The sequence below is a fragment of the Marinomonas rhodophyticola genome (genome assembly GCF_026113935.1).
In the GTDB taxonomy this organism is placed as follows: domain Bacteria; phylum Pseudomonadota; class Gammaproteobacteria; order Pseudomonadales; family Marinomonadaceae; genus Marinomonas; species Marinomonas rhodophyticola.
The window spans coordinates 1-57,671 of sequence record NZ_JAPEUL010000006.1; the positions used below are offsets into that span (position 1 = coordinate 1).

The 57,671-nt window shown below is 44.6% G+C and carries 41 protein-coding genes, 4 tRNA genes, 2 rRNA genes and 8 pseudogenes; 12 read left to right on the plus strand and 43 right to left on the minus strand.

All coding sequences use genetic code 11. The features are described 5' to 3' along the window. Window positions 1-144: 144 nt before the first annotated feature. From ONZ52_RS05835 to ONZ52_RS05855, 5 genes and pseudogenes are all read right to left on the minus strand, one after another. Window positions 145-3,034: ribosomal RNA gene (locus tag ONZ52_RS05835) — 23S ribosomal RNA — on the minus strand. Between the two features lie 340 nt (window positions 3,035-3,374). Beyond that, window positions 3,375-4,917, minus strand: a 16S ribosomal RNA gene (locus ONZ52_RS05840). Together the 16S and 23S rRNA genes form the textbook arrangement of a ribosomal RNA operon. 421 nt (window positions 4,918-5,338) lie before the next feature. Next, window positions 5,339-6,512 (minus strand): annotated as a pseudogene (locus ONZ52_RS05845) (sodium ion-translocating decarboxylase subunit beta). Between the two features lie 19 nt (window positions 6,513-6,531). Beyond that, window positions 6,532-8,332, minus strand: a pseudogene (oadA, locus tag ONZ52_RS05850) (sodium-extruding oxaloacetate decarboxylase subunit alpha). A 33-nt stretch (window positions 8,333-8,365) separates the two neighbouring features. Next, complete coding sequence (locus tag ONZ52_RS05855) at window positions 8,366-8,692, minus strand: OadG family protein (RefSeq protein WP_265217782.1); 327 nt, start codon at window positions 8,690-8,692, stop codon at window positions 8,366-8,368. A gap of 157 nt (window positions 8,693-8,849) precedes the next feature. Between ONZ52_RS05855 and ONZ52_RS05860 the strand changes: the two genes are divergently transcribed. Continuing rightward, on the plus strand, window positions 8,850-9,779 hold the full coding sequence (locus ONZ52_RS05860; protein ID WP_265218182.1) for a tRNA dihydrouridine synthase: 930 nt from the start codon (window positions 8,850-8,852) through the stop codon (window positions 9,777-9,779). Between the two features lie 67 nt (window positions 9,780-9,846). Here ONZ52_RS05860 and ONZ52_RS05865 read toward each other — a convergent pair. From ONZ52_RS05865 to ONZ52_RS25290, 10 genes are all read right to left on the minus strand, one after another. Further along, window positions 9,847-9,923: transfer RNA gene (locus ONZ52_RS05865), tRNA-Arg, on the minus strand. Between the two features lie 61 nt (window positions 9,924-9,984). Next, window positions 9,985-10,061: transfer RNA gene (locus ONZ52_RS05870), tRNA-Arg, on the minus strand. Between the two features lie 62 nt (window positions 10,062-10,123). Beyond that, window positions 10,124-10,200: transfer RNA gene (locus ONZ52_RS05875), tRNA-Arg, on the minus strand. A 58-nt stretch (window positions 10,201-10,258) separates the two neighbouring features. Beyond that, window positions 10,259-10,348, minus strand: a tRNA-Ser gene (locus ONZ52_RS05880). A 58-nt stretch (window positions 10,349-10,406) separates the two neighbouring features. Then, window positions 10,407-10,595 carry a carbon storage regulator CsrA gene (csrA, locus tag ONZ52_RS05885; protein WP_012071293.1) on the minus strand — a complete coding sequence of 63 codons (189 nt, stop codon included), beginning with the start codon at window positions 10,593-10,595 and terminating at the stop codon, window positions 10,407-10,409. A gap of 144 nt (window positions 10,596-10,739) precedes the next feature. Next, entirely contained in the window at window positions 10,740-11,981 is a 1,242-nt protein-coding gene (locus ONZ52_RS05890; protein ID WP_111608894.1) for an aspartate kinase, read from the minus strand. A gap of 43 nt (window positions 11,982-12,024) precedes the next feature. Beyond that, window positions 12,025-14,643, minus strand: coding sequence for an alanine--tRNA ligase (gene alaS / locus ONZ52_RS05895; RefSeq protein WP_346433226.1), 2,619 nt, complete (start codon window positions 14,641-14,643; stop codon window positions 12,025-12,027). Window positions 14,644-14,919: 276 nt separating this feature from the next. Beyond that, window positions 14,920-15,966, minus strand: a complete 1,047-nt coding sequence (gene alr / locus ONZ52_RS05900; protein WP_265217783.1) for an alanine racemase — start codon at window positions 15,964-15,966, stop codon at window positions 14,920-14,922. Window positions 15,967-15,996: 30 nt separating this feature from the next. After that, a complete protein-coding gene (locus ONZ52_RS25285) occupies window positions 15,997-16,704 on the minus strand; it encodes an FAD-dependent oxidoreductase (protein WP_321160286.1) in 708 nt (235 codons plus the stop codon). Further along, window positions 16,674-17,249 (minus strand): FAD-dependent oxidoreductase, encoded by a 576-nt coding sequence (locus tag ONZ52_RS25290; protein WP_321160267.1) that lies wholly within the window; start codon window positions 17,247-17,249, stop codon window positions 16,674-16,676. The genes ONZ52_RS25285 and ONZ52_RS25290 overlap by 31 nt, the downstream gene beginning before the upstream one ends. A 345-nt stretch (window positions 17,250-17,594) precedes the next feature. Here ONZ52_RS25290 and ONZ52_RS05910 point away from each other — a divergent pair, with 345 nt between their 5' ends. Further along, window positions 17,595-17,903 carry a regulatory protein RecX gene (locus ONZ52_RS05910; protein ID WP_265217784.1) on the plus strand — a complete coding sequence of 103 codons (309 nt, stop codon included), beginning with the start codon at window positions 17,595-17,597 and terminating at the stop codon, window positions 17,901-17,903. A gap of 31 nt (window positions 17,904-17,934) precedes the next feature. On the opposite strand, the gene ONZ52_RS05915 is transcribed toward ONZ52_RS05910, so the two are convergent. The 5 genes from ONZ52_RS05915 to ONZ52_RS05935 all read right to left on the minus strand — a co-directional run bounded on the left by ONZ52_RS05915 (window position 17,935) and on the right by ONZ52_RS05935 (window position 21,356). Next, window positions 17,935-18,918 carry a hypothetical protein gene (locus ONZ52_RS05915; RefSeq protein ID WP_265217785.1) on the minus strand — a complete coding sequence of 328 codons (984 nt, stop codon included), beginning with the start codon at window positions 18,916-18,918 and terminating at the stop codon, window positions 17,935-17,937. Further along, a complete protein-coding gene (locus tag ONZ52_RS05920) occupies window positions 18,902-19,117 on the minus strand; it encodes a hypothetical protein (protein ID WP_265217786.1) in 216 nt (71 codons plus the stop codon). The genes ONZ52_RS05915 and ONZ52_RS05920 overlap by 17 nt, the downstream gene beginning before the upstream one ends. Beyond that, on the minus strand, window positions 19,110-19,517 hold the full coding sequence (locus ONZ52_RS05925) for a hypothetical protein (protein WP_265217787.1): 408 nt from the start codon (window positions 19,515-19,517) through the stop codon (window positions 19,110-19,112). The genes ONZ52_RS05920 and ONZ52_RS05925 overlap by 8 nt, the downstream gene beginning before the upstream one ends. 154 nt (window positions 19,518-19,671) lie before the next feature. Beyond that, entirely contained in the window at window positions 19,672-20,751 is a 1,080-nt protein-coding gene (gene recA, locus ONZ52_RS05930; protein WP_265217788.1) for a recombinase RecA, read from the minus strand. Between the two features lie 104 nt (window positions 20,752-20,855). Beyond that, window positions 20,856-21,356: a CinA family protein gene (locus ONZ52_RS05935; protein ID WP_265217789.1), complete on the minus strand. Its 501-nt coding sequence runs from the start codon at window positions 21,354-21,356 to the stop codon at window positions 20,856-20,858. Between the two features lie 79 nt (window positions 21,357-21,435). Between ONZ52_RS05935 and mutS the strand changes: the two are divergent. Continuing rightward, window positions 21,436-24,080, plus strand: a pseudogene (gene mutS, locus ONZ52_RS05940) (DNA mismatch repair protein MutS). 183 nt (window positions 24,081-24,263) lie between these two features. Then, on the plus strand, window positions 24,264-24,587 hold the full coding sequence (gene fdxA / locus ONZ52_RS05945; protein ID WP_111609069.1) for a ferredoxin FdxA: 324 nt from the start codon (window positions 24,264-24,266) through the stop codon (window positions 24,585-24,587). Window positions 24,588-25,148: 561 nt separating this feature from the next. Here the strand turns inward: fdxA and ONZ52_RS05950 are convergent. Further along, entirely contained in the window at window positions 25,149-26,108 is a 960-nt protein-coding gene (locus tag ONZ52_RS05950; RefSeq protein ID WP_265217790.1) for an EAL and HDOD domain-containing protein, read from the minus strand. After that, on the minus strand, window positions 26,098-26,370 hold the full coding sequence (locus ONZ52_RS05955; protein ID WP_265217791.1) for a hypothetical protein: 273 nt from the start codon (window positions 26,368-26,370) through the stop codon (window positions 26,098-26,100). Before ONZ52_RS05955 ends, ONZ52_RS05950 begins: the two co-directional genes overlap by 11 nt. Window positions 26,371-26,522: 152 nt before the next feature. Here ONZ52_RS05955 and ilvD point away from each other — a divergent pair, with 152 nt between their 5' ends. The 3 genes from ilvD (at window position 26,523) to ONZ52_RS05970 (ending at window position 30,694) form a co-directional block, all read left to right on the plus strand. Then, window positions 26,523-28,367 carry a dihydroxy-acid dehydratase gene (ilvD, locus tag ONZ52_RS05960; protein WP_265217792.1) on the plus strand — a complete coding sequence of 615 codons (1,845 nt, stop codon included), beginning with the start codon at window positions 26,523-26,525 and terminating at the stop codon, window positions 28,365-28,367. A gap of 239 nt (window positions 28,368-28,606) precedes the next feature. Continuing rightward, on the plus strand, window positions 28,607-29,449 hold the full coding sequence (locus ONZ52_RS05965) for a 23S rRNA (adenine(2030)-N(6))-methyltransferase RlmJ (RefSeq protein ID WP_265217793.1): 843 nt from the start codon (window positions 28,607-28,609) through the stop codon (window positions 29,447-29,449). 21 nt (window positions 29,450-29,470) lie between these two features. Next, window positions 29,471-30,694 carry a sensor domain-containing diguanylate cyclase gene (locus tag ONZ52_RS05970; protein ID WP_265217794.1) on the plus strand — a complete coding sequence of 408 codons (1,224 nt, stop codon included), beginning with the start codon at window positions 29,471-29,473 and terminating at the stop codon, window positions 30,692-30,694. Between the two features lie 76 nt (window positions 30,695-30,770). On the opposite strand, the gene ONZ52_RS05975 is transcribed toward ONZ52_RS05970, so the two are convergent. Both ONZ52_RS05975 and folA read right to left on the minus strand, forming a co-directional pair. Further along, a complete protein-coding gene (locus ONZ52_RS05975) occupies window positions 30,771-31,196 on the minus strand; it encodes a secondary thiamine-phosphate synthase enzyme YjbQ (protein WP_265217795.1) in 426 nt (141 codons plus the stop codon). A 3-nt stretch (window positions 31,197-31,199) separates the two neighbouring features. Beyond that, the gene (folA, locus tag ONZ52_RS05980) at window positions 31,200-31,802 is read right to left on the minus strand and encodes a type 3 dihydrofolate reductase (protein WP_409418679.1); all 603 of its coding nucleotides are present in this window, start codon (window positions 31,800-31,802) and stop codon (window positions 31,200-31,202) included. A 71-nt stretch (window positions 31,803-31,873) separates the two neighbouring features. Here folA and ONZ52_RS05985 point away from each other — a divergent pair, with 71 nt between their 5' ends. Together ONZ52_RS05985 and ONZ52_RS05990 are read left to right on the plus strand one after the other, a co-directional pair. Further along, window positions 31,874-32,569 (plus strand): thymidylate synthase, encoded by a 696-nt coding sequence (locus tag ONZ52_RS05985; RefSeq protein WP_265217796.1) that lies wholly within the window; start codon window positions 31,874-31,876, stop codon window positions 32,567-32,569. Beyond that, window positions 32,562-32,726 carry a thymidylate synthase gene (locus tag ONZ52_RS05990; RefSeq protein ID WP_265217797.1) on the plus strand — a complete coding sequence of 55 codons (165 nt, stop codon included), beginning with the start codon at window positions 32,562-32,564 and terminating at the stop codon, window positions 32,724-32,726. The genes ONZ52_RS05985 and ONZ52_RS05990 overlap by 8 nt, the downstream gene beginning before the upstream one ends. 40 nt (window positions 32,727-32,766) lie before the next feature. Here the strand turns inward: ONZ52_RS05990 and ONZ52_RS05995 are convergent, their stop codons facing one another. The 4 genes and pseudogenes from ONZ52_RS05995 to ONZ52_RS06010 form a co-directional block, all read right to left on the minus strand. After that, window positions 32,767-33,279: a GNAT family N-acetyltransferase gene (locus ONZ52_RS05995; protein WP_265217798.1), complete on the minus strand. Its 513-nt coding sequence runs from the start codon at window positions 33,277-33,279 to the stop codon at window positions 32,767-32,769. Between the two features lie 152 nt (window positions 33,280-33,431). Further along, a complete protein-coding gene (gene lgt / locus ONZ52_RS06000) occupies window positions 33,432-34,229 on the minus strand; it encodes a prolipoprotein diacylglyceryl transferase (RefSeq protein WP_265217799.1) in 798 nt (265 codons plus the stop codon). A 27-nt stretch (window positions 34,230-34,256) separates the two neighbouring features. Beyond that, window positions 34,257-36,549 (minus strand): annotated as a pseudogene (gene ptsP / locus ONZ52_RS06005) (phosphoenolpyruvate--protein phosphotransferase). Between the two features lie 32 nt (window positions 36,550-36,581). Further along, entirely contained in the window at window positions 36,582-37,085 is a 504-nt protein-coding gene (locus tag ONZ52_RS06010; RefSeq protein ID WP_111608164.1) for an RNA pyrophosphohydrolase, read from the minus strand. 145 nt (window positions 37,086-37,230) lie between these two features. Between ONZ52_RS06010 and ONZ52_RS06015 the strand changes: the two are divergent. Next, window positions 37,231-37,886, plus strand: a pseudogene (locus ONZ52_RS06015) (histidinol-phosphatase). A gap of 82 nt (window positions 37,887-37,968) precedes the next feature. Here the strand turns inward: ONZ52_RS06015 and ONZ52_RS06020 are convergent. Further along, window positions 37,969-39,163 (minus strand): annotated as a pseudogene (locus ONZ52_RS06020) (class I SAM-dependent rRNA methyltransferase). A 102-nt stretch (window positions 39,164-39,265) separates the two neighbouring features. On the opposite strand from ONZ52_RS06020, the gene ONZ52_RS06025 reads away from it, so the two are divergent. Further along, window positions 39,266-40,132 carry an HDOD domain-containing protein gene (locus tag ONZ52_RS06025; RefSeq protein ID WP_265217800.1) on the plus strand — a complete coding sequence of 289 codons (867 nt, stop codon included), beginning with the start codon at window positions 39,266-39,268 and terminating at the stop codon, window positions 40,130-40,132. 44 nt (window positions 40,133-40,176) lie between these two features. Here the strand turns inward: ONZ52_RS06025 and ONZ52_RS06030 are convergent, their stop codons facing one another. The 10 genes and pseudogenes from ONZ52_RS06030 to recJ form a co-directional block, all read right to left on the minus strand. Beyond that, window positions 40,177-41,250, minus strand: coding sequence for an ABC transporter ATP-binding protein (locus tag ONZ52_RS06030; protein ID WP_265217801.1), 1,074 nt, complete (start codon window positions 41,248-41,250; stop codon window positions 40,177-40,179). 8 nt (window positions 41,251-41,258) lie between these two features. After that, a pseudogene (locus ONZ52_RS25295) lies at window positions 41,259-42,924 on the minus strand (ABC transporter permease). 47 nt (window positions 42,925-42,971) lie between these two features. Then, entirely contained in the window at window positions 42,972-43,967 is a 996-nt protein-coding gene (locus tag ONZ52_RS06040) for a Fe(3+) ABC transporter substrate-binding protein (RefSeq protein WP_409419864.1), read from the minus strand. A gap of 286 nt (window positions 43,968-44,253) precedes the next feature. Beyond that, window positions 44,254-45,081, minus strand: coding sequence for an HDOD domain-containing protein (locus ONZ52_RS06045; RefSeq protein WP_265217803.1), 828 nt, complete (start codon window positions 45,079-45,081; stop codon window positions 44,254-44,256). 173 nt (window positions 45,082-45,254) lie between these two features. Continuing rightward, entirely contained in the window at window positions 45,255-46,460 is a 1,206-nt protein-coding gene (locus ONZ52_RS06050; protein WP_265217804.1) for a UbiH/UbiF/VisC/COQ6 family ubiquinone biosynthesis hydroxylase, read from the minus strand. Between the two features lie 45 nt (window positions 46,461-46,505). Continuing rightward, complete coding sequence (locus ONZ52_RS06055) at window positions 46,506-47,369, minus strand: M24B family metallopeptidase (RefSeq protein WP_418139093.1); 864 nt, start codon at window positions 47,367-47,369, stop codon at window positions 46,506-46,508. Window positions 47,370-47,507: 138 nt separating this feature from the next. After that, a pseudogene (locus ONZ52_RS25300) lies at window positions 47,508-47,812 on the minus strand (aminopeptidase P N-terminal domain-containing protein); the annotation flags it as partial. Window positions 47,813-47,877: 65 nt separating this feature from the next. Then, window positions 47,878-48,468, minus strand: coding sequence for a UPF0149 family protein (locus tag ONZ52_RS06065; protein ID WP_265217807.1), 591 nt, complete (start codon window positions 48,466-48,468; stop codon window positions 47,878-47,880). Between the two features lie 77 nt (window positions 48,469-48,545). Next, complete coding sequence (folD, locus tag ONZ52_RS06070; RefSeq protein ID WP_265217808.1) at window positions 48,546-49,388, minus strand: bifunctional methylenetetrahydrofolate dehydrogenase/methenyltetrahydrofolate cyclohydrolase FolD; 843 nt, start codon at window positions 49,386-49,388, stop codon at window positions 48,546-48,548. Between the two features lie 122 nt (window positions 49,389-49,510). Continuing rightward, a complete protein-coding gene (gene recJ, locus ONZ52_RS06075) occupies window positions 49,511-51,238 on the minus strand; it encodes a single-stranded-DNA-specific exonuclease RecJ (protein ID WP_265217809.1) in 1,728 nt (575 codons plus the stop codon). A gap of 362 nt (window positions 51,239-51,600) precedes the next feature. On the opposite strand from recJ, the gene ONZ52_RS06080 reads away from it, so the two are divergent. Beyond that, entirely contained in the window at window positions 51,601-52,512 is a 912-nt protein-coding gene (locus tag ONZ52_RS06080; protein ID WP_265217810.1) for a sugar MFS transporter, read from the plus strand. Between the two features lie 400 nt (window positions 52,513-52,912). Here ONZ52_RS06080 and ONZ52_RS06085 read toward each other — a convergent pair whose 3' ends face one another. From ONZ52_RS06085 to ONZ52_RS06100, 4 genes are all read right to left on the minus strand, one after another. After that, the gene (locus ONZ52_RS06085) at window positions 52,913-54,019 is read right to left on the minus strand and encodes a GGDEF domain-containing protein (protein ID WP_265217811.1); all 1,107 of its coding nucleotides are present in this window, start codon (window positions 54,017-54,019) and stop codon (window positions 52,913-52,915) included. A 120-nt stretch (window positions 54,020-54,139) separates the two neighbouring features. After that, window positions 54,140-54,859 (minus strand): 16S rRNA (uracil(1498)-N(3))-methyltransferase, encoded by a 720-nt coding sequence (locus ONZ52_RS06090; RefSeq protein WP_265217812.1) that lies wholly within the window; start codon window positions 54,857-54,859, stop codon window positions 54,140-54,142. A gap of 88 nt (window positions 54,860-54,947) precedes the next feature. Next, window positions 54,948-56,333 (minus strand): threonine synthase, encoded by a 1,386-nt coding sequence (gene thrC, locus ONZ52_RS06095; protein WP_265217813.1) that lies wholly within the window; start codon window positions 56,331-56,333, stop codon window positions 54,948-54,950. 12 nt (window positions 56,334-56,345) lie between these two features. Beyond that, window positions 56,346-57,647, minus strand: coding sequence for a homoserine dehydrogenase (locus tag ONZ52_RS06100; protein WP_265217814.1), 1,302 nt, complete (start codon window positions 57,645-57,647; stop codon window positions 56,346-56,348). Window positions 57,648-57,671 lie beyond the last annotated feature (24 nt).

Here is a 57,671-nt window from a genome sequence, read left to right on the forward strand (position 1 = left end):
GCGAATACGTGCTTGGATCTTTAACAATTCATTTTGAAATAGTGATAACCAAGTATCAAACCGATGCTCATCATTGCTGATGCTTTATCGTAATCTGTGTCTGTGATTGTAGCGTTTCCGCTTTAAAAACCACTTTGGTGTTATATGGTCAAGCCTCACGAGCAATTAGTATTGGTTAGCTCAATGCCTCACAGCACTTACACACCCAACCTATCAACGTCCTAGTCTCGAACGGCTCTTTAGGGAACTTATGTTCCAGTGAGATCTTATCTTAAGGGAGGCTTCCCGCTTAGATGCTTTCAGCGGTTATCCCGTCCGAACATAGCTACCCGGCAATGCCACTGGCGTGACAACCGGAACACCAGAGGTTCGTCCACTCCGGTCCTCTCGTACTAGGAGCAGCTCCTCTCAAATCTCAAACGTCCACGGCAGATAGGGACCGAACTGTCTCACGACGTTCTAAACCCAGCTCGCGTACCACTTTAAATGGCGAACAGCCATACCCTTGGGACCGGCTTCAGCCCCAGGATGTGATGAGCCGACATCGAGGTGCCAAACACCGCCGTCGATGTGAACTCTTGGGCGGTATCAGCCTGTTATCCCCGGAGTACCTTTTATCCGTTGAGCGATGGCCCTTCCATACAGAACCACCGGATCACTAAGACCTACTTTCGTACCTGCTCGACGTGTCTGTCTCGCAGTTAAGCGTGCTTTTGCCTTTACACTCTATGCATGATTTCCGACCATGCTGAGCACACCTTCGTGCTCCTCCGTTACTCTTTGGGAGGAGACCGCCCCAGTCAAACTACCCACCACACAGTGTCCTCGATCCGGATTACGGACCTGAGTTAGAACCTCAAACATACCAGGGTGGTATTTCAAGAGTGGCTCCACGGTAACTGGCGTCACCGCTTCAAAGCCTCCCACCTATCCTACACAAGTAGGTTCAAAGTTCACTGTGAAGCTATAGTAAAGGTTCACGGGGTCTTTCCGTCTAGCCGCGGATACACAGCATCTTCACTGCGATTTCAATTTCACTGAGTCTCGGGTGGAGACAGTGTGGCCATCGTTACGCCATTCGTGCAGGTCGGAACTTACCCGACAAGGAATTTCGCTACCTTAGGACCGTTATAGTTACGGCCGCCGTTTACTTGGGCTTCGATCAAGAGCTTCGCTTGCGCTAACCCCATCAATTAACCTTCAAGCACCGGGCAGGCGTCACACCCTATACGTCCACTTTCGTGTTTGCAGAGTGCTGTGTTTTTAATAAACAGTCGCAGCCACCTGGTATCTTCGACCGACTAGTGCTTACGGAGCAAGTCCTTCACACCGGCCGGCGTACCTTCTCCCGAAGTTACGGTACCATTTTGCCTAGTTCCTTCACCCGAGTTCTCTCAAGCGCCTTGGTATTCTCTACCTGACCACCTGTGTCGGTTTGGGGTACGGTTCCTGCATATCTGAAGCTTAGAAGTTTTTCCTGGAAGCATGGCATCAACCACTTCGCCCAAAAGAGGGGCTCGTCATCAGTTCTCGGTCTTAAAAGGGCCGGATTTGCCTAAGCCCTAAACCTACCGCCTTAAACACAGACAACCATCGCTGTGCTGGCCTAGCCTTCTCCGTCTCTCCATCGCAATATGCACGAGTACAGGAATATTAACCTGTTTCCCATCGACTACGCATTTCTGCCTCGCCTTAGGGGCCGACTCACCCTGCCCTGATTAACATGGGACAGGAAACCTTGGTCTTCCGGCGGGGGAGTTTTTCACTCCCCTTATCGTTACTCATGTCAACATTCGCACTTCTGATACCTCCAGCCTGCCTTACAGCTTGACCTTCAACGGCTTACAGAACGCTCCTCTACCATGCCTAGTAAACTAAGCATCCGTAGCTTCGGTGTACAGTTTTAGCCCCGTTATATCTTCCGCGCAGGCCGACTCGACTAGTGAGCTATTACGCTTTCTTTAAAGGATGGCTGCTTCTAAGCCAACCTCCTAGCTGTCTAAGCCTTCCCACATCGTTTCCCACTTAACTGTAACTTTGGGACCTTAGCTGACGGTCTGGGTTGTTTCCCTTTCCACGACGGACGTTAGCACCCGCCGTGTGTCTCCCGTAATTGCACTCATTGGTATTCGGAGTTTGCATGGGGTTGGTAAGTCGGGATGACCCCCTAGCCCAAACAGTGCTCTACCCCCAATGGTGAGATACGAGGCGCTACCTAAATAGCTTTCGAGGAGAACCAGCTATCTCCGAGCTTGATTAGCCTTTCACTCCTATCCACAAGTCATCCCCAGCCTTTTCAACGGATGTGGGTTCGGTCCTCCAGTTGATGTTACTCAACCTTCAACCTGCTCATGGATAGATCGCCCGGTTTCGGGTCTATTCCCAGCAACTAAACGCCCTATTAAGACTCGGTTTCCCTACGGCTCCACTACATGTTTAACCTTGCTACTGAAAATAAGTCGTTGACCCATTATACAAAAGGTACGCAGTCACGGAACAAGTCCGCTCCCACTGCTTGTACGTACACGGTTTCAGGATCTATTTCACTCCCCTCACAGGGGTTCTTTTCGCCTTTCCCTCACGGTACTGGTTCACTATCGGTCAGTCAGGAGTATTTAGCCTTGGAGGATGGTCCCCCCATATTCAGACAGGATAACACGTGTCCCGTCCTACTCGTTTTCATGATTAAGGTGTTTTCGTATACGGGGCTATCACCCTCTATCGCGGCACTTTCCAGAGCCTTCTACTAACACCAAAACCACTTAAGGGCTAATCCCCTTTCGCTCGCCGCTACTTAGGGAATCTCGGTTGATTTCTTTTCCTAAGGGTACTTAGATGTTTCAGTTCCCCTCGTTCGCCTCCTCACAGCTATGTATTCACTGTGGGATACTCTACAAGTAGAGTGGGTTCCCCCATTCGGACATGTTCGGATCAAAGCCTGTTTATCGACTCCCCGAACCTTTTCGCAGATTACCACGTCCTTCATCGCCTCTGACTGCCAAGGCATCCACCGTGCACGCTTGGTCACTTGACCATATAACCCAAAATAGTTTCGGATCACATACCAAAGGGCTTTTGTACCCCTCTGGATTTACGATTTAGAAAGTCATCTAGGTTAAAGATGCTTTCCACCGGTTTGACGCTTGATTATCGTCTATTTCAAAATTCGAATTGTTAAAGAGCAAGTTTAGTGCAAAGCACTAAGTCAGAGACTAAAAACCACCCAACTCGCGTGACGCATAAGATGTTTAGCGTCTTGCTTAAAGCTTTGTCGCTAAGCTTTCTAAACTAGATACTGTATCTCGCCAATGAATAATCATTAACTCATACCATCAGATAATTTGTGTGAACGCTCACCAGAGGTTTCTATCGTTTAAGGAGGTGATCCAGCCCCAGGTTCCCCTAGGGCTACCTTGTTACGACTTCACCCCAGTCATTGACCACTCCGTGGTAAGCGTCCTCCTTACGGTTAGACTACCTACTTCTGGAGCAATCAACTCCCATGGTGTGACGGGCGGTGTGTACAAGGCCGGGAACGTATTCACCGTGACATTCTGATTCACGATTACTAGCGATTCCGACTTCATGGAGTCGAGTTGCAGACTCCAATCCGGACTACGACGTACTTTCTGGGATTCGCTTACTCTCGCAAGTTCGCAGCCCTCTGTATACGCCATTGTAGCACGTGTGTAGCCCTACTCGTAAGGGCCATGATGACTTGACGTCGTCCCCACCTTCCTCCGGTTTGTCACCGGCAGTCTCCTTAAAGTTCTCGGCATTACCCGCTAGCAAGTAAGGATAAGGGTTGCGCTCGTTACGGGACTTAACCCAACATTTCACAACACGAGCTGACGACAGCCATGCAGCACCTGTCTCAGAGTTCCCGAAGGCACAAACACATCTCTGCGTTCTTCTCTGGATGTCAAGAGTAGGTAAGGTTCTTCGCGTTGCGTCGAATTAAACCACATGCTCCACCGCTTGTGCGAGTACCCCGTCAATTCATTTGAGTTTTAACCTTGCGGCCGTACTCCCCAGGCGGTCTACTTATTGCGTTAGCTGCGCCACTAAGTCATTACAACCCAACGGCTAGTAGACATCGTTTACGGCGTGGACTACCAGGGTATCTAATCCTGTTTGCTCCCCACGCTTTCGCACCTCAGTGTCAGTATTAGTCCAGGGTGTCGCCTTCGCCACTGATGTTCCTTCCTATATCTACGCATTTCACCGCTACACAGGAAATTCCACACCCCTCTACCATACTCTAGCCTGCCAGTATCGGGTGCCATTCCAAGGTTGAGCCCTGGGATTTCACATCCGACTTAACAAACCACCTACGCGCGCTTTACGCCCAGTAATTCCGATTAACGCTTGCACCCTCTGTATTACCGCGGCTGCTGGCACAGAGTTAGCCGGTGCTTCTTCTGGGGCTAACGTCAAGATAATTGGGTATTAACCAATCACCCTTCCTCACCCCTGAAAGTGCTTTACAACCCTAAGGCCTTCTTCACACACGCGGCATGGCTGGATCAGGCTTGCGCCCATTGTCCAATATTCCCCACTGCTGCCTCCCGTAGGAGTCTGGGCCGTGTCTCAGTCCCAGTGTGACTGGTCATCCTCTCAGACCAGTTAGAGATCGTCGCCTTGGTAGGCCTTTACCCTACCAACTAGCTAATCTCACGCAGGCTCATCTAATAGCGGAAGGCTCCGAAAAGTCCCCTCCTTTCCCCCTCAGGGCGTATGCGGTATTAGCATGCGTTTCCACATGTTGTCCCCCTCTACTAGGTAGATTCCTACGCGTTACTCACCCGTCCGCCGCTCGTCACCCAAGAAACAAGTTTCTCCGTGCTACCGCTCGACTTGCATGTGTTAAGCCTGCCGCCAGCGTTCAATCTGAGCCATGATCAAACTCTTCAGTTAAAAAGTTTGCTTACTCAAAATCTATTACACTAACAATAACTTAATCATTTCATCATCCCGAAGAACAACGAAACAACATAAAGCGAATTGACGTGTTAGACGTTTCGCAAGACTTCAATTTTTTTGACCATCTCGAATCAGTTAAAAACCAATCCGGACAATCTTCTGAAGCCTCCAGCGAGCGCCCACACAAATTATCTGATTATCTATTTTAAAGAGCGTCTGATACTTCGTTCAACTTACTTATCTTAGTAAGTGCAAACTCTTGTTTGCGTCGTTGTCCGTGTCAGTGGAGGCGTATAATACAGCCTAGAAGTTTTAGCGCAAGCTCTTTTTTTGTTTTTTTTATAATTTAATTAATAAACTCTCAAATAAACAAAAAGACACCGAAGTGTCTTTTTGAAAGCGAGGCTATTAAACACTAACCACCAACATAACTTAGCATTACACCAGCCGCCACAGCTGAACCGATAACACCAGCGACATTTGGCCCCATCGCATGCATTAATAAGAAATTTTGCTTATTTGCTTCCAAACCTATTTTATTAGCTACTCGTGCCGCCATTGGAACAGCCGACACACCTGCGGCACCAATCAACGGGTTGATTGCCTCTTTGGAGAATTTATTCATTAACTTCGCCATCAATACACCAGACGCAGTGCCGATTGAGAAAGCAATTAGCCCTAAGCTCAAGATCCCCAAGGTTTCTAAGTTCAAAAACGCTTCCGAACTCAATTTTGAAGTTCACACCAAGACCAAGAAAAATAGTCACTATGTTTATTAACGCGTTTTGTGCAGTATCACTCAATCTATCCACTACACCACATTCGCGCATCAAATTACCGAAACAGAACATACCAAGTAAAGGTGCGGCCGAAGGCAAAAACATCGCAACCAAAATTGTCACTACAATAGGAAAGACAATTTTTTCTTTCTTAGATACAGGCCTAAGTTGCTCCATCTTGATGGAACGTTCTTCTTTCGTCGTAAGAGTTCGCATAATTGGTGGTTGAATGAGAGGTACTAGCGCCATATAAGAATAAGCAGCTACAGCAATTGCCCCCAACAAATCAGGCGCCAATCTACTAGCAACAAAAATAGCCGTCGGCCCATCGGCACCACCGATAATGCCGATAGCGGCCGCGTCAGCTAATGTAAAGTCCATTATCCCAAATGCCCCAAGCAACACAGCCCCAATGACGGTCGCAAAAATACCAAACTGAGCCGCCGCTCCAAGAAGCAAGGTTTTCGGATTGGCTAGCATAGGACCAAAATCCGTCATTGCTCCGACGCCCATGAAAATCAACAGCGGGAACAATCCCGTCTCTATACCGCCATGATAAATGTAATACTGAAGACCTCCAGGGGAAACCATATGACCAGCAGCGTCATAAACAGGTGCCGCCATGAAACCAGCCCCAGGAATATTAACCAAAACCGCACCAATACCGATAGGCAGAAGCAACAGCGGCTCAAAGCCTTTTTTGATTGCTAAAAACACCAACAATAAGCCGACACAAATCATCACCAACTGCCCAAACTCAAGCTGGTAAATCCCCGTGTCGTGATAAAGATTTAATAATTTATTTTCCATGTTGAATTGATTCCTTTCACTACAGAGTAAGAAGTGACTGACCGACTTTTACGGAATCACCTTCTTTCACATTAATGGAACCAACAACTCCAGATCTAGGCGCCGATATTTCTGTCTCCATTTTCATCGCTTCCAATATCATCACGGTATCACCTTCTTCAACATGCTGACCTGGAGAAACCAAAACCCGAAAGATATTACCCGCTAACGGCGATGGCACATTTTCACCAGATGACGCGGCAGACGCAGAAGACTGCTTAACCGAAGCGCCTTGCGAATGCTCTATCGGCTGGATGTTGCTCACATCCCCCCTCTGATACCTGAACAACAAAACTCTGCCCAGAAACTGAAACGGTATAAACACTGACCTCATTAGGCCCAGCACTTGCAATAGCAGGCTTACTGTCAACAACAGCATCACTCAATGTTGGTACTGGCTCAAACGCACTAGCATCTCCACGATTCTGAAGAAACTTAAGACCAATTTGCGGAAACAAAGCATAGGTCAAAACGTCATCGATTTGATCATCCGCCAAAGCAATGTTTTTTTCTTTTGAAAGAGCAACCAACTCTTCTGTTAATTTATCCATCTCAGGTGAGAGCAAATCCGCTGGCCGACAAGTAATTGCCTCTGCACCATCCAGCACACGCGCTTGCAACTCTTTATTAAACTCAGCAGGAGCCGCGCCGTATTCACCCTTCAAAATACCAGCTGTTTCCTTTGAAATAGACTTATAACGTTCTCCCGTCAACACATTTAACACAGCTTGAGTACCAACAATCTGTGATGTAGGTGTTACCAAAGGAATCAAACCTAAATCTTCGCGAACCCTAGGAATTTCTTTCAATACTTCATCAAACTTATCTGCAGCGCCCTGCTCTTTTAGCTGACTTTCCATATTGGTGAGCATGCCGCCAGGCACCTGAGCAATCAGTATACGAGAATCCGTTCCACGAAGAGAGCCTTCAAATTTCGCATACTTTTTTCTGACTTCGCGGAAATAAGCGGCAATCTCCTCCAACAGCTCCAAATCTAAACCTGTATCTCTATCTGTACCCTGCAACGCCGCCACAATAGATTCTGTTGCACTATGACCGTAAGTCATCGACATGGAGGAAATGGCGGTATCCACTCGATCAACACCAGCTTCAACTGCTTTTAAAATCGTCATATCAGACAAACCTGAAGTGGCGTGCGCATGCAACTGCACCTCTAATTGCGTTTGCGCTTTCAATAGGCTCACCAACTCGAATGCATCATACGGCGTCAGGATGCCAGACATATCTTTTATCGCAATAGAATCTGCCCCCATATCTTCCAGTCTTTTGGCATAATCCACCCAATTTTTGGTGGTATGAACTCGGCTCTTGGTATAAGAAATCGTCCCTTGCGCATGCTTATCTTGCTGCTTAACTGCCTTGATCGCCGTTTCTAAATTGCGCGGATCATTCATTGCGTCAAAAATTCGAAAAACATCCACCCCATTCAAAGCCGCACGCTCAACAAACTTACTCACCACATCATCCGCATAGTGACGATACCCCAAAAGATTCTGTCCACGCAGTAGCATTTGCTGAGGTGTTTTAGGCATCGCTTTTTTCAGCTCACGGATACGCTCCCAAGGATCCTCACCGATAAAGCGAATACATGCATCAAATGTTGCGCCTCCCCAGGATTCAAGTGACCAAAATCCAACTCGATCCAGTTTTTCAGCAATAGGAAGCATATCGTCGATACGCATACGCGTGGCAAATAAGGATTGATGAGCATCACGCAAAACGACATCAGTAATGCCTAGAGGTTGCTTAGTTGTTGTCATATTTCAGCCTCAAATAGATCAAGAAAGTTAGAATTAAGAGTTAACGTTTTTATTGTTTCTATGCTGATGCACGGCCGCCGTGATCACCGCCACCATTTGAGCATCAACAACTGATTTGTCAGAAGACTTAGGCATAGCACTTGACGAGGTAACTGGGGGCAACTCGGGAAACAGATGATTAAGTAAACGAGACATGTAACTTGTGGCATAAATTAAAATCACTAAAAACAGAAACACAAAGCCCATTCCTAGAACCATCAACCCCAAACCATCTTCCAGCAACTCACCCATAACATCGACACCTTTGTTATCGCCTTGTTTGTGCTCCTCTAATGTGATCAGATGCACAACCAACAGCACTGTTTACTTTGATGATTAGTTTTTTACCACAAACCAGAACAGTTTCATATTTTTTTTGCATAACAGTTAGACTTATTTCGTGAACATTTCCCCCAAAACGCCCTACCCCGTAAAAAAACCAACAAACAATAAAAACATTGTCCTGGCCGTCGCCCCCATGGAAGGCGTTATGGATCACACCATGAGAAACCTACTGTCAAAAATTGGTGGCATGGACTATCTAGTCTCAGAATTCATTAGAGTCACCCAGCACCCAATACCAACCACCACATTCACGCGCCTTGTCCCTGAAAATAGCAATAAAGCAACAACCGCTCACAATCACCCTGTTCACACTCAACTACTAGGCAGTAACGCAGAACTCATGGCAGAGAGCGCTCTCAATGCTATACAAGCTGGCGCAACACACATTGACGTGAATTTTGGATGCCCTTCCAAACGCGTCAACGGACATGGTGGTGGCTCATTTTTACTGCAAACCCCAGGTGCACTTTATGACATCATGAATGCGATTCGAAAAACACTACCCGACGAAATACCTGTATCCGCAAAAATTCGCCTGGGCTTCGAAGATGAAGCTCTGCTGTTTGATAATGTGGCCGCCATTGAAGCGGCTGGTGTTGGTACATTAACAATCCATGGGCGCACCAAAAAAGATGGCTATAAAGGACCAGCACGATGGGAAAAAATAGGAAAAATCCAAGACATAACAAACATGAACGTCGTTGCTAATGGAGACATAGTAGACACAGAGTCACTTTTGCACTGCCTGTCTATTACAGGTTGTCAGCATTTTATGATTGGACGAGGCTCACTTAACAACCCATTTGTTTTTCAGCAAATCAGAAACGAACTGAACGGACAAAAAAACACAATAGACACCGCCATACTAAAAACACTCTTCGCAGACTATAGCACCGAACTACAAAAGTACTATGACGATATTGTTACGCTAGGCAGACTAAAACAATGGTGTGGACATTTGAGGTTTAATTTTGATGAAATCAAAGAGAATCTGCAGATATTAAGACATTGCAGCAGCGTAAAAGAGCTAACGCAGACATTCGAAAATATTAGAAAAATATGAGAGAGTATTTTATTAAAAAATACGATAGTAATGAAAAAGAATTGGACATTATTGAGGTGTATAGGAATGGTGCACCCGAGAGGATTCGAACCTCTGACCGCTCGGTTCGTAGCCGAGTACTCTATCCAGCTGAGCTACGGGTGCGTAGCAGTAAATACTTTAAATAAATAACTTTAAAAAGATTACTTTAAATCATTTTTTATATTGGTGCACCCGAGAGGATTCGAACCTCTGACCGCTCGGTTCGTAGCCGAGTACTCTATCCAGCTGAGCTACGGGTGCATAGCAATATTTTTTCACGACAACACTTTAAAGTGGATAGCTTTAAAATGTTAAAAAAAGAATGGTGCACCCGAGAGGATTCGAACCTCTGACCGCTCGGTTCGTAGCCGAGTACTCTATCCAGCTGAGCTACGGGTGCATCACAATTTTTTATCTTTTACTTAGAGCGGATAGCCTCTAAGAAGACGAACTTGAAATGGCGGAGAGTGAGGGATTCGAACCCTCGATGAGTTTCACCCCATACTCCCTTAGCAGGGGAGCGCCTTCGGCCACTCGGCCAACTCTCCGTAACAAGTGGGGCGCATTATATACGACACATTTGTCTTGTAAAGGCTTTTTTAAAAATTAATCTTCAGAAATTTGATCGTCTTGTTCTTTTTGGATACGAAGGTATATTTCTTCGCGGTGAACAGATACATCTTTAGGCGCATTAATGCCAATACGCACTTGATTCCCTTTTACACCTAATACAGTGACAGAAACTTCATCACCAACCATTAAAGTTTCACCGACACGACGAGTAAGAATAAGCATAAGAATATCTCCCTGTAATAGCTTTTAACATTTATTAAGAAGAACTGCCCGACAAATCTTGTAGGGCAATTCCTACAAAAGTAATTGTAGCCTCTCAATAAAAATTAAACCATCCATTAATTAAGGCTTTTGTGTATCCAAATGTTACGCTTCTCTCACTTCTGGTGTCGCATCACTCAACTTAAATGCAGAATGTAACGCTCGGACAGCCAACTCCATGTATTTTTCATCAATGATGACCGACACTTTAATTTCCGAAGTAGAAATCAACTGTATATTGATAGACTCAGCCGCTAACGCTTTGAACATAGTACTGGCGACGCCAGCATGAGAGCGCATACCAACCCCTACAATAGACACCTTAGCGATTTTTGCATCAGATAAAACAGCACTGGCGCCAAGCTCTTCAGCGATTAAGTTCAGCGTCGACAAAGCTTTATCATATTCATTACGATGTACAGTAAACGTAAAATCCGTAGTGCCATCCACCGACACGTTTTGCACAATCATATCCACTTCAATGTTGGCATCACTGATAGGCCCAAGAATACGAGAGGCAATGCCTGGAATATCAGGCACCCTTTTCAAGGTTAATTTCGCTTCGTCTCTATTAAATGCAATTCCAGAAACCGCTGGCTGCTCCATACCCTTAACCCCCTCAGTTGTAATCAATGTACCTTCACCCTCAACAAAACTAGACAGCACCCTTAGCGGCACTTGATATTTACCTGCAAATTCAACAGAACGAATTTGCAATACCTTAGAGCCTAGGCTGGCCATTTCCAACATTTCCTCAAAGGTGATTTTATCTAAGCGTCGTGCGCTATCTACTACGCGAGGATCGGTAGTATAAACACCGTCCACATCGGTATAGATTTGACACTCATCCGCCTTCAAAGCGGCAGCAAGCGCAACGCCTGTGGTATCAGAGCCACCACGACCTAACGTCGTAATATTGCCAAGCTCATCCGCGCCTTGAAAACCAGCCGCAACAATAACACGACCTGCATCCAAATCAGCACGCATCGCCTCTGTGTCTATCTTTTGAATTCGAGCCTTGCCATGAGCGCTGTCAGTGGTGATACGGATCTGAGAACCGGTATAAGAACGAGCGTCAAGGCCACGCTTCATCAAGGCTATCGACAATAAAGCAATCGTCACCTGCTCCCCTGTTGATAGCAGCACATCCATTTCTCTAGCACTTGGTGACGCATCAATGCGCTTTGCAAGCTCGATCAGTCTATTGGTTTCACCACTCATAGCGGAAACAACCACAACGATGTCATCTCCTTGCTGCTTATGCTTCAACACTCGGTCCGCAACGGCCTCGATACGTTCTATTGTACCAACCGAGGTGCCACCGTATTTTTGAACTAACAACGCCATATTCTTCACTACCCAAATCAAAGCTCAAACAGAGCGAATCAAGTTATACTCTTTCAGCAACCCAATCAGACACCAATGCCAGCGCCGCAGATAAGCCATCTGGATTATTACCACCCGCTTGAGCCATATCAGGACGACCACCACCTTTACCATCAACATAAGGCGCAATCATCTTAATCAAATCACCAGCCTTCACATTTTTTGTCAGTTCTTTGGTCACACCAGCGATCAAACTTACTTTGCCATCGTTCACCGAAGCCAATAAAATGACAGCGGACTCAAGCTTACTTTTCAGCTCATCTAGTAAGTCACGCAACGCTTTTGGATCTTCCACCTCAACCTGAGCGACCAACAACTTACCGCCATTAATCTCCACCGCTTGAGAGGCTAAATCAGCACCCGCTAACGCCGCCATTTTGCCTTTCAGTACGTCCAATTCTTTTTGCAAACTGCGCGCGTGATCATTCAAAGCAACCACTTTGTCTAAGACACTATCTTTGTTGCCTTTGACAAGGCTAGCAATACCATCAAGAACCGATTCAGTCTGACGAGTTGTGTCTATTGCCACTTTACCCGTCACCGCTTCAATACGACGAACGCCCGCCGCAATACCGCTTTCTGTGATAATTTTAAAGAAACCGATATCGCCTGTACGACTGACATGAGTACCACCACACAACTCGATTGAGTAATCAGCCCCCATTGTCAAGACACGCACTTCGCTGTCATATTTCTCACCAAACAAGGCCATAGCGCCTTTCGCTTTTGCAGATTCAACATCCATAATGTCGGTTTCTACCGGACGATTTAAACGAATTTGCTCGTTTACCATGTCTTCAATTTGCTCGATTTCCGTCGCACTAACACCTTCAAAATGCGAGAAGTCAAAACGCAAACGCTCAGGGTTTACCAAAGAGCCTTTTTGTGAAACATGATCACCCAGAACACGACGTAAGGCCTCGTGCATTAAGTGAGTAGCTGAGTGATTCAGTGTGGTTGCCATGCGCAAAGTACGATCTACTTCACCAGTCACTTGATCACCCACCGCCAAACGACCTTCTTTTAGCTCACCATGGTGCAAATGCGCTTTCGCTTGCTTCGTCGTGTTAGACACCTTAAACGCGCCCGTACCACGTAACCAACCTTGATCGCCAACCTGACCACCTGATTCAGCATAAAAAGGCGTCGATTTCAAAATCACAGCAGCAGCTTGACCCGCTTCAATCGCCTCAACAGGAGCACCATCAACCAGAATCATCTCCACGACACACGCACCGTCTAGGTTCTCGTACCCGGTAAACTCAGTCACAGAGTCCAGCTTAACGCCGCTTGACATGTCCATAGAGAAGTTACTGGCTGAACGAGCACGCGCACGCTGTGCGTCCATTGCCACTGCAAATCCAGCTTCGTCTATTTCTAAATCATTTTCACGCGCCACATCGTTGGTCAAATCTGCTGGAAAACCGTAAGTGTCGTAAAGCTTAAAGACCGTCTCACCCGGAATAATTTTCTGATCGCCTAACTCAGAAATCGCCTCTTCAAGAATCTTCATGCCTTGATCAAGGGTTTTAGCGAACTGCTCCTCTTCTTTTAATAGAATAGAAGCCACTCGCTCTTTTAATTTCGTTAACTCTGGGTAAGCCTCACCCATTTCACTATCAAGCGCGTCGACCAGCTTATGGAAAAACACGCCTTTTTGGCCTAGTTTATTACCGTGACGAATCGCACGACGAATAATACGGCGCAACACATAACCACGACCCTCATTGGATGGAATCACACCGTCAACAATCATGAAGGAACAAGAACGAATGTGGTCAGCAATAACTCGAAGAGACTGCGCACTCAGATCTTGAGTACCCACCACTTGTGCCGCGGCTTTAATGAGATTTTGGAACAAATCGATTTCGTAGTTACTATGAACGCCTTGCAAAATCGCCGCGATACGCTCCAAGCCCATTCCAGTATCGACAGACGGCTTAGGCAATGGCGCCATAGTGCCATCGGCAGAACGGTTAAACTGCATGAAAACCACGTTCCAGATTTCAATGAAACGGTCGCCATCTTCTTCAGGAGAACCTGGAGGCCCACCCCAAATATGCTCACCGTGATCATAAAACACTTCCGAACAAGGACCACAAGGACCGGTATCGCCCATTGCCCAGAAATTATCAGACTGATAACGACCGCCTTTGTTATCACCAATACGAATAATTTTCTCTACTGGCAATCCAATATCTTTGTTCCAAATATCAAAAGCTTCGTCGTCTTCTGCATAAACCGTTACCAACAGCTTTTCTGTTGGTAGCTTTAAAACGACCGTTAGAAACTCCCAAGCGTAATGAATCGCGTCTTTTTTGAAATAATCGCCAAAGCTGAAGTTACCCAACATTTCAAAAAATGTATGGTGACGTGCGGTATAACCGACGTTTTCCAAGTCATTGTGTTTACCACCTGCCCGAACACAACGCTGAGACGTCGTTGCTCGTGAGTATGGGCGAATATCTTCCCCCAAAAACACATCTTTAAACTGGACCATGCCAGCATTGGTAAACAGCAAGGTCGGATCATTTCCAGGAACCAATGAGCTGGATTCCACAATCTGATGCTGCTTACTTTCAAAGTACGATAAAAATGACTGACGTAGTTCAGAACTCTTCATAATGGGATGAGTCTCTATCTCTATTTTCTGGACGAATTGGATTGCGTGAATGGCAGATTACTACATGCCTACTCGATGCAACGAAAAGCACAAAATAGTACACGCAAAGGATAGGTGTTTTCAAAAGAAACCGTCGTAATTTGACGCTTATTTTGTGTATAAGTTAAGCAAAAGTAGGTTTTACGGAAGTAAACCTACTTTTGCTTAATGTTTCTTGAAAGGTATTACTGAGCGTTTTCACCACGCGTATAACGATAATGAGGTCGAGCCGTCATTCTAGTCACGAGCTTCATACCCGATTGTACCAGCATAATCCGCAACCTCTTCAACAGGCACATCCCCTCCCCACAATACCACTTCCTGCCCCATAGCGAGTTCAGAAGCAACATTTTGCATGCGCACCGTGATCATATCCATGGAGACTCGACCAGCAAGACAGGCCGCTTCGCCATTAATTTGCAACGGCGTACCATTTACAGCATGGCGAGGATAGCCATCACCATAACCCACGGCGACCGTAGCCAAAATATGATCTTCTGCAGCCACATAGCCAAGACCATAGCCCACTCTATCACCCTGTTTAAGCTTACGCGTCGAAATCACCTTTGATGATAACGTCATGGCAGGACGCAAACCAATCGATCGCCCACTGACCTCGGCAAAAGGTGAAATCCCATATAGCATGATACCGGGGCGAATCCAGCCGCCTTCAGGAACGCTCCACTTCATAATCGCAGCCGAATTCGCTACGCTGGCTTCAATATCACCTATCGATTGACGAGCTTGTTCAAAATACGCCAGCTGCTGCATCGTCGTTAAATCCGACAAATCATCGGCACAAGCAAAATGTGTCATTAACACCACTTCACCCACTTGGCCACAGCCTTTTAGTGCCGCCACAAATGCCGGAGCCGTTTCTTTGTCCACGCCAAGACGATGCATTCCCGAATCTAACTTTAGAAAGATCTTTTCTATTTTGGCACGACTGGCTTGCAACTCGTCAAGTTGCTGGGCATTTTCTAAAGCGGACCAAAAGCCATACTGTTCACACAATGCCCACTCGTCACCCTCAAAAACGCCTTCTAATAATAGTATTGGAGAGACAACGCCCGCTTCACGCAAAGCAATCGCTTCCTCAATGGCCGCTACCGCAAAGGCATCGACCTCTTTATCCAAATAACGCGAGACCTCAACCGCACCATGCCCATAAGCATTGCTCTTAACCACCGCAAACGCCTTGCAAGTTGGCTGTAACTTTTTTGCATAACGGTAATTTTGCAGAATCGCCTCTAAATCTACCGTTGCCGTGAGTGGCCTTGCCATTTTTGCCCCTTAAACTTCTATAGCGTTTTATTACTGATAACGTTGTACGGAAAGATCCTGTGAATCGATCTCAGTCTTATCACCAGACATAATATCTGCAATCACAGCGGCAGAGCCGCAACTCATCGTCCAGCCCAATGTCCCGTGACCTGTATTTAAGTACAATCCCTGCACACCTGTGCGCCCAACAACCGGTGTACCATCTGGCGTCATAGGACGAAGTCCAGTCCAGTAATCCGCTTGCGATAATTCACAGCCTTGATTAAATAAATCGTGTACTACATGGGTAATGGTTTCAGTACGAACTTTAGGCAAATCAAGATTGTAGCCATTTAACTCCGCGGTTCCGGCTGCACGAATGCGCCCACCCAATCGAGTCACCGCCACTTTGTAAGTTTCATCCATCACAGTAGACATTGGCGCATACTGTGAATCAGTGATTGGCACCGTTAACGAGTACCCTTTCACAGGATAAACAGGAATGGAAATGTCGATCGCTTTAAGCAATTCTTTCGAATAACTTCCCATAGAGACCAAGACATTATCAAACTCAAAATCGCCCTGATCGGTCTTAACAGCGCGTATTTTACCACCTTCCACATGCAAACGATCGATAGCAACACCAAATTTAAATGTCACCCCTAATTCATCACAGTGCTTTTTCAGCTCTTGACAAAAAACAAAACAATCGCCCGTCTCATCCCCAACTAGGCGAAGTCCGCCTTTAAACTTATGGATAACGGGGGCAAGACCCGCTCAACCTCTAGAATCTGCGCTGGGGTTAATACCTGATGAGGCACATTCAAAGCTTTTAATACCTTGATGTCTTTTTCAGACGCCTCAACTTGCTCATCCTTGCGGAATAACTGAGTCAACCCACCCTGTCCATCATCGTATTTAATGCCAATATCTTTGCGCATAGCAATAAACTGGTCACGGCTATACTCCGCCAAAGCCACCATGCGTGACTTATTCACGTCGTAAGCTTTTTCCGTACAGTTCGCCAACATCTTACCCATCCATGCCATTTTTTTAAGCTCAGGATCCGCGCTGATCTTTAATGGTGCGTGTTTTTGCATGAGCCACTTGATCGCTTTTAAAGGAATGCCTGGTGCAGCCCATGGAGCAGAATAACCTGGAGAAATTTGCCCTGCATTAGCAAAACTCGTCTCTAAAGCCACCCCTTCCTGACGATCAATCACCGTCACCTCAAAGCCTTTTTTCGCCAAATAATAGGCTGACGTTAAGCCAACAACACCCGCACCCAACACGCAAACACGCATAAAAAAACCTCAAATAAAGACAAAGTCATATTGCCCATATTTACATAATATATGCAGTTTTATCATCTTATCTACTGATATTATTAAGTATAAAAAACTATAAAAAATGGATTTTTTAGTTTTTTAGAAATGAAATGTAAAAAGCAAATTCAACTGATAAAATAGCGCATCAATTAAGATACCCAGAGAGTTCAAATATGAAAGAACAACAGACATCTGTATTCGATCAAGCTTTATCACTACTCAGTCATAGAGAACACAGTAAAAAAGAGCTTCTTTACAAAATTAAAAGCAAAAGGGCACACAGAAGAAGAAATCAATGCCGTCATTGAACGCCTTGAGAGCATGAACTATCTCAATGATGAGCGCTTTGCTGAAATCTTTGTTAGAAGCCGATTAAGTAAACCACTGGGCGCAAGCAGAATAACACAAGAACTGATCCAGAAAGGCATTAGTAGTGAGTTAGCAAAAGCAGCTATTGCGGATGCTAATGCAGACTGGTTTGAGTTAGCGAAACAACTCAAAGAAAGTAAGTTTGGAAAAGAAGCCAGTAAGAACTTCAAAGAAAAAGCCAAGCAATCGCGCTACCTTCAATATCGAGGGTTTGATTTCGAACAGATTAAATACGCAGTCTCAGACTCTGACGAACTCTAAACGCGCAAATCTTTTATGTTGAAAAAGGAGCTTATGAATCGTCTCCTTTTGCCATCAACGCAGCAACATAACGCGTCTCCATGTCGACATAATTCTGTTGAGTCAGCGCTATTTTATCGTCCAATTCTTCAATTTTTTTCTGTAATTTGATCACTTCGGCGGCTTGAACTTGGCCATCATACAAAGCCGCTTCCAAACGTTTACGCTCTTCTTCTAATTCATTATTCACTTCTTTGAGGTTCTCAAATTCTTCCAAATCTCGACTAGCCAACACATCAACATCATTATAGTCTGTATCTTCAATCGATTCGGGATGAAGCAGCTTATGCTCTAGACTTTCACGTAATGCTCTAGCCTTGTCCAAATCACGCTCAAGCATCTCTACGTATAGCTCTGACTCATTCACCATCTGGCGCAAAGAATTTAATTTCGAAGCCTGCTCACTCGCAAAAGAATCCGACTCTTCGGTAAATGCGTCTTGGTAAAGCAGATCCTCCATATTTTTCATGGTACTTCTTTCTTCATCAAACACATCATAGATATCAATATTCTGCTTAATATTAGTGCCTCTTGTTTTCAACAAAGCATTTTTTTGCTTCAGAGCTTCATCTCGCTTAATAACATCAATATTTAAGTTGTATTTAATGGTCTGCAAACTTTCCAGCTTCTTCTCTAAGCGCTTAACGACTCGACCACTTTCTAATAATGCTTTTTCCAGTCTAACGATATAAATGTCATAGACACCAACATGCTTACCGTCTCCGCCCTGACCCGCCCTTACTTTACGAACTTGTTCCTTCAACTCCGCCATAATCGCTTTTTGGTGCGCAGCTAGCTGTTTTAGGTCTGACACTTTGTCATTCAACTCTGAGCGAACTGAATCTAAAAAAACCGACTGATCCGTCCCCTCTAAAAATGTCTCTAAAGCTTGCACATACAACGCACTATCACCTTCCTGCTTCACCTCAGCCAAATGTAGCTTGAGGCGTTCAACAAACTCACACATGCTCGCCATTTGGAGTCCTCAGCAAAGCCAGTGATTCATCTAGCTCTGCTTCCTTTGCTAGCTGACTCTGAAGTTCACTAAGCTGAATATTTAACTCTGAGGTAATAGTGACCTGCGCAAAAACCTTTTCTCCTGCTTTTTGAATCACTTTATTTAATTCTCGCAGTAAGGATTGATTCACTTTTAGCGACTTTAATAACTCATCCACTTCTTGAGCCTCGATCGACCTTGTCTAGAATCCCTTTAAAGGCTTCTAATAATTCTGCGACCTGAGAATGAGGAATAGCATGCTCAATAATATTAATCTCTATATCCAAGAAAATAGCCCAACATGACAAAGCGGCTCTCCCTTGAAAATCAGACTTAGGCAGCTCCTCAATAAGCTGAGCGCAGATGTATTGCTGCTGCCTTAATAGCGCCAACCATTGTTGCTTTTCGTCGTCGGATGGACTTTGTGGACCTACGTCCTGCTCACTTAGATCCTCCTTTGGAACAAAGCCTAACTTTACCGCTTTCTTTTTCAATGATACGTAACGAAAACCTGTGAAAAGAAAGACGCCCAAAAAAAGCACGCTCAATACAATAAGCGACCATTGCCACATCGACATGATGACTGTCCTGTTAATACCCAATATAAATAGGTCATCATAGAAGAATATTTTTCAACAAACCAACAAACTTTTCACTAAAACATTTTCAGTAAAAAAACAAAAAAGCAGACACTAGGTCTGCTTTAAAGAATTCGCTGTTTAAAAGTCTATTTTAGAAATCGAGTTGCTCGACATCTTCGTCTTTTTCAACTTCAGTGTCTTTAGCCTCTTTAGGCTTGCCATCAGCCTGAGCTGTTTTAGGCAATAAATCCTCACGAATTTTAGCTTCAATTTCTTTTGCTATTTCAGGATTATCGGCTAAAAATTGGGCAGCATTGGCTTTGCCCTGACCAATTTTATTACCATTGTAAGCATACCAAGCACCGGCTTTATCAACAAAGCCTTGCTTAACACCCAAATCAATCACTTCACCCATGCGATAGATGCCTGCACCATACATGATTTGAAATTCAGCTTGTTTAAATGGAGGGGCAATCTTGTTCTTAACCACTTTAACACGGGTTTCGTTACCAATCACTTCGTCGCCCTGCTTCACAGAACCAATACGACGAATATCCAAGCGCACAGAAGAGTAAAATTTAAGTGCGTTACCACCTGTCGTTGTTTCTGGGGAACCAAACATCACACCAATTTTCATACGAATTTGGTTAATGAAAATCACAAGACAATTGGCGTTTTTGATAGAGCCTGTCAACTTACGCATTGCTTGAGAAAGTAAACGCGCCTGAACACCAACAGAAGAACTACCCATTTCGCCTTCGATCTCAGACTTAGGGACCAATGCCGCAACAGAATCGACTATCACGACATCAACACTGTTAGAGCGAACCAACATATCAACGATTTCAAGCGCTTGCTCACCCGTATCTGGCTGAGAGATCAAAAGATCCGCGATATTTACCCCTAACTTTTCAGCATAGGATGGATCAAGTGCATGCTCCGCATCAATAAAAGCACAGGTTTTGCCTTGTCTTTGTGCTTCCGCAATAACACTCAATGTCAACGTTGTTTTACCAGATGATTCTGGACCATAAATTTCACAAATACGACCATACGGAAGACCACCCGCACCTAGCGCAATATCCAGACCTAACGATCCGGTAGAAACCGTATCAATATCAAGCTTGGCACCTTCGCCCATCTTCATGATGGCGCCTTTACCAAATTGACGCTCGATTTGAGACAGCGCTGCATCCAGCGCCTTTTTCTTGTTGTCTGCAATAGATGACATAATGAAATCCTTGTGGCTACTTTTCGTTGTGACTAATTGTCGTTGCGGGTAACTCTAGCGTTTTTTTTGGGTAATCTCAAGAAATACTGTATATAAAAACAGTATTATTTTTTATTGCTGCTTAGCCTTTCTTTTACGCCATTCAATGCCGCTAAAACAGTGGCTTCTCTCACCGCTTGACGATCCCCTGAGAATTGAAAACGCTCAACACTGGCGTCTTGCCCAACAATTTGCCAACCGATATAAACACAACCTACAGGCTTTTCTGGTGAGCCACCAGCGGTCCCAGCTACACCACTCACGGCAACAGCAATATCCCCCCCTAACGCTAACGCACCAGCACACATCTCTTTGACAGTCTGCTCAGACACCGCACCAAAAGCGGATAAGGTTTCTTTTTTAACCGATAAACCACGTATCTTAGCGTCATTGGCATAGCTAATCACACCACCAAAAAACCATGACGAGCTGCCCGCTATTTCCGTACATACCGCACCAATCAAGCCACCAGTGCAAGACTCTGCCGTCACCAGAAAATCGCCTTTCGCTTGCAATAACACACCGACTTCTTGTGCAGCATGAGTCATTTTTTGCATCTGATTCATTCGTATTATCCCTTAAATCCTAAGAAAATATCCCGTAGAATACCCCTCTATTTTTTGGATCACAATCGAGCTAGCCTAAATGAGCAATACACCAGCAGACAATCACACGCCGATGATGCGCCAATATTTTGGCCTAAAATCACAGCACCCAAACCAGCTGCTATTTTACCGCATGGGAGACTTCTATGAACTCTTCTACGATGACGCGAAACGTGCTTCTCAACTGCTCGATATTACACTAACGGCTCGCGGACACTCTGGAGGCATGCCTATTCCGATGGCTGGTATTCCGTTTCACGCTGCGGAAAACTACATTGCGCGTTTAGTTCGCATGGGCGAATCTGTGGTGGTTGCCGAACAAACGGGAGACCCAGCCACCAGCAAAGGGCCGGTTGAACGCCAAATTGCTCGTATCGTTACCCCAGGCACCATCAGTGACGAAGCTTTTCTTGAAGAAAAGCGCGAGAACCTTTTGTTGTCTCTTGCTCATCAATCCCGTAAAGGTCTCGATATTTTTGGCTTCTCTTATTTGGACATGGCCAGTGGCCGTTTTTGCCTATTCGAGGTCGATGGTCACGAAGCCCTTTCTAGTGAACTACAGCGTTTATCACCAAGAGAAATTTTGATCTCTGAAGATTTCCCTGCGCGGTCAACATTAAAGCTAGAAAAAGGCATTGCTGAGCTTGGCCCTTGGCATTTCGATTATGAATCCAGCTATCGTCAACTCATTCAGCAATTTAACACCAAAGATTTGTCTGGTTTTGGCTGTGAATCCCTGACAGCTGCGATAGCTTCGGCGGGGGCTTTGCTGCAATATGCCAAAGACACCCAACGCTCAGCATTGCCGCACATTCAATCGATTATGGTTGAACATAAAGATGATTCAGTTCTGATTGATGGCGCGACTCGACGTAACTTAGAAATCGACATTAACTTAACGGGTGGTACTAGCAATACATTGATCAGTGTTCTGGATGACTGCGCTACACCAATGGGCAGTCGCTTGTTAAAACGCTGGCTACATACGCCAATTCGAGATCTAAATGAAATTCAGGCTCGCCAGCAAGTCGTGGCTGAATTGCAAAACACCCATATCTATACCACCTTTGATCAGCCACTCAAAAAAGTCGGGGATTTAGAACGCATATTATCACGAGTGGCGCTACGCTCTGCTCGTCCTAGAGACTTATTACGTCTACGATTTGCCCTTGAAGCCGCACCAGAACTCAACAGCTTGTTGGCCAATGCGGCATCTCAGCGACTGCAGGAGCTTAATCAACGCATTCTGGCGCAACCCGATATTACTGAGACATTGGCTAAAGCCTTGGTCGAAAACCCACCATCGGTGGTTCGTGATGGCGGCATTTTTGCCAAAGGCTACGATGCCGAATTAGATGAGCTTTTAGCCTTGTCGACCAACGCTACTGACTTTCTTGCTGAAATGGAGCGCAGTGAAAAAGCTCGAACTGGTATTAGTTCACTGAAAGTCGGCTTTAATCGGGTACATGGTTATTACATTGAGATTAGTCGCCTTCATTCTGACCAAGCACCAGTAGAATACGTCCGTCGTCAAACGTTAAAAAATGCTGAGCGCTTTATCACACCAGAGCTAAAAGCCTTTGAAGACAAAGCACTCAGCGCAAAGTCCAAATCGCTTGCTCGAGAGAAAGAACTTTATGAATCTCTGCTCGACCAATTGAATGAAGTATTGAGTGAATTACAAACCACAAGCCAAGCTTTGGCACAACTTGATGTGCTAAACAACTTTGCAAAACGCGCCGATGTGCTTAACTTTCGTTGCCCAGAGCTACACAATCGTGGCGGCATTCATATTGTCGCAGGTCGCCATCCCGTTGTGGAATCGGTTATTTCAGATCCCTTTGTGCCAAACGATCTTGAGCTGAATAAGACACGATCTTTGCTGATGATTACCGGCCCTAATATGGGCGGTAAATCGACCTACATGCGTCAAATCGCATTAATCACACTATTAGCTCACACAGGCTGTTTTGTCCCTGCAGAATCGGCTTCCATTTCAGTAGTCGATCGAATCTTTACTCGAATGGGGCTTCATCGGATGACCTTGCCGGCGGTCGCTCAACCTTTATGGTGGAAATGACGGAAACCGCCAATATTTTAAACAATGCGACTAAAAACAGCTTGGTCTTAATGGATGAAGTCGGACGTGGTACCAGCACCTTTGATGGCCTTTCCCTAGCTTGGGCAGCGGTTGATTATTTAGCGAATAAGTTAAAATGCTACGTCTTGTTCGCTACCCATTATTTCGAGTCTCACCACGCTAGCGGATCAACTAGAAAACGCTGCCAACGTTCACCTGACTGCAACGGAGTACGACGATGAAATCGTCTTCTTACACAAGGTTCATGAGGTCTCAGCCAGCCAGTCATACGGCTTACAAGTGGCGCAATTGGCGGGGGTTCCTCGTGATGTAATTGGGCACGCCAAGCAAAAATTGACAGAGCTAGAAGTCGTTACCGGCATTGATCACGACCGTAGCCATCAGACAATGCCGGCCTCTTCACCTCCAACAAAGAGCAAGAAAAAATTCAAGAAGAAAAAGGAGGATATCAACCTCAACAGGTGGATATGTTTGCTCAGGCAGAACAAAACGCCTTGAAAAACGCCATTGAAGCGCTAGATTTAGATAACATGACGCCTTTAGACGCAATAAACGCTTTGTACAAGCTGAAATCTCAACTGTAGTCATTACGGCCATTGAAAACGCTAGCGCTTTGCATGCATCAGGCTTTATGTTGCCATGCAAAGCTCTAGATATAAGCTAATAGCAGATAAATGTAGAGTATTTACGATTGTTGCTTGCCGCCAAATGGCCTATACCTCTAAAATAGTGCGCAATCATTTTTATAGCTTGTAAGGAGAAGTCGAATGGCTTTCATCGTTACCGATAACTGCATTCGCTGCAAATATACTGACTGCGTTGAAGTTTGTCCTGTGGACTGCTTCTACGAAGGCCCTAACTTTTTAGCCATCAATCCTGACGAGTGTATCGACTGCGCATTGTGCGAACCTGAATGCCCAGCCAATGCCATCTTCTCAGAAGACGAATTGCCTGAAGATCAGGAAGTATTTGTTGAACTAAACAGAGATCTATCTTTAATTTGGCCAAATATCACTGAGAAAAAAGACGCCCTTGCCGATGCGGCACAATGGGATGGTGTGGAAGATAAATTAGAGCATCTAGAGCGCTAACTTAACACCATACCAAGATAGGACAAGCCAAAATGTAAAAAAGCGACCTTACGTCGCTTTTTTTATATTTGTCGTATCGAAAATAATCGACAAATAACAAATTTTAGGCAAAAAAAGGGCGCCTATTGGCGACCCTGCTTTTTGCTCACATCCTGTTAAGCATTACTCTTCCGATGAGTAAAACATCCTGTTCGCTTCATCATAAAGCCTCCAAGCTATCCTGATGCATGGTGCTGTCCATCAAACCATATTATTCCTATGAACACTCCCTTGCTCTTGAACATCCTGGTTCAATCCTCTACACCATCAATGGCGTATCAATAAGCACTTCATGCGCTTTTCATCCGTGAATTCCACTTGGATGAACAACAATTTATCAGTTTAAAAAGTTTTATCAACTTCAAAAAAAACGTCTAACATTGAATTTAATCTCTATATATCAATAAGATAAAAAATAACTACAAAGAAAAATCATATTTAGCCACACAATAAACGGGAAAAGCCTACAGGCATGTAAGAAAAGGACTACAAACCACACAAGCTAATTGAAATTCTTCCTCATCATACCGCGACAAGAAACTCATCAGTCCACTTAATTGCATCCAAATAGGTCTTCTTCAAATCGTCTAAGTCTTGAGGGTTTTTAATGGTATGACCATTACCATAATGCTCAACCAGATCAAGCGCGTTACCTACTCTCCCTGATCGGTGGACAATGGCATTAATAAATTCGCTAGGCAAAGGCAGCTCACCTAATACTTCGTCTAATTGCATACCAGTGCAAACATCAATCATAGACAGCATTCCCGCCAAGAAGTATTTATCCTGATTGTTATAACCTCGACTCTGAGCGAACAATTCAGCGTGCTTAGCACGAATCATAATTTGCTCCAATAAGACATGTCTATCCCCCACCATCTCTGACATTAATAATAAATTTGTCAGCGATTTCAGCTTTTCCACACCAATCAACATAATCGCCAAACGCACAGAGTCAACAGACGCAACCAATCCGGTTACAGGAGAATTTAAATAGCGCAACAGCTTATGTACCAGCCCTGCGTCCTGACTGACGATTCTTTCTAACTCATCCACACTCAAGGTAGATGCGTTTAACAGCGATGACATCAGTTGTAACAGAGTCATGCTGTTCACTTTGGACGTTTTACTAACAATCAGCTCAGGTTTTTCAAAAAAATACCCTTGAAAATACTCAATACCTAACAAACGGCAAAATTGATAGTCTTCCCATGTCTCGACCTTCTCAGCAATAATATTGACATCAAATCCTCTCAACGCTTCAATTTGCTTATGAAAGTCATCCTTCCCTAATGCCTGTACATCGAGCTTAATATAGTCCGCAAGCTCAAGAAAGGGGGTAAATTTGCTATGAAAATGAAAGTCGTCTAATGCGATAGAACAGCCAGCTTGCACCCAACGACGTAAAGAAGACAAGAGCACCGCGTCGAAGCCAGCGTTCTCTTGCACCTCAATGACAATGTTTTCTTTATTAATAGGCATGCCACTGTGAACTCAACAAGTAGGCTCGAGGAAAATTAATAAACGCCTTACTGGTACCAACAAGATTTTCCATACCCAGCTCAAAAAGGCTGGTAGCCATCACCTGAGCCGTTGCTCCAACATCATCAATCACATCGGCCTGTGCCGCGACAGCATTTTTGCGATACAGCAACTCATAGCCCATCACAGCAAGTCGACTGTCTACGATTGGCTGCCTTGCCAATGCAACATTAGAGTGGGCTGATAGTAGATTTTCGGCCATAGCATTTCCGTTTCAATAAAAGTATTAGTACTGATTGATACAGTGTCTCAATATTGCCTAAAAATTGCCATTGGGCATAAGCAATAATCTTGGTAACATGGTCTCATTAAATCTGGGCAATTATATAAAGCAAAAAATCTGTGGGGAAAATAATGCCAATATACCGTTCCAAAACGACCACCTCAGGCCGCAATATGGCTGGAGCTCGCGCCCTATGGCGTGCCACCGGAATGAAAGACGATGACTTTCAAAAACCCATCATAGCGGTAGCCAACTCATTCACGCAATTTGTACCAGGTCACGTACACCTTAAAGATCTTGGACAACTTGTTTGCCGTGAAATTGAAGAAGCCGGCGGTGTGGCAAAAGAATTTAACACCATCGCTGTCGACGATGGTATCGCAATGGGCCATGATGGCATGCTTTATAGCCTTCCTTCACGCGATCTTATTGCTGACTCTGTTGAGTACATGGTTAATGCTCATTGTGCTGACGCGCTAGTTTGCATTTCAAATTGCGACAAAATCACACCAGGGATGCTGATGGCAGCAATGCGTCTCAATATTCCAGTGATTTTCGTCTCTGGTGGCCCAATGGAAGCTGGGAAGACCAAACTATCAGAACATAAATTGGATCTAGTGGATGCTATGGTTATTGCGGCTGATCCTACCGCATCTGACGAGAAAGTAGCCGAATACGAACGCTCAGCGTGTCCAACCTGTGGTTCTTGCTCTGGTATGTTTACCGCGAACTCAATGAACTGCCTAACCGAAGCGCTTGGTCTAAGTTTACCGGGCAACGGCACAACCTTGGCAACACATTCTGACCGTCATAGATTATTCCTCGAGGCTGGACGTCGTATTGTCGACATCACCAAACGTTTCTATGAAAACGATGAAACCAACTGGGCACCGCGTTCTATCGCAAACTTTGAAGCCTTCGAAAACGCCATGACCTTAGACATCGCTATGGGCGGATCGACCAATACGATTCTTCACCTGTTGGCCATTGCCCATGAAGCAGGCGTAGATTTCACGATGAAAGATATCGACCGCCTGTCTCGTCGTGTACCGCAATTATGCAAAGTGGCACCAAACTCACCTAAGTATCACATTGAGGACGTCCATCGCGCTGGTGGTATTTTTGGTTTATTGGGCGAACTGGATCGTGCGGGTCTACTACACAATCAATGTCATACAGTGCATTCTAAGACAATGAAAGAAGCACTTGAGACTTGGGACATCATGCGCTCACCAACGCCTGAAGTGATCGAATTCTACAAAGCAGGCCCTGCTGGAATTCCAACACAAACGGCATTTAGCCAATCAACGCGCTGGCCTTCTCTCGATGGCGATCGTAAAGACGGCTGCTTCCGCTCTATCGAAAACGCTTTCTCTCTTGAAGGCGGCTTAGCGGTGCTTTACGGCAATATCGCGGTTGACGGTTGTGTAGTTAAAAGCGCTGGTGTAGACGAATCCTGCCTAGTATTTGAAGGCCCTGCCCACATTACAGAATCTCAAGATGAAGCCGTTAAAAACATTCTTGATGATAAAGTAAAAGCGGGTGAAGTGGTTATCGTGCGCTATGAAGGACCAAAAGGCGGACCAGGCATGCAAGAAATGCTCTACCCAACGTCTTACATAAAATCAAAAGGTCTAGGTAAAGCCTGTGCCTTGCTAACCGATGGTCGTTTTTCTGGAGGCACATCTGGCTTGTCTATCGGCCACGTTTCACCAGAAGCGGCCGCGGGTGGTGCGATTGGTTTGGTGCAGCACGGCGATATCATTCGTATCGACATTCCGAATCGTACGATCAACGTTTTGCTCAGCGATGAAGAGCTACAAGCCCGTCGTGATGCCATGAACGCCAAAGGATCTGATGGCTGGAAACCTGTTGAAGAACGCCCACGTAAAGTCTCTCCAGCATTAAAAGTGTACGCACACTTTGCCACCAGCGCAGACAAAGGGGCCGTACGTGATATTAGTCAAATCGACTAATATCTAAACAGCAACATGCCAAAGGCCGCTTTGCCAAATCTAGGCGTTGCGGCCTTTTTCATAAACAACTTGAGACCTTTGCACGAAGTCACGAGCGAAGCCAAGACGAGGCAAAAATAGGCGAAAAAGCGGAGTTTATGGGTTATAAATGAGCATTTTGAGTCTATTTTTAACAAAGTATTGGCAAGCGCAGTAGTCGTGCAAAAGTCTTAATTTAATAATTCATCACAGGAAAAACAATGCTCAGCTACCGCCATATTTATCATGCAGGCAACCACGCTGATATTTTAAAACATTTGACAGTCAGTCAAATATGTCGCCATTTTATAAAAAAAGACGCGCCCTTTTTCTATTTGGATACACACGCTGGCATTGGTCAATACTCACTAAAATCTGAACAAGCACAAAAGAACAAAGAATTCCACTCAGGTATCGCACGACTATTAACAGAAAATAATCTTCCAGAACCACTGGAAAGACTCTTAGACATTGTTAAAGACATGAACCCAACAGATACGTTGGAGTTTTACCCTGGTAGCCCTAAAATTGTCGATTATTATGTTCGCACAAAAGACAAACTGCACTTATGTGAGCTGCATCCAAACGACTACCCAATTTTGGCTGCTCTTTTTCCTAATAAACGCAAAGCCAACGTAGTTAAAGACAATGGCTTCGCCGCCGTTAAAGCCATGCTACCACCTCCGCAAAAGCGCGGCTTTGTGCTAATGGACCCGCCCTATGAAGTAAAAAAAGATTATCAATATGTGGTTCAAGCATTAGAAGACGGTTACAAGCGTTTTCCTCAGGGAACGTATGCGATTTGGTATCCTGTATTAAACCGTAAGCAAGCGGACGATCTTTTAAAATCGGTAAAATCGACCAATATTCGCAATGTTCTTTTACTGGAACTTTGCATTAGAAACACAGAACAAGAGCGCGGCATGGCTGGAAGCGGTATGATAATCGTTAATCCACCATGGACACTAGAAAAAGATGCCAGAGAATTCTTACCTGTTTTAAGCAAATTATTAGCAGAAGATAATGAGGCGGGCTACCAAGTTACTTGGATCACCCCAGAATGATCACCTTTAGAGGAGCGTGTCATGAACACCCCTTTCGAACTCGCGTTTAAATACATGCCAACGCCTGCTTTTATCATAGAAAGCGCGACGGGCAAGCTTATGTCGTACAATCGCAATTTTGAAATATTGTTTGAAAACTTTAATGCGACGCCTTCGAGCACATGGGAATCCCTTTGTGAAGACGCCGTCTCGCCAGATGACTGGCTCACACTGAATAAAAAAATCCAAAACGGCAGCATTGAACGCTGCGAAAGCTTGATTCGTGTTGGTGACAAGCTCATTAATATGCAGCTTGAAATGCGACACCTTGGTGAATCTGTATTAGCGTGTGTTTATGACACAGACCACATGGACCTTTCTGCTGCCGAAAACACCCTACTCAAGTTTGCCCTAACAGAATCATCTGCTGGATTATGGATATGGGAGACAGAGTCTGATTTAGTCTCTTGCTCAAAATCCATCGCAACACTGTTAAACTATCCTCAAGATAAAACGCCACGTTCAACGGTTGAATGGCATAACATTGTTCATCCTGACGACGTCAAAAAATTAGCCACTGTTGTTAATGAACATGTTGCTTTAAACCAAGACTATTACGAAGTGGAATATCGTATCTTAACAGGAGATCAGCGCTACCTGTGGGTAAAAGAACGTGGCCGCAGCTATACAAAAGGACCTGATGGCAGTATCAAGAAGATCATTGGCTTTATGGTCGATATCAGCCACCAAAAAGCATTAGAAGAGCATTTACGCAATCAAGCAACCTTTGATGAACTAACAGGTTTGCTAACCCGAGGCGCGGCGCTAACGCATTTTAAAAAGCAACTCGGTTTGGCAAAACGCCAATATACACCATTAACCATGGCGAAAATCAACTTGGATGCCAATGAGCGCCTAAGTAAGTTACCCATGGAAGCGCGCAACATCGCCATCCAAACATCCGCCCGTTACATCTACAAAAAGATCCGCGAAGCGGATGTATTAGCACGAGTGGAGCCAGATAAGCTTCTGCTATTACTGCCCAATACTAGCGTGAAAGATGCAAAGACTTTGTTAAAACACCTCATCACCCCTTCGGAAGACGAAAAATCTATTTTATTCGAAGGCAACTCCGATCCAATGGATTTCTGCATCGGCATCGCCGCTTTCCCAGAAGATGGTGAAACCATAGAGGAGCTGGCTCTAAGCGCCAACCAAGCGGTTGAAAACGGCCAAGCAACTTGTAAGCAAATTATGGTTAACTAAAACTGCTGAGCTAAAAGACACTGTTTTGTCATTGAAATTGGTGTCTTTTAGCCTGCAATAACCACCTAAAAGTCAACTAGCCACGCTCCCCTTGTAACGTCAGCACTATTCGCCTAGTGCCACCATGATCTCGATGCTCACCTAGATACACCCCTTGCCAAACACCTAAACACAAGCTTTTATTCCGAATGGGAATGATCAGAGACGATCCTAACATACTGGCTTTGATATGAGCCGGCATGTCATCACTGCCTTCATAAATGTGCTCATAATAGGGCTGATCTTCTGGCACCATATGAGAAAAATGTCGTTCCATGTCTCGACGGACGGATGGATCGGCGTTTTCATTGATCGTCAGCGATGCGGAGGTATGTAGTAATTGAATATGCAACAAACCTATCGACACAGGCTGCAATGTCGATAACGCCGCTTCCACTTGATCTGTGATCAGATGAAAGCCTCGACGCACCGCAGGCAACTCAACTTCAACTTGCTGCCACATAACTTATTCCGCACTGGTTCTTTGATAAACCGAAAAACGATAGTCATAGGGATTTGGCCCTTCCGCGGCGAAGGACTCTTCTCCAATTAGAGTAAAAGACGGCCAATCAACCTCAGGAAAAAACGCATCACCTTCCACTTCCGCATCCACATGAGTAATGTACAGACGATCCGCACGCTCAAGCGCCAGTTGATAAATTTGCGCACCACCGATCACCATGACCTCTTCTTGACCATTCACCAAGCAAATATCTTCACCAAGAGAAATCGCGTCTTCCAGCGTCGTGACTACGTCAATGCCTTCTGCTTGATAAGCAGGGTCTCGACTAATGACAATATTGCGACGGCCTGGTAGTGGCTTTCCAATCGATTCAAAAGTCTTACGCCCCATCACAATGGGTTTGCCCATGGTGGCCTGTTTGAAGTATTTAAGATCATTTGGCAAATGCCAAGGCAAGGCGTTATTAATACCGATCGTTCGGTTGGTAGACATAGCAACAATAAGTGACAACATACAATAACCTGCGTAAAAATCTTGGCTCTTCTTTACTCTAGCAATCCAAGAGCAAAGGCTTCTGATATAATCAATGGCATTTATTATACCCATGACGATCCAGATTGCATTTCTTAACCTGCATTACCAATATTCGTCGAGGTTAAAACTGACAAGGCTTTTTTATGAAACAGTATCTAGATCTTTGCCAACGAATAGTCAACGAAGGTGAATGGGTCAACAACGAGCGTACCGGCAAACGTTGCCTAACCGTAATTAATGCCGACCTAACTTACGATGTTAGCAAAGGCGAATTTCCGCTTGTGACGACCCGAAAAAGTTATTGGAAGTCAGCCATTGCTGAAATCATCGGCTATTTGAGAGGCTATGATAACGCGGCGGATTTTCGTGCGTTGGGCACCAAGACATGGGATGCCAATGCCAATGAAAACGAAGTGTGGCTAAACAACCCTTACCGTAAAGGCGAAGACGACATGGGGTTGTGTTACGGCGCCATTGGCCGCCACTTCCCAAAACCAGACGGCGGTCATATCGACCTATTGAAGCAAATTATCGATGATCTAAGCCGTGGTGTGGATAACCGTGGGGAAATCCTCACTTTTTATCACCCTGGCGCGTTTCACATGGCTTGTCTACGCCCTTGTATGTACAGCCATCACTTTTCATTGCTTGGTGATACGCTTTATTTAAACAGCACCCAACGCAGCTGCGATGTGCCACTTGGCCTAAACTTCAACATGGTTCAAGTGTATGTATTGCTTGCTATCGTTGCGCAAATCACTGGCAAAAAACCGGGCAAAGCCTTCCATAAGATAGTGAATGCTCACATCTATGAAGACCAACTAGAGACTCATGCGTGATGTACAACTAAAACGTGAACCCTACCCGTTGCCAACGCTAAAAATCAATCCAGACATCAATTCTTTAAAAGACATAGAAACCTGGGTAACCATGGATGATTTCGAAGTCGAAGGCTACCAATTTCACGAACCTATCGCCTACCCTTTCTCGGTTTAAACACCTTAAAAAAAGGCGAACCATCATTGGTTCGCCGTTTTCAAAAAATCCGATAATGGTATTCAATACAATTAATGTTTTTGCCCTGCACTTCAGCAAAATTTACATGCTGCTTCACGTCTACAAATCCGTTGTGTATCAGCACTTTCTGCGAGGCAATGTTATCAACAGAAGCAAAAGCAATAAGCTTTTGTAAATGCAGTACTTTAGCCAGTTGAATTATTTTTTCAACAGCACGCTTGGCAATGCCAAGTCCGGCAAATTTTTCACCTATCCGATAACCTAAATAAGCCTCGCTCAACACCAAATTAATATCGGTTAAATTGATGCGGCCAATGATCTCTCCACTGTCATCAATAATGATCATCGGCAGCATGGCTTTTCTTTGATGTTGAGAAAGACATTCTTCGATATGCTTTTTTACACCTTCATCACTGTAAAAACCAGCTTCCCGTGGATTGATATGCAATTCAAACCAAGCTCTGTTTTCTGTTTCAAAAAGCAGTAAAGGTCGAGAATCAGACCGAGATAATAAACGCAGCTCCATCGGCATTAAGCTCCTTTATAAACTTCAGTTCTCCCAATGCCCAAAACGTGGTCAACATCACAGTCATTAATTTGTATAGAGAGAACAAATAATCATACCCCCAAAATAAAAAACCAGCTGCGGTGGCTGGTTTTATCGAAATTTAATACTGAATCATTCTAATTTTTAGGAAATGCCTTCAATTTAAAGCCTGCAATAATCAATCCTGCGCCAACAAAAACCATAGGAAGCGACAATATTTGTCCTTGCGTTACCCAACCAAAAGCAAGATAACCAATTTGTGCATCTGGCTCACGGACAAATTCGACTAAAATTCGGAAAATTCCATAGAAAAGTAGAAACATGCCAGAAACACAGTAACGAGGTTTGTTTTTTTGCGAGAAGAACCACAAGATGCAAAATAACACCACACCTTCCAGAGCAAATTGGTAAAGCTGAGACGGATGACGAGCAAGCTGCAACGGGTCATTTGGAAAAATCATCGCCCAAGATACGTCTGTTGGCTTACCCCACAGTTCGCCGCCAATAAAGTTCCCTAACCGTCCGGCACCTAAACCAATCGGCACAAACGGTGATAAAAAGTCTGTTACATCAACAAGATGTTTTTTGTAACGACGTGAAAAGAAAAACATAGCGGCGATCACACCCAACAAACCACCATGGAAAGACATGCCACCTTCCCAAATACGCACAATAATCAGCGGGTCTTCAACAAAGGCAGGAAACTGGTAAAACAAAATATAGCCAATTCGACCACCTAAAATCACACCAAGCGCACCATAGAAAATCGCATCACTGACCATTTCTGGTGTCCAAAGTCCGTTAGAACGTTTGGCACGGTACATCCCTCCTAAATAAGCGCCAGCAAAGCCTATCAAGTACATAATGCCATACCAGTGCACAGCAACTGGCCCGATGGAGACAGCTATAGGATCTATATCAGGGTAAGAAATCATAATAAAAAAGAACGCCTCTGGTCGGTATTAAGCCACGTTGGTGGTTTTAGATGGTCGAATCAATCGCTCAATATTGGCTTCACGCATTAATCGCGTCATGGTTTGCGTGACGGCTTCAGCATGAGACAGTTTCATCACTTCGCTTAACATGTACTGAGCTTGTGCTAAGGTAATATTACGAATCACCGCTTTCACTTTTGGTAAACTCGTCGAGTTTCATGGACAACACATCATAGCCCATAGCCATTAACAGAATAGCGCCCATTGGATCACCCGCCATTTCACCACACACACTTAACCCCACTCCTTCGTCTTTGACTTGGTCAACAATACTGTACAGCGCACGCAGAACCGAAGGGTGAAAGGAATTATATAAATCCGCAACACGGGGATTATTTCGATCTACAGCTAACAAATACTGGGTCAGATCATTGCTTCCCACGGACAAGAAATCCACCAACTCTGCTAACTCTTTGACCTGATAAACCGCAGCAGGAATCTCAATCATGACGCCAACTTGGGGCATTTTCACGTCATAACCTTCTTCTTTGACCTCTGCATAACCGCGACGAATCAGCGCAAGCGCCTCCTCCACTTCGGCTACATTCGATATCATTGGCAGCATAATTTTCAGGTTATGCAAACCAGCACTGGCTTTGATCATGGCACGAATTTGCGCCATGAAAATTTCCAAATGATCCAAGGTCACCCGAATACCACGCCACCCCAAAAACGGGTTCGCTTCATTGATTGGAAAATACGGCAGCGCTTTATCACCACCTATGTCCAAGGTACGCACAGTCACTGGTGCAGGTGCGAAGCCTTCAAGTTGCTGACGATAAATAACCACTTGCTCTGCTTCGGTCGGGAAACGATCTCGCACCATAAAAGGTACTTCTGTTCGATACAAACCAATTCCCTCAGCACCGCGATCCAGCGATCGAGCAATATCAGCCGATAGGCCAGTATTCACAAATAAAGACAAGCGATGATTATCTAACGTTTCGCAGGGAAGATCCCTGAGAGTTTCATATTCTTCTTCTAACAGGCGCTCTTCATCAACAATTTGCTGATAGTTTTCAATCAACGCTTCAGATGGGTAGGTGAAAATTTTTCCTAAATAACCATCAACAATCAGATTAACCTTATCGAGCTGCGCATAAGGAAGATCCAACGCACCCATAACAGTTGGTATCCCCATGGCTCTGGCTAAAATCGCCACGTGAGAATTACCTGATCCCATGACTGAAACGAGTCCCTTGATCTTATCAATGGGAATCTCCCCCAACATGGAGGCAGTTAATTCTTCACCAACAATAATCGATGGCTCACTAAAGCGTTCCGCAATGTTTGGTGCTTTCTCTTGTAAATGAGATAAGATTCGACGCCCAAGATCACGAAGATCTGATGCTCGCTCGCGTAAATAGGGATCATCCATACGGTTAAACTGGCTAATATGCGCCTGAATAACTTGTCTTAATGCCCCCTGAAATCCCAATTGCCTTCTTTGATTTTCCGAACGATTTCACCAGCAATAGAGTTATCATCTAGAATCTTAAGATATACATCAAACAACGCTTTTTCATCTTCAGAAAGATGTTGGCTAATGCGGTTGCTTGCTCGACGAATATCGTTTCTAACGGCATCAAGTGCCTGATAAAAATCGTGAATTTCTTGATCAAAATCTGTGGTATGGCGATCAGGAATAACATCAAGATCGGCAGGCGGAAACACCACGACACCACGACCAATCGCGACACCAGAACTGCCTGGCACCCCTTTGTAACGAAAATCAGACCCGTTTGGGACGGCGTTGGCGTTTAGATTAGTGATTGCCCCAGTGGCTTCCGCGTGAGCAATAACGCCTGCCAACTGAGCAGATAAGGTAATCAGAAAAGCTTCTTCACCTTCATCAAAGCGACGCTTGTCTTCATGCTGTACCACCAGCACACCTAGCACTTGACGATGATGAATAATCGGCACACCCAAGAAAGAGCGATAACGCTCTTCACCAGTACCTTTTAAGTAATGAAAAGATGGGTGTATGTGTGCATCTTCAAGGTTAACGAGCTCCAGCTCTTCGCCCCACCAAACTTACAAGCCCTTCATCAGCCTTTAAACTAACACTGCCAGCGACATCAGCGTTCAAACCACGAGTGGCCATCAAGACATAATCTGAGGTATTAGTGTCCACCAAATAAATAGAACAAACTTCTGCACGCATGGCACGACGGACACGTCGGACAATAATATCCAATGCGGCAGACAAAGACTGCGCGGCAGTCACCTCTTGTGTAATACGCCTCAGCAAACTTAGCATAACTCTCCCATCGCTCTACATATCCGTCAACATTAAGCTGTTGAGTTTACCACTTTTTCTAGTCGACGGTGTGCGCTAGGAATAAGCTCTTTTAAAGCTCGCCGGTAAACATCTTTTTTAAACGCTACAACTTGGCCGAGTGGATACCAATAACTGACCCAACGCCAACCATCAAATTCTGGACTTTCTGTTCCATCCACGCACACAGAAGCATCAGGACAGCGAATAGACAGAAGAAACCACTTCTGTTTCTGTCCGATACATAAAGGCTTACTATTGTGTCTTAGCATGCGTTTAGGAAGACGATAACGCAGCCAACCTCTTGTTTTACCAATAATCTCCACCTGATGCGGGTCTAAACCCACTTCCTCTTTTAACTCTCGATATAACGCTTCTTCAGGTGTCTCGTCAGGTTTTATGCCTCCTTGAGGAAACTGCCAAGCATTCTGCCCAACACGTCTCGCCCAAAGAAGCTGGCCACGCTCGTTCATCAGTATGATGCCCACATTCGGTCTGTATCCGTCTGCATCAATCACGAGCCATCACCTTCTAATGTAAGAATAAATTGGATTCATTGTTCCATAATTCGCCCATTCGCACAATTAAGACTGCTGTTATTTATTGTCTGCAAGGCTATACTTTGCGCACTTTAGAAGATTTTAAAAGAATTGAGGGAAAACTGTGACACTCGCAATATTTGACTTAGATGGCACCTTATTAAACGGTGACAGTGATTACACTTGGGGACAATTTCTTGTAGAAAAAGGCTTAGTCGATACGCAAGTGTATAAAGAAGCCAACGACAAGTTCTTCAAACAGTACCAATCTGGCACCTTAGACATTTATGAATATCTCGCTTTCAGCTTGGCGCCACTCACCCAATTCTCCAAAGCCGAACTAGCAACACTTCACCAAACCTTTATGCAGGAAAAAATCCAACCCATGATGCAGAAAAAGCCAGCGAGCTATTAAAGCATCATAAAGACCAAGGCCACTTTTTATTAATGATCACCGCGACCAATCAGTTCGTCACAGGACCCATTGGCGAAGCCTTGGGCATGGATCATATTATCGCGCCCGTGCCTGAAATCGTTAACGACCACTACACGGGTAAGGTTGTGGGAATCCCAAGCTTCCAAGCGGGTAAAGTAACACGCTTAAATGATTGGCTAGCCGAAACAGGCCATAGTATGGAGGGCAGCTATTTTTATAGCGACTCTCGTAATGATTTACCTTTATTAGAGCTAGTAGCCCATCCAGTTGCAGTGGATGCGGATGAAACCCTAACAAACATTGCACAAGAACGTGGTTGGCCGCACATATCTTTACGAGATTAACTGGCCAGACACTCAAAAAAAGCGCTGCCAGAGCGAATCTGGCAGCGCTTTTTTTGCAATCAACCGCACTCACAATACAAGCTTACAGACCCATGTTGTTATGAATACGATAAAACAAGGCTTTTAGATATTCCGTTTCTTCAATCGCTGGATGCACCGGATGATCTGGTGCTTGCGTTCCACGGTATATTAATTGCGAAAAACGCTCTAGTTGACGACTGTTACTGCGAATAATATCGTGCAAACGCCCTGTCTCTAAATGCATAGAGCAAGAACCTGAAACCAAAACCCCCTTTTGCAACCAAACGCATCGCTAACTGGTTTGCTCGGTGATAAGCCCCTTCACCTGCTTTAATGTCTTTACGACGAGCAATGAAGGCAGGCGGATCCATAACAACCACATCAAAACGCTCTTTGTCTTCGATCAAAGACTGCATGGCTTCAAAAGCATCCCCGTGCATCAAGTTAGAAACGCCTTCGTATTGGTTCAACTTCAGGTTTTCATCAACATGACTCAAAGCACTTTCAGACGCATCAATGAAAGTCACGTCGGTCGCCCCTGCGGACGCTGCTTGAACCCCCCAGCCCCCAATGTAGGAGAAAACATCTAACACCCGTTTACCATCACAAAAACCTTGCATGGTTTTGCGGTTTTCACGATGATCATAGAACCAACCAGTTTTTTGGCCATCCCAAACAGGCGCTTGGAATAACACACCGTTCTCTTGCAAGAAAACCAATTCCGGAACGGTACCAAACGCTTCTTCCACATAGGTTTCAAGACCTTCAATCTGACGCATCTTGCCGTCATTTTTCATCAAAATAGCCGATGGTTTCACGACATCTTGTAGTGCTTCAACTATCTCGTCTTTCACACGCTCCATGCCTGCTGTGGATATTTGTACCACTAAAATATCGGCAAAACGATCCACGACTAAGCCAGACAAACCATCCGAATCACCAAACACAAGGCGATAATAAGGCGCAGCATAGGTAAGTTCTCGCAAAGATAACGCTATCTTTATACGATGAACCAAAGTCGATTTATTTAAAAAAGTATCCGTGCTGCGGCTCATTAAACGACCACAGATCAATGTATTAGGATTAATTGTCGCAATACCAAGAGGTTTACCTTGTGCTGTTTCGACAACAACCTGATCCCCTGGAGTAAATTGCTTTAATGGCGTCGCAGCGGTATCTACCTCATTGCTGTAAATCCATTGATGCCCAGCTCTTAGACGGCGATCAGCTTGGCCTTTTAGTCGAATAACACTCAAAATTTTCACCCAGTATATTAAAAAACGCTATTATAAAGACTCTAGATTCAATTGCTACGAATTACGTAGCGGTAAAGTTACTTGCCTTAAAGAAGTGTGTCCATGTCATCTACATTAAACGAAAATCAACTCAAGCTTATTTTGCAAGGCATCAGCATACCACCACAACCACAAATCATGGTGGACTTACACATGGAACAAGCCATGCCGGATCCTGATATAGCACGTATATCAGACATTATCTCGCAGGATGTGGGCCTTTCCGCCGCCGTACTAAAACTTGTCAATTCCGCTGCTTTTAATTTACCCAGAAAAATAACATCAATTCAACAAGCCGTCATGATACTGGGAACAAATAGCATCACCAATATAGTCAATGGCCTAGCCGTAAAAAGTGAACTGTCAGACGACGCAATAAAATCCCTTCACAGTTTTTGGGATACCGCTTCCGACGTAGCGGCGATTTGCTCAAGCTTAGCCCTCCAGTTAAAATTTAAATATCACAATGAATGCTATGCCCTAGGCCTTTTCCATAACGCGGGCATTCCCCTCATGCTAAAGCGCTTTAATAACTATAAGGAGATATTAGAAAAGGGCTATCAAGATCCGGATTTCAGATTAACAGATTTTGAAAACCAAGCATTTAAGACCAATCATTCGGTGGTGGGCTATTATCTCGCGAAATCTTGGGGCATCCCCAAAAGCTGTTGTGCTGTCATTGCGAAGCACCATCGTATCGACTATTTATTTACCAATCGAGTACCTGGAGACAACATCAGTCTAACCTTCGCTGCCATTCTAAAAATGGCGGAGCATATAGGATCCACCTATCGACACATAGGCAATGCTGAAGAGGACTATGAATGGAAAAATATTGGGCATCTCGCGTTGGACCATTTAGAGCTGAGCGAATACGAATTTGAAGGAATGATCGAAGTCTGCCACGAACAAGGCATTGGAACCATTTAGCTTAATTGCTACTCGCTTGAATAAAATGCCTATTGGCATTTTATTCATTGGCGCTGGAACATAACCAAATGATCTAAATGCACACTCAAACCAATCTCTTGACCCACCGCATGGTTATGATGAGAGGACGCGAAACAATACACCACCTTTCCGGAAGACAACTTTACGCGATACAAAAAGTGCGAACCTCGAAACCACTTACTGACGATCACACCAACAAATTCACTATCGTCATCATGTAAAATATCATCGGGACGAACCAATAAGTCCACTAAAGCATGATCTGCAAAACCATGATGCAACTCGCCACGAATATTGCCCAAATCAGAATGTACACAATCGGGACCACAAACCGTCGCAGGCAAAAAATCACCATGACCTATAAAGCTGGCGACAAATCGAGTCTCAGGCCGATGATAAATTTGATAAGGAGACCCTGTTTGATGAATCACACCAGCATCCATAACAGAAACTTGATCAGCCATAGCGAAGGCTTCCATCTGATCATGAGTAACCAAAAGCGCACTCATTTTTTCGTGTTGTAAGATGGCCCGTATATCCGGCACCAACTCTTCTCTTAACTTAGCATCTAAGCCAGAAAAGGGCACTTCATCCATCAGTAGTAGTTTCGGCTTGGGCGCAATGGCGCGAGCTAGGGCAACACGCTGCTGCTGACCACCTGAAAGTGAATGCGGATAACGCGCGTGAAACCCTGTTAAGCCAACCAAATCGAGTAAATACATGACCCGTTGCTGAGCCACCTCTTTCGGCCAAGCCGACAAGCCAAAAGCAATATTTTGTGCAATAGTAAGATGAGGGAACAAGGCAATATCTTGAAACACCATACCAATGTGTCGGTGCTCTGGATTAACACTAATAGTTTGACTGGATATCACCTGATCGTCGACGCATATTTCTCCCATCATCAATGACTCAAAGCCAGCAATTGCACGTAACAAAGTAGACTTACCACAACCACTCGGTCCGAGCAGGCAGCCAATTTGCCCTTCCATCAACTGAAAAGACGCATTTTTGACGACAGCGTTACCATCGTAGCCCACTGAAACATTAGTCAATTTCAGTTCTTTTAACATGGAATGAGAAGATAACAAGGTCATATACAATCCTATTTTGAGCTACCAATATGCGAGGCGATAGAGCGGCTCAACAAGATAACCGGCACCAAGCCTACCAGCACTATCATCAACGAAGCGGGAGCCGCATCAATAAGCCGTTCATCAGAAGCCAATTCAAAGGCCCTAACAGCCAAAGTATTAAAATTAAAAGGCCGTAGCACCAAGGTCGCTGGCAACTCTTTCAATACATCAACAAAAACAATCAGCATCGCCGTCAGCACAGAGCCTTTTAACAATGGAATATGAATTCGACTTAATACCTTAAAAGATGACATGCCAAGTGAGCGTCCCGCCATGTCCATACTGGGCTTAATTTTTCCAAGGCCGTTTTGCACGGCACCTAAAGACACCGCCATAAAGCGGACGGTATAGGCAAATAAGAGTGCGACAAGCGTACCTGAAAAAATCAATCCGACGCTATCCCCCGTGTAATGACGAACAAAATCAATCAATCTGTGATCCAGCCAAGCCAACGGCACAATAGTACCAATCGCAATAATCGTCCCTGGTAGAGCATAACCTAACCCCGCAATACCCACCGATGCTGTCACACTACGAGTCGGATTTAAGCGTATGGCATAACTCAACACCAACGCCAAACTGACCACAATTAAAGAGGCAATAGCCGCAAGATAAAAGGAGTTCCATGCCAACTGAATAAAGTTTGCACCGGGGTTTTCCGCTTTAAACATCGCCCAATATGCCAAAACACTCACCGGTATAAAAAAGCCAACGAGAATGGGCAATAGACAAAAACAACATGCTATTGAAGCCCATCCCACCTTTTAATACCATACGCCGATTGCTGGCTTTTTTTAGACCTGATGAGTGATAGCGGATACGGTGTCGAGAATACCGCTCTAATAAAATTAACATGGCCACAAACATCAGCAAAACGCCCGCTAATTGAGACGCCGCTGAGACATCCCCAAATCCATAAAAAGTCCGCAAAATGCCCGTGGTAAAAGTATTCACACTAAAATATTGCACGGTTCCATAGTCAGCCAAGGTCTCCATTAACGCCAAAGTAAGACCCGTCACAATGGCAGGACGAGCAAGAGGCAGCGCCAAACTGAAGAACATCCGACGACCGGAATAACCCAAAGTACGGCTAACCTCTAAGGTGTTCTCCGACTGCTCTAGAAAAGCAGCGCGGCTCATCAGATACACATATGGATAAAGCACCAAAGTTAGCATCACTATCGCACCACCAAGAGAGCGTATTTCGAAAAACCAATATTCTCCATAGCGCCAACCAGTAAGCTCGCGAATAAAGGTTTGCACAGGTCCAGCAAAATCCAATACGCCAGTATAGGTATAGGCAATAATGTAGGCAGGCATGGCCATAGGCAAAAGCAAAGCCCAGGATAGGAATGAGCGACCAGGAAAATCACACATGCTAGTCAACCAAGCACAAGGGATACCAATAACCAAAACCCCTATACCTACGCCTAGCATCAAAAGAAGAGAATTCGAAATGTACTCAGCCAATACGGTCTGATAGAGATGGCCCCAGACCTCACCATCGGCAATTACAACGTTGATCAAAACAACCAATATAGGCAAAGCTAAAATAGCGGCAATCAATATTGCCGCTATTTTTAAACCATTCCACTGGAGTTTACTTACCGAACTAGAGCGAGGTACATCTGCCATTAAAAATCAAAAACCAAGTAAAAAAAGACACAGTTCACAAATACTTTTTATTTCCAGCCAGCAATGTCCATCAGCTCAACGGCTTGACGATTGTTCTCTCCCAGCTGACTTAACGAAATCGTATCCGCACGAAACGCCCCAAAAGGCGCTAACATCTCTGGAGCACCAACACCAGATACAACAGGGTATTCATTATTCACATGAGCGTACCACTCTTGCGAAGCATGATTGCTCAAGAACTCCAGCAACAATGTTGCGTTCTCTATGTTGGTCGCAGCCGCCGTCACACCAGCACCACTTACGTTAACATGAGCGCCGCGTTCATCTTCGCCTTGGTTAGGCCAAAATAACTTCAATTGCTTATATACATCTCGCTCTTCGGCTTTATCGCTTTGACCAAGACGGCCAAAATAGTAAGTGTTCGCTAACGTTAAATCGCAAACACCAGCAGCAACAGCCTTCAATAGATCGACATCGCCACCAAAAGGCGGGCGTGCTAAATTGGAGACCAGCCCTTTAATCCAAGCCTGTGTTTTTTCTCGACCATCCGCTTCCAACATAGATGCAACCAGAGATTGATTGTAAACATTGGCGGAGGAACGCACACAAATTCGACCTTTCCATCTTGGATTAGCAAGATCTTCGTAAGTCGACAAGTCTTTTACTGATACTTTTTCTGGATTATAAAAAATCACCCTAGCACGTTGCGACAAGCCAAACCAGTAGCCCTCACTATCACGTAAATGACTCGGAATATTAGTATTTAAAATATCGCTATTGATTGCTTGTAAAACACCTGCCATCTTCGCTCGGTGTAAACGGCCAGCGTCAACCGTGATAAAAATGTCCGCAGGACTGGCGTCACCTTCGGCTTTTAAGCGGCTTAATAGTGCATCAGCAGACCCAGTAATTAGATTCACTACGACATCATTTTCTGCTGAGAAAGTGTCTAGAACCGGCTTAATAAGCGACTCTTGGCGAGCGGAATAAATGTTCACTTCGCCTTTTGCCTGTGCCCCCATGGACAACAACAAAGATGACATTAGAGCAACCACACCAAGACAATGTAGGCGCAATTTTTTCTCCTGCGGCTTTTCAAGCACATTACGTAACAGCACTGACATATTCACCTTCTAAGTATGCTCGCTTCTATGATTAAAAAGGAGGTGTCTTGCTAAAGAGACAATTATCCCTCTCCAAAGGCACAATATAAAACCATAAAAAAATGAGATAAGAAATTAGCACAACACTATGGTGAACACTAGCGATTCTCATTTATTTAACAATGAAAGCGGCATATCAAAGCCAGTAAAAACACGAAGAAAATGTTTAATGAAGTAACTGATTTAGCCCATCATTAATAATCAAAGCATCATCCAACTCATAAACAATCCCTTCTGGCAGACCTGCCGCTGTTGCCACAGCATAAGGGAAACCTTCCCGAATCAAGTCTGAATCGCGCTCAGTTCGGATACAAGCATTCAAATAACAAGCTAAATTTAATACACAAGAAAGTGGGTCAGGTTCACCATTTCCAAATGGACGCTTGTGATGCTGTATGGCGTAGCCTAGAGCAACAGGGAACTTCCATAAATCCATCAGTGCTCGTCCAGCATCCTGAGAGGTAAAACCTAATAAATCTTGCTCAGCTTTCACTCTTCCTGCTTTCCGGTTTGCGACTAAGGATTGAATCTCTTGAGCAATAGTAGGCGCGGTAAGGTGCAGTAATAAACGGCCAATATTGTGAACAATACCGACAGTAAAAGCTTCATCGACTTCAACCAAAGGCGTCCGCTTAGCAAACCATTGTGCAAGCTCGGCAACGCGGAAGGAGTCGGCCCAAAAATCAGTCAGCTTCAATCCATCCACTTTTGTCACCGAATTCGAAAAACCCGATGCTATCACTAAGGTCTTCAATCGATCCGTGCCAAGCAGTACCGTTGCTTCATCGATGGAAGATATTTTTCTCGATAAGCCAAAGTAAGCGGAATTTACCACACGCAAAACTTTTAATGCGATGGTCTGATCATGGGACACACGCTCACTGATATCAGAATATTTCGCATTTGGATCACTAAGCAGCTGAATCAATTCACGGACAATATCGGGAACGTTAGGAAGCTTATCTGTTTGCTTCAAAAGATCTTGGATTTGCATACCACTCTGCCTTGTTTATTCGTCGTATATATCGAGTCTATGCAGAATATGGCAGCGAGCATTTTTTGCAACCACTTCTTTGTAACCGCTTGTTTGCAAGCAGGTTCTTTGTACAAAAATAGTAACTAAACACTAAAAAACAACGAGATATGCCAATTATTACTCAGTAAAAGCTAAGAAAATGACGATAATCCCGCAGCACGAGCAACCAGCTTTCTCTTTAACGAGGTATTACGATGAAATTGTTTCATGCCGATATTTCTTAATTGAACCAACAGTGGTTGCTGGGTTGAAAATAAGCGCTTAAACGCTTCCATTCCTGCCGCCATGGCGATGTTATCCAACATACGGGCACGTTGATAGCGGCGTAACACCTTGCTAGATCCAAGATGCTCGCCACGTCGATGGGCTTTTTCAAGCACTTCTACTAGTGCTTTCACATCACCAAAACCCAAGTTCGCACCTTGTCCAGCTAATGGATGAATCGTATGCGCAGCATCACCAATTAAAGCCAATCCAGCTTTGACATATTGCTTTGCGTGACGCTGCCTTAATGGAATCGCTTGACGAACTTGCGTTATCCCCAAAACATCAAAACGCTTATTCATCGCGTAATGCAAGCGACGACAAAAAGCGTGCTCATCAAGTGCCATCAAAGACTTAGCCTCATTGGGCGGCACAGACCAAACAATGGACACGTAATGCTTTTGCGCGACAGACGGAAGTGGAAGGAAGGCTAAAATGCCTTCTTCTCCAAAGCTCTGCCAAGCGGTGTTTTGATGGGATTGAGCGATTTCTATGGTGGTTACGATCGCGTGATGACCATAATCCCATTCGAGTGTATCAAACGCATTTTCGGTGCGCAGTTTTGATAAAGCACCATCAGCAGCAATCATGACTTGCGCTTCCAATATTTGACCAGAAGACAGCTCAGCTCTAACCCTAGATTCACTTAACTCATGAGATTCAAGAGTGTCACTTAAATACAGATCAACACTCTTCAGAGCACGAACTCGTGTCATCAACTGCTGATTTAATACCGCATTTTCAACCAAGTGACCAAGTTCAGGCATCGCCGTAACCTGAGCATTAAAGTCGATAAAACCATCGCCAAGGCCATCCCAAACCACCATATTGTCATAGCAAGCAATGCGACTTTTGTCTATTCCCTGCCAAACCTCAGCGCTTTCAAGCAAGGCTTTGGACTGACTAGATATTGCGCTAACGCGTGCATCATAAGCAGGTGGAACAGACAATAAGTACTCACCATCATGTTGATCAATCAGGGCTATTCGCAAGGAAGACTTAGCCAACAAAATCGCAGACAAAGCACCCACCATACCAGCGCCCACAATAATCACATCATACGACTTAGCCATTTCATTTACCCCGTTTTATCACTCTGGTGATTATCGACATCAGTCCTAGCGACTTTCCGCCATTAAAGCCTCAATATCTCTTATTTCTTTTGGCAGACCATGGGTCAAAACATAAGGACCATCGGCACGAATCAACACATCATCTTCGATACGGATACCGATACCTCGCCATTTAGCGTCTACAGACTGATTGTCAGCAGACACATATAACCCAGGCTCTATAGTCAGCACCATACCTTCTTCTAACAAGCGTGACTCACCGGCAACTTTATACGCGCCACAATCATGCACATCCAAACCTAACCAATGCCCTGTATTGTGCATATAAAAGTCTCTGTATGCCTTGCTCTCGATCAGGAAATTCACATCCCCAGACAACAATCCATGAGCAACCAAACCCTCGGTTAACGTTCGAACCGCAGCATTATGGCAGGCTTCATAGGGTGTTCCCACCGTCAACTCTTTCATACCCGCGTGGTATGCATCTAGCACTACTTGATACAAAGCCGCTTGTGGCTCACTAAATTTACCGTTGGCAGGGAAAGTACGCGTTATATCTGCAGCATAACACCCAAGCTCGGCGCCAGCATCAATGAGGATCAGATCGCCATCCTCGATCACTTCATCATTTTTTATGTAGTGCAAAACACAAGCATTACAGCCTGACGCCACAATATTGTTATACGCGGGCTGGCGCGCACCGGATTTCATAAAAACATAATTCAATTCAGCTTCTAGCTGATACTCCTTCATTCCTGGACGCACACAACGCATAGCCTGCTTATGCGCCTCAACACTGATTTGCGCAGCCACCTCCATGATGGCTATTTCTTCAGCCCCTTTTCTCAAGCGCATTTCAGAAACAACAGGAGAGAGATCCATAAAGCTTGTTGGAGCAGACGCTCCCATCCTGACCTTTGCCGCAATCGCATCACGCCAGCTGGCTATTTTTTCACGTAAAATAGTGTCATTGAACAAATAAACTACGTGCGCGGTACCATCTAAGGCAGCAAAAGCCACATTATCTAATTCCGCCAATACCGCCGCTTTTGTCGCGCCAAATTCAGAAATCGCGCCAGCCGTACCAAATCGAAAACCATCCCATTGCTCTTTTTCAGGGTCTTTGGGTAAAGTAATCAAGGTCATCTCACCCTTTGCTTGAATCAAAGCGTAAGCGCTGGGTTCTGGAAATCCTGTTAAGTAAAAAAACTGCTATGAGGACGAAACTCATACTCACAATCGTTATTGCGAGTTGACAACTCACCAGTACGTATAATAACCACACTGTTTTCTGGTAAAGATTGCATCAAACGCTCACGGCGAGCCTGATAAATTTGAGTATCGATTTTCATAGAAAGTCTCACTTAGTCATTGTTATTCCATTCGATAATAGCGATGAAATATTGCTATCATCAATCTAGTGCAAGGAATTTTGTTTTGTGTGGTCAACATCAGGGTTGATATCATGGTGTTCTGTGTACAGCATCATCGCTGACAATCTCACGTATTCAACCAATTCCGTTAAATCCGCTTCATTGTCATTATTATCTTCCAAAGCGCGCATTTCTGCTTGCATGCCAGAAATATTGGCAAAATCACGCAAAATTTGCTTGGTTTCATCAGACAAATTATTTTTTTGACCTGATAAACCATAACCGGCTAAAAATCCATGGGCCCATTGCGCCAAAGTCACGCCTCTTTCGCATAATTCAGCATCTTCATCGGAAATGCTCGGCACAAGCGCAAACTCACCATTTTGAAACAAAGTAAGCGTTGCCGTATAAAGCTCAATAATGACTGCACGACTGGCTTCTTCTTTCCAACCTTCGATGTCACAAAACTCCACCACCATGGTCAGCCAATCTTCCAACGGCAACGCCACACCAGACGCTAGATAGCCACATAGCTGACCGTGCAACTCTGACGGTGACGCCGTGATGGATTCGGTAACAAATACATCCGCGATCAAATCAAAGTCTAATGCGTCTTTTAACATTTCTGTGGACATAATATGTCACCTTATTACTGTTCTATTCTTAAAAAGAAGCCGCACCGAATGGCGCGGCTTTTATATGACAGTGAACCTTAGCCTAATTGTTTAAGACCAGATTCCAATGTTTGCAAAATCAAGGTATTGATGGTCATCGGTCCAACGCCACCAGGAACGGGGGTATAAGCCGCAACACGATCCATCAAAGGAGCAAGTTCAATATCGCCAACACCACCTGGGTGATAACCGGCATCAACGACCACAGCACCGTCTTTAATCCATTCCGCTTTGATGAATTCTGGCTTACCTACCGCTCCCACAATGACATCAGCTTGTTTCACAAACTCAGACAAATTTTGCGTGCGAGAATGACAAATCGTCACGGTCGCATTGGCGTTCAACATCATCATCGCCATAGGTTTACCAAGAATAGGACTACGGCCTACTACCACAACATGTTTACCTTCTAGGTTCACATCGTACGCTTTAAGCAAACGCATAATGCCAGCTGGCGTGGCGGCACCATAAGCAGGCTCTTGCATTGCCATGCGACCAAAACCAAGACATGTGACACCATCTACGTCTTTATGAGCCGCAATCGCATCAAAGCATAGGCGTTCATCAATTTGCTCAGGTACTGGGTGTTGCAACAAAATACCGTGTACATCTGGGTTGTTATTCAGCTCATCAATCTTATCTAGCAGCTGCTGCGTAGTTGTTGTGTCGGGTAACTCAATGGCCATAGAGTCCATCCCAACTCGACGACAGGCATTGCCTTTCATCTTCACATAAGTGGCAGATGCTGGATCCGCTCCCACTAAAATTGTCGCTAAAATTGGGGTGCAACCGGTGCGCTCTTTAAGCTCGGTAACTTGAGCCTGTAGGCGGTTTTCAGTTTCTTTGGCGCAAAGTTTGCCGTCAAGAACCAGTGCAGTCATGAATGAGCCCAGTAAATAAAACAGTGATGTATTGAGGGAGGCGCATTATACCTCAACTTTTGCCTCGATACGCAGTGCCAAAGCCAATTTGTTCGGCAAAAGCGCGAATCCCTTATTTTCAGCTAAGCAGGTTCTAAATAGTCTATCAGCAACTGTAAATTACGCTGCCCACGAAATTCATTAACATCTAGCTTATAAACCAAACGTGCTTGTGTCGCTTTATCATTGGGCCATTGATCTAGATCGACAAAAAAGCTAATCGCATCTAACAAAAGTCCACTGCTCGGCTCACGAACCATAAGTTTCAAATGTTTTTCACCGACAATACGCTGCTGTAAAATATCAAACACACCATCAAAGCAAGGTTCCGGAAACATCTGTCCCCATGGGCCAGATAGACGGACTTGCTCTGCAAAGCTCAAGCTAAAATCTTCTGGCGCCAGTGGTCCATCGGTCAATAATGTCGCTTCTAATTGCTCTGGTGTCACCCATTCCGTAATAATGGCATCAAACGCCAAACGAAACGCTTCGTAATGCGATTCTTTGATGGACATGCCAGCCGCCATAGCGTGACCACCAAATTTACTAAGCAACTGTGGATAGCGTTTGGCCAATAAATCCAACGCATCACGAATATGCACTCCAGGAATAGAGCGTGCTGACCCCTTTAATTCATTTTCACCAACGCGGGCAAACGCAATGACAGGACGATGACACTTATCCTTCATCCGCGATGCCAAAATCCCAATCACTCCTTGATGCCAGTCCGCGTCGTAAAAACACATGCCGTTTGGCATGTCTTGCTCGTCATCTAACAGGGATGACAGTACCAACTCTGCCTGCTCTTTCATGTCTGATTCAATGGCTTTGCGCTCGCGGTTAAATTGATCCAACTGCTGTGCATAATCACGCGCCTGATGCGGATGCACCGCCAATAAACACTCAATGCCAATCGACATGTCATCCAGACGACCTGCTGCATTCAGTCTCGGACCAACAACAAAACCCAAATCCGATGCTTTTAACTGAGTATAATCACGACGCCCTACTTCTAATAAAGCAAGAATGCCGGGACGTGCCAAACCCGCTTGAATACGCTTGATGCCTTGCTGAACAAGAATGCGATTATTAGCGTCCAAAGGCACCACGTCAGCCACGGTTCCAAGCGCCACGAGATCCAAATAATCGGCCATTTTTGGTTCGGGTATATGCTGCTCGACAAACCAATTTCGACGTTTTAATTCTGCACGCAGTGCCGACATCACATAGAAAATAACCCCAACGCCCGCTAAGTTCTTACTTGGAAAACTGCAATTAGGATGATTGGGATTGACAATCGCATCCGCACTTGGCAAAGCGTCGCCTGGCAAATGATGATCCGTCACCACCACTTTCATGCCGTAATTTTTGGCCGCCAACACACCATCAATACTGGCAATGCCATTATCAACTGTCACCAAAACATCTGGAGATCGCGCTTGTGCCACCTCCACAATTTCAGGTGTTAGTCCGTAGCCAAATTCAAAGCGATTTGGCACCAAATATTCAGGTGCAATGGCCCCCATCGCTTCTAAAGCCAATATGCCTAAACTGGTGCTGGTCGCCCCATCAGCATCGAAGTCACCAACAATCAAAATTTTCTGACCCGCCATAATAGCATCGGCCAAAATTTTCGCGGCAGCGGTTAAATCAAACAAAGAATCCGGTCTTAACAAGTGCGGTAAACGATAGTCCAACTGAGCGACAGACATCACATCACGAGACAAAAAGACTCGCTGTAACGTCGCAGACATAGTCGAAGGAAAGTCATTTGGCTTGGTGGCTGGTAACACTCGGCGTTCAATACGCATATTTATCTCAAAATCGGGATTAGCAGATTCCCTAAGAATAACACGAAAATGGCCACTCACGCGCGACTTGCCGTCTCTAGAACAAAGACTCTTACATCGCACGACCGCTTCATTAAAAAAATAAAATGCTTAAAAATCAACCCCATAAAACCATTAGGCTTTGTTACATTCGCCGCTAAAAAGAGAGACTTTCTTACAAAACTCACGCAAAAAAGGAATGTTTTAGACTATCCGTCTCCTGAGTAGGAACCTGACCAGAAAGTTAAGATATTCGGTGCTATGATGCCGCACTTTTTTGATTTGGATAACTCTTCTAAAGATAAAAATTGAGCTGTACTCGTTTTCACTGATCGGAAAAAAACATGAACAACCACGCATCCAAGGCTAATAAGCCACAGTCAAACCAAAGGTTTGCACTCATCGCTCTAACGTCACTCTTTTTTATGTGGGGATTCATCACCTCTCTAAATGATATCTTGATCCCTCACTTAAAAGCGGTATTCGACCTTAGCTACACACAAGCTATGATGATACAAATGTGCTTCTTCGGTGCGTATTTTATCGTCTCACTCCCTGCAGGAAACCTGGTGAAAAAAGTCGGTTTCCAGCGTGGAATAGGCATAGGTTTAATGATTGCCGCGGCTGGCTGCCTACTTTTTATTGCAGCCGCAAAAGCACAACAATACGGTATATTTTTAACCGCACTGTTTGTATTAGCAGCAGGTATTACCATTCTTCAGGTGGCTGCCAACCCGCTGGTTACGGTGATGGGGCCAACGGAAACGGCATCCAGTCGCCTAACGCTTTCTCAAGCCTTTAATGCGCTAGGTACAACCGTAGCCCCAATCATTGGTGGCACCCTACTGTTTACTGTTGCCGGACAATATGAGACCAAAGCCCAAGAAGCCGAAAGTGTTATTATTCCTTATATTGCTTTGGCCATTTTGCTTGTGCTGTTAGCGGCTATTTTCACCAGAATTAGCCTTCCAACACCGTCTAACATAGAAGAAGACACAACAGAGACTCCAAGCGCTAGTATTCTCAAACACCGCCACCTTACTTTGGGCGCCATTGCTATATTCATGTACGTTGGTGCCGAAGTGGCCATCGGCAGTTTATTGGTTAATTTTTTTGGACTTGAGAATATTGCGGGACTTGCGGAAATGGATGCTGCCCATTACGTTGCCTATTACTGGGGTGGCGCCATGGTGGGACGCTTTATTGGCGCAGCTCTCATGCAGCGCATCTCTGCTGTGGACTCTGCTCTCCTTTAACGCTGTCGCGGCAATAGCGTTAATTGCGAGCGCCATTCTAAACGATGGCTATATTGCTATGTGGTCTATTCTATTAGTTGGTCTATTTAACTCAATCATGTTCCCAACGATCTTTAGCCTTGCATTAAAAGATCTGGAATCTACAAACCAGTCGCGGCTCCGGTTTACTTTGTCTAGCCATTGTTGGTGGCGCTATATTACCGGTTCTACAAGGGTACATGGCAGACTCTATCGGCCTTCAAATATCCTTTATCATACCGATACTTTGTTATGTATATGTGACTTACTACGGCATTCTAGGTTCTAAGCCAAAAGCAGAATAATTACCCGCAAACATAATCCCTTTTTAGAGTGCCACTAAAAAGGGATTATGATATTGGATGGGGTTACAAGACATTCCCTACCCCCTTCGAGTTTGATTACGACCCGCTCTCTTTGCGTTATATAAATGATTATCCGCTAACGTAATGGCTTCTCGCAACGGTGTGGATTCGTTCATCGTCGCCACACCAAAACTTAGAGTCATATGAAACCTATGATCCAAATAGACAAATTCATGTTGCTGCACTCGTTGTCGTATACCTTCTGCTAATGCATAAGCTTCAGACTCACTGCAATCACACACAGCAATCAAAAACTCTTCTCCTCCCCAACGAGATGCTAGACCCTTTTCTGGAAGCGACGCCTGAATAAGATTCGCTAGCTCGACCAGCGTATAGTCTCCAACATCATGACCATATTCGTCGTTTATTCGCTTAAAAAAATCAACATCCGCTAAAAGTAAATGAAAACTAGAATAAGAACTCGTCTCTAAACGTTGCAGCATACCTCTTCGATTCAATAGCTCTGTCACAGGGTCTCTGTAGGCTACTAACTTCAACTTAGCAGAAGTTTCTTTCAATTCTTGGTTAAAACGAGACATGGAGTATTCGTATATTCCAGACAGGAAAACCACAACAATAAACGAAAACAGAATTCTAGATTTTAGACTAGGATCATATCCAAATTCGTCAAAATGGTTATTGGTAAAAAACATGGTAATAATTAAGGCAAGGGTGAAAAAACTCAGCTCAATCAAGCCTCTTTTCATCCCATGCAAAAACAAAGAAACCGCTGGAACACAATAAATCCAAACGTGCCCTGTCCCCTTTACGCCACCTGTATAAACAAGATAAATCATCAAAATATACAGTGGATAAATAACGAAATTACCAGAAAAGGCATGATTATGAGTACGGCGTAAATAAATATGATTAACTGTGTATAAAAAGGCGATCAATAATAAGAAACAACCCAAAATAGGCTTTCTTTCGTACAAGGCAACAAGACCCAAAGGAAGGGTAAAAAGAACACCGACCGAGGCGAACAGATTAATAATAAATACTCGACGAACATCTTCTGAAAAAACATCGTCAGTAGTCCCTACGTAGAAAAAAGTCAGCCAAGACGATTTGGCTTTATTTTTAAGCGTATTTTCAGCTTTCAATTTATCTAATTGGTTCGTCATGCATACTCTCCGACCCAGCGTCTCTAAGTCGTATATGGCTAATATCCCCCAATCCTACACCAAAGTATTAAATAGCTCCTCTAATAACACCTCCGCTTTACAAATAACAACATTCGATTATTAAGCCGGATACAGGCGTGATAATAAAACAGGAACCACTGTTTCTACTTTTAGAATCCTATCACCTAAATGAACCGACTCCATGCCTGCTTCATGCCATTTACTCACTTCAAATTCATTCCATCCACCTTCAGGGCCAAGTGCTAAAACACAAGGCTTTTGAATATCAACTGGACAGCGTTTAGCTAAATAAGGGTGCGCAAGCAGTCCTATTTTACCTTTTAAAATATCTGGCAGTTGATCTTCTACAAAAGGACGAAACCTAGGAATTAAAGACCACTTTGGCATCATAGTATCTTTAGCTTGCTCAAGACCTTCTAATAAAAACTGCTGAATCGATTCTGTCTGTAGAACAGGGCTTTGCCAGTAACTTTTTTCCACTTTGGCAGAATGAATCAGGTATAACTCCTTCACCCCCATTGTTGCAATGTTCTGCAAGGTACGCTTGAGCATATTCGGTCGTGGTAGCGCCATCACCAATACCATAGGCAAAGGGGTTGGTGGCGGTGACGACAGTTGCAAGGAATGAATATAAGCAGGTTTACCGTCACTGGCAGGCTCATAAATACCCTCACCCATATTGCCGTTCAACACCCCCACTCTCAGCTTATCACCACGCTGGACTTTAATGACTTTACTGACATGAGCTTGCTGACGCTCAGTCAACGTATAAGAGCCATCTTTTAAGGCACAATGGGGATCGAGTAATATGATATTCATCTAAAAAGCACAAAAAGAGTAAAGGAAAAAGAAACGGCCAATCTAAGATTGGCCGTTTCAGTCGATCTAAAAAGCAGTTTGGCTGCGCTTAAATATTCTTGGCAACAAAAGCTTGAACTGCACTTAAGTCATTATCCAAAACGTCATAGGATTCTTTACGCTCGAATAAATCTTTCATGTGCTCAGGCAGTGAAGGAGATTCACAGCCTGCTTTCTCTACAGCTTCTGGAAACTTCACTGGATGCGCTGTTGCCAAAGTAATCATAGGCACAGACTTATCTTTCCAGCAATGACGGGCTGCTTCCAAGCCAATGGCAGTATGTGGATCCAGCAGATATTGCGTATCAGCAAAGACATCGGCAATCACTTCACAGGTTTTTTTATCGTCCACCTTGTAGCTATCAAAATGCTCTTTAACATAAGACCATGCTTTGTCATTCAAGGTCACGTCACCTTTGTTAAAGCGCGCCATCAATTCATCTACCTGAACACCATCGCGATTATGCGCATCAAACAATAGACGCTCAAAGTTACTAGAAACCATGATATCCATACTTGGAGACAAGGTCACATTCAAGGCTTGGCGACTCATGTCATTCTCTGCAATCACACGGTGCAAGATATCGTTCTGGTTGGTCGCCACGACAAGTTGATCAATCGGCAAGCCCATTTTCTTCGCCAAGTATCCCGCAAAAATATCACCAAAGTTACCAGTCGGAACAGAGAAAGACACCTTACGATGTGGCGCACCAACAGACAAAGCAGAAGAGAAATAGTAAACAATCTGAGCCATGATACGGGCCCAGTTAATCGAGTTAACCGCACCTAACTTGGCACCCTTCAAGAAAGACTGATTAGCAAAGCTGGATTTCACCATACCTTGGCAATCATCAAAATTGCCTTTAACGGCAATGTTATAAACATTGTTATCAATCACGGTTGTCATCTGGCGGCGCTGCACCTCAGAAACACGCTGATAAGGGTGCAAAATGAAAATATCCAAATGGTCAGAATGACGACAACCTTCAATCGCTGCAGAACCAGTATCACCCGATGTTGCACCTAGGATAACTAACTTCTCTTTGCGCTCGGACAAAACATAATCCATAAGACGACCAAGCAACTGCAAGGCAAAATCTTTAAATGCGAGAGTTGGACCACGGAACAATTCGAGGATCCATTCGTTATTACCAACCTGAACCATAGGCGCAATAGCACTGTGATTAAAACCCGCATAAGCATCATCAATCATCGTTTTAAAAGCGTCAGCTGGAATATCACCTTCCACAAAAGGCCACATTACCTTAAAAGCCAGCTCTTGATAACTTAGGTTCGCCCAAGAGGCGATCTCTTCTTTGCTGTAATGGGGCAAGGTTTCTGGCACATACAAACCGCCATCGTTAGCTAGACCTGCCAATAATACGTCACCAAAAGAAAGCGCTGGCGCTTTACCACGAGTAGAAATGTATTTCATATTTGCTCTCTCTTACGCCAAGTTTTCAACACGGATTCTTTGCACAGTTCCCGCAACATCCGGCAAGGCTTCAATCGCCGCTATTGCAGCATTCATATTGCGCTCTTTAACATCATGGGTCATTACCACCAATGGCACCAACTCACTGCCTTCGCGCTCACGCTGAATCAAAGACTCAATACTAATGTCGTTCATCGACAAAATCTGAGTAATATTAGCCAACACACCTGCGCGGTCTTTTATCGTCATATTCAGGAAGAAACCACATTCAATTTCCTCTACTGACAAAATTTGCATGTTAGACAAAGAGTCTGCTTGAAATGCTAAATGAGGCACTCGATTGGTTGGATCCGCCGTCAAAGCACGAGCAACATCAATCACATCAGCAACGACAGACGAGCCGGTCGGCAATGCGCCAGCGCCAGCACCATAGGTCAAGGTTGGTCCCACCACATCACCTTGAACCATAATGGCATTCATGACGCCATTCACATTAGCAAGTAGCTGCTTACGAGAAATCAGCGTAGGGTGAACGCGAAGCTCAATACCCGCCTTGGTACGGCGCGCAATGCCAAGATGCTTAATCGCATAGCCGAGCTGATGAGCGAACTCTATGTCTTCAGAGGTAATACGACTGATGCCTTCGGTATAGGTTTTTTCAAACTGCAATGGAATACCAAACGCAATGGAAGCTAAAATCGTCAGCTTATGTGCCGCGTCTATTCCTTCAATATCAAAGGTTGGGTCTGCTTCTGCATAGCCAAGCGCTTGTGCTTCAGCTAACACTTCACCAAAGTTTCGATTCTTTTCACTCATCTCCGTTAAGATGAAATTTCCTGTACCATTGATGATGCCCGCTAACCATTCAATGCGATTTGCGGATAAACCCTCTCGCAGTGTCTTAATAATCGGGATGCCACCTGCAACAGCCGCTTCAAACGCAACAATCACACCGTTCTCTTGAGCCTTGGCAAAAATCTCATTCCCGTGCTCTGCGATTAATGCCTTGTTTGCTGTCACAACATGCTTGCCATTTGCAATGGCAGTAAGAACTAGCTCTTTCGCAACAGAGGTTCCACCAATCAGCTCAAGAACAATATCAATCTCTGGGTTATTAACCACATCGAAAATATCACGGGTGACTTTTATACCAGTGGTATCACATACGTCATTATCGCGGCGTGCACCAACCTGTTCGATAACAATACTGCGGCCAACACGTCGTGTAATTTCTTCTGCATTATTACGCAAAATATTAAAACTACCGGATCCCACTGTCCCCAGCCCACAAATTCCGACTTTTACCGGTTTCAAAACAATACCCCACAGAGATAATTT

Bases quoted from the DNA above. Each gene is read 5' to 3' on its own strand.
- ONZ52_RS25290 (WP_321160267.1), bottom strand. From the start codon at position 17,249: ATGCGTGTTTGCGTGTTGGGTGCGGGTGTTGTTGGCTTAACGTCAGCC.
- ONZ52_RS06090 (WP_265217812.1), bottom strand. From the start codon at position 54,859: ATGAATATCATATTACTCGATCCCCATTGTGCCTTAAAAGATGGCTCT.
- ONZ52_RS06040 (WP_409419864.1), bottom strand. From the start codon at position 43,967: ATGTCATCTTTGTTGTTGTCCATGGGGGCACAGGCAAAAGGCGAAGTG.
- ONZ52_RS05950 (WP_265217790.1), bottom strand. From the start codon at position 26,108: ATGCCTATTAATAAAGAAAACATTGTCATTGAGGTGCAAGAGAACGCT.
- ONZ52_RS05970 (WP_265217794.1), top strand. From the start codon at position 29,471: ATGAACACCCCTTTCGAACTCGCGTTTAAATACATGCCAACGCCTGCT.
- ONZ52_RS06085 (WP_265217811.1), bottom strand. From the start codon at position 54,019: ATGACGAACCAATTAGATAAATTGAAAGCTGAAAATACGCTTAAAAAT.
- recJ (WP_265217809.1), bottom strand. From the start codon at position 51,238: ATGCGTATTGAACGCCGAGTGTTACCAGCCACCAAGCCAAATGACTTT.
- ONZ52_RS06050 (WP_265217804.1), bottom strand. From the start codon at position 46,460: ATGGCTAAGTCGTATGATGTGATTATTGTGGGCGCTGGTATGGTGGGT.
- ilvD (WP_265217792.1), top strand. From the start codon at position 26,523: ATGCCAATATACCGTTCCAAAACGACCACCTCAGGCCGCAATATGGCT.
- folD (WP_265217808.1), bottom strand. From the start codon at position 49,388: ATGACTGCACTGGTTCTTGACGGCAAACTTTGCGCCAAAGAAACTGAA.
- ONZ52_RS06030 (WP_265217801.1), bottom strand. From the start codon at position 41,250: ATGACCTTGTTATCTTCTCATTCCATGTTAAAAGAACTGAAATTGACT.
- ONZ52_RS06080 (WP_265217810.1), top strand. From the start codon at position 51,601: ATGAACAACCACGCATCCAAGGCTAATAAGCCACAGTCAAACCAAAGG.
- ONZ52_RS05860 (WP_265218182.1), top strand. From the start codon at position 8,850: ATGGAAGGCGTTATGGATCACACCATGAGAAACCTACTGTCAAAAATT.
- ONZ52_RS05995 (WP_265217798.1), bottom strand. From the start codon at position 33,279: ATGCCGATGGAGCTGCGTTTATTATCTCGGTCTGATTCTCGACCTTTA.
- ONZ52_RS05910 (WP_265217784.1), top strand. From the start codon at position 17,595: ATGAACTATCTCAATGATGAGCGCTTTGCTGAAATCTTTGTTAGAAGC.
- ONZ52_RS05990 (WP_265217797.1), top strand. From the start codon at position 32,562: ATGCGTGATGTACAACTAAAACGTGAACCCTACCCGTTGCCAACGCTA.
- ONZ52_RS06045 (WP_265217803.1), bottom strand. From the start codon at position 45,081: ATGCAAATCCAAGATCTTTTGAAGCAAACAGATAAGCTTCCTAACGTT.
- ONZ52_RS06055 (WP_418139093.1), bottom strand. From the start codon at position 47,369: ATGGGAGCGTCTGCTCCAACAAGCTTTATGGATCTCTCTCCTGTTGTT.
- recA (WP_265217788.1), bottom strand. From the start codon at position 20,751: ATGTCATCTATTGCAGACAACAAGAAAAAGGCGCTGGATGCAGCGCTG.
- lgt (WP_265217799.1), bottom strand. From the start codon at position 34,229: ATGATTTCTTACCCTGATATAGATCCTATAGCTGTCTCCATCGGGCCA.
- folA (WP_409418679.1), bottom strand. From the start codon at position 31,802: ATGGGTATAATAAATGCCATTGATTATATCAGAAGCCTTTGCTCTTGG.
- ONZ52_RS06025 (WP_265217800.1), top strand. From the start codon at position 39,266: ATGTCATCTACATTAAACGAAAATCAACTCAAGCTTATTTTGCAAGGC.
- ONZ52_RS05935 (WP_265217789.1), bottom strand. From the start codon at position 21,356: ATGAATCAGATGCAAAAAATGACTCATGCTGCACAAGAAGTCGGTGTG.
- ONZ52_RS05965 (WP_265217793.1), top strand. From the start codon at position 28,607: ATGCTCAGCTACCGCCATATTTATCATGCAGGCAACCACGCTGATATT.
- alr (WP_265217783.1), bottom strand. From the start codon at position 15,966: ATGGCAAGGCCACTCACGGCAACGGTAGATTTAGAGGCGATTCTGCAA.
- ONZ52_RS05955 (WP_265217791.1), bottom strand. From the start codon at position 26,370: ATGGCCGAAAATCTACTATCAGCCCACTCTAATGTTGCATTGGCAAGG.
- ONZ52_RS05975 (WP_265217795.1), bottom strand. From the start codon at position 31,196: ATGTGGCAGCAAGTTGAAGTTGAGTTGCCTGCGGTGCGTCGAGGCTTT.
- ONZ52_RS05890 (WP_111608894.1), bottom strand. From the start codon at position 11,981: ATGGCGTTGTTAGTTCAAAAATACGGTGGCACCTCGGTTGGTACAATA.
- ONZ52_RS05925 (WP_265217787.1), bottom strand. From the start codon at position 19,517: ATGTCGATGTGGCAATGGTCGCTTATTGTATTGAGCGTGCTTTTTTTG.
- ONZ52_RS05985 (WP_265217796.1), top strand. From the start codon at position 31,874: ATGAAACAGTATCTAGATCTTTGCCAACGAATAGTCAACGAAGGTGAA.
- ONZ52_RS06065 (WP_265217807.1), bottom strand. From the start codon at position 48,468: ATGTCCACAGAAATGTTAAAAGACGCATTAGACTTTGATTTGATCGCG.
- fdxA (WP_111609069.1), top strand. From the start codon at position 24,264: ATGGCTTTCATCGTTACCGATAACTGCATTCGCTGCAAATATACTGAC.
- thrC (WP_265217813.1), bottom strand. From the start codon at position 56,333: ATGAAATACATTTCTACTCGTGGTAAAGCGCCAGCGCTTTCTTTTGGT.
- ONZ52_RS05915 (WP_265217785.1), bottom strand. From the start codon at position 18,918: ATGGCGAGCATGTGTGAGTTTGTTGAACGCCTCAAGCTACATTTGGCT.
- alaS (WP_346433226.1), bottom strand. From the start codon at position 14,643: ATGAAGAGTTCTGAACTACGTCAGTCATTTTTATCGTACTTTGAAAGT.
- csrA (WP_012071293.1), bottom strand. From the start codon at position 10,595: ATGCTTATTCTTACTCGTCGTGTCGGTGAAACTTTAATGGTTGGTGAT.